The sequence below is a fragment of the Actinomadura rudentiformis genome, from assembly GCF_008923185.1.
Classification (GTDB): domain Bacteria; phylum Actinomycetota; class Actinomycetes; order Streptosporangiales; family Streptosporangiaceae; genus Spirillospora; species Spirillospora rudentiformis.
Genome location: NZ_WBMT01000015.1, coordinates 227,648 through 282,415 on the forward strand (window position 1 = coordinate 227,648; position 54,768 = coordinate 282,415).

A 54,768-nucleotide genomic window follows, 5' to 3' on the forward strand; every position below is an offset into this window, starting at 1 on the left:
GACGAGAAGAAAGAGGGCCGGTCCTGATGTGGGGTCGGATAGACGACAACTTCGATGAGCACCCCAAGGTGCTGGCGCTGCTGGACGAGGAGGGCGGCGCGGTGGCGATCGGCCTGTGGACGGTCTGCTTCACCTGGGCGCACCGCAACACCCGCAAGAAGGGCAGGACGCCCGGCTTGCTGCCCAAGGGCTTGCCGCGCCGGATGATCGGCGGCGAGGGACAGGCGGCCGCCGAGCTGCTGGTGCGAGTCGGCCTCTGGGAGGTCGCCGAGGACGGCGGCTGGCAGTTCCACGACTTCACCGACTACCTGCCCTCGGACAAGACTCGTGCCGCCCGCGCCGAGGCCGGTCGTAAGGGAGCGGAGGCACGTTGGGGCAAGAAGCCGCCGCGCGGCACCGATGGCAATGAGCCATCACAGAGCCAATCCGCGAGCCAACCCGCGAGCCAACCCGGTAGCCACCCGAGTGGCCACGCCGGTAGCCATCGCGGTGATGGCAACGAGCCATCGGCCAGCCATGAGGATGCTGGCAAACCTGAAGCACACGATGGCTCACACGCGCACGGGCACTGGGGTCCCACCCCCGCCCCCAGTCCCAGTCCCACACCCCCCTCCTCCCCTTCCCCTCCTCCTCGATCGAGCAGTCCTCAGGGGGCTCCTGCCGAAGCGGGGGGAGAAGGGAGACAAGAATCTTCTGAGGGTCTTGCCCGACGTCATGAGGCCGCCCAAGTGATTCAGATGGGTCTGGTCGCCGAGATTCAAAACTTGCGGCCGGAGTGGTCTGCCGCGTCGATCCGGCGGGCCCTGGAACACCCCGACGTCACCGAACGCCCCGCTGATCTGGTCCGGATCGCGTTCGTGTTGGTGGCCTCCGATCCGGAAACTCAGCACCCAGGCCGCCTGGCGGCCGACGGGCCGTGGTGGCATCTGGCCGCTCGCCGTCAGCGACCGTCTCCGGCGCGGCCCGAGTGGTGCGGGGCCTGCGAGTCCGACAGTCACCGGATGGTCGAGGTCGCTGACGGGCGTGTCCGTCGCTGCCCGGTCTGCCATCCGCTGGAAGTGAGGACCGCGTAACCGCAGCCCAGGCCCGCCCATAAACGTTGTCTGATGTATTGACAATCACGATGATGACCTCTTATCTTCCACATTCCAGGACAGCAAACCAAGTGAAGGAAGCGGCGTGAGCGACATTGAAGTGCCCTGCCGAGCCCCCATGGAGCTCCGTGCGCTGGCTGCCAAGGCCCGGCCCGATTGGAAGCCCGGCGCGCTGGACGACGCACTCGTGGACGCCCACTACAAGGGCCTCAGCTGGCGAACCGTTCTGGAACGGATCGGATCGCTGATGGCCGATCCCAACGCCGAGCCATGCGACCTCACCGCAGCCGAGTACCGGCAACGACCCCCCGGCGTCGACCCCAACCCGGAATTCCGAGCCGCCCGAGCGGCCATCCACAACGCCCGCCCGGTCACGCCTGCCATGCCCGACTCCACGAAAGGCGACCGATGACCCCGACCAGCTCCGCCGCAGCCGAAGGCCGCTGCACCTGCACTGGCACGGCCTGCTGGCATCGCGGCCGATGCCGCGCCTGGCAGGGCAGGCCCCACCCCCTCACCCGCGAGGTCGTCGTCCTGGACAACGCGGCGGGGTGGTGCGGGCCCTGCACCCCCAGGCCAGACCACCGAACCCCGAGACCCAGGCCCGAACAGCCGCTCGCGCCGCTGTTTCCGTAGCCGCTCTCAACACTCGATGAGGACACCCATGGCTACCGATCCGACGACCGCTCCAATCACCGGCCCCGACGCTCACGTCGCTGAGCCCGACGCACTAGCAGCGCAGACCCTTCCCCTCCTGGCCGCCGTGGTCTGCGGACACCGCGCTCACGACGTCACCCGCGTCGCCGAGACGCTAAACGGCCTCGACCTCCCACACCTCCAGGCGCTCGTCGTCGGCCTAGCCGCGATGGTGCCCACAAGCGTCCCCCTGCCAGCCCCCGCCGGGCTCGCCACGCTCATCGCCAACCTGCAACTCAACGCCGACATCAGCCCCCAGCGCGCCGCACGCAACCGCGCCGTCCTCGCCGACGCCACCGGCATGCACCCCGAACCCGACGACCAGACCGCCGTCTGCTCCCGATGCGAGAAGCGACTCCCGCACTCCCGCTTCCACCACGACAAGAGCACCTCCTCCGGGCTGTCCTACCGCTGCAAGGACTGCGACTCCCGCATGCGCGCGGCCCACCGCCGCCACGGAACCACCCGAGGGTGGGTCGCCGCATGACCAAGGCGCGCATCCGCCTCACCCCAGGCCGCTCCCGCCGGAACGCCGCCGTTCTGGCCGCCACATGGGCTCTCACCCAACCGGACCCGCACGGCGAACTCGGCCACGTCCTAGACGCCCTCGGCCTCTACACCTCCCGACGCCGGTCCACGCGCCACACGGCAAACCACCCGCACATCGGAGAGACCATGACCGCCAACACCGACACCGCCGCCGCCCAGACGCCCGCCGCCGCGATCGAGGCTCCCGAGGCGATCGACGGACTTCGCGTCATCGAGAACGAACCGGCCGTCTCCCCATTGTCCAAACCCGGGAAGCCGGTCTACTTCCAGCAGATCCGCGAACTGCTCCTGGAAGACGGCTCAGCCCGCTTCCGCTGCGTCCACTGCCCGGAGACGTCCGAGCGGCTGGGCAAGATCCGCCGCCACCTGAGCACGCACGCCAACCCCACGACCAAGGTCAGCACAAGCAAGGTCAGCACAAGCAAGGTCGGCAAAGGCAAGGAGAGCAAGGCCACGCCCGCCGAGGGCCAGGCAGCAGGCACCCAGGTCCCAGCTACGCAGGAGACGGGGACCAGGACGCCGGTCACTACCGACAACCCGCTCAACACCCTGACCCTGGCCGAGATCACCGCACGCCTTCACGAAATTCAGGAACTGGACGCGTTGCGCGCCAAGGTCGTCGAGCTCACCGCCGAGTGCAAGGAACTGCGCGCCGAACGCGACGAATACCGCGCTGGACACGACGAGCTCCTCGCCGCCACCCGCGGCGTCACCGGCCTCCGCGAGCGTGCCGAGAACGCCGAGAGCGCACTCGCTGCTCTCCACACCGTCCTGGAGAAGACCGCCCCCACCGTGCAGCGGATCTTCGACCACTACCAGCACGCACGCCGTTAGCCGGACAGCCAGAACCCGCCGCCCCGCACAACGCCCCTTGGCGAGACGAGAGATCGAGTGAACCACCACCACGATTCCCACCACGCTGCCCGTGGCCGCCAGCGCCACGCCCACCCCGACAGCTCACGCCAGAGCGACCACGAGGACGACCAGGTGGACGGGCTGCGCGCCTGTGCCGCCGGGAACCGCTGCGCCGCACACAACGGGCATGGCCCGGCCCGCACGCCCCGGCCCTTCTGCGAAGTCGACCGCGCTCGCATCGAAAGCGGTCTGCGCGCACTCATCACCTACCACCACGACCTCCAGCAGGCACTCGGTGAACGCCGCAGCGGCCCCATCGGCGGGCGCATCTCCGGAACGACCGTCCCCGGAGTGCCCATCCGCCTGGACCTGGCCGACCTCGCGCACCAGATCCGCGAGACGCTGCTGAGCTGGGAGGAACGTGTCCGGGACGTCGCTGGCCTACCCGACGCGCCAGCCCGAACCGTCCGACCCCGCGTCATCATGAGCCGCACTGTCCGCATCCTCACCCGGCACCTGGACGTCCTCCTCGCCCTCCCACCCGCAGCAATGACCCGGCCGCGCCCCGACGGCGAGGACGGCTGGGACTACCCCGACCTGGACGGAACCGACGCTGGACTAGAGATCCATGCGCTGGTCCGCCGCTGCCGCTCCGCGCTCGGTCTCACCCATGCGTCGCAGATTCTCGCCGCACCCTGCCGCTACTGCGGCCTCGCGCTACTGGAACGGCTCGACAGCCCCGCTGGCCTCGCCGACGACGCAACCTGCACCGGATGCGGCCACCACTACTCGCCCGACGAGTACGACGCCCTTGTCACCCACGCCCTCCACGAGACCACCCACGGAGCCGACCTGTGAACTCGCCCGGCGCACGCTCGACGGCCCGACCGATCACACGATCTGCAGCTCTCATCAGCCGCGTCGGCCTCGACACCGCAGACACCACTCCGGCCATCCGCCGCGCTCGCCGCGGCAGGCGCCGGGAACCGCTCATCACACCGATCGCCGTGTACGACTCCCACGACCCGCAACTGAGCGCCGACGCCACCGAACGCACGCGGCTCAACGTATGGGCCCGAGCGCAGGCACTCAGGCCGAACCTGGCGTACCGCTGGGAGATCTACCGCACCGACCACTGGTGGGTCCGCGCCTACGAGTACGCCGCCGAGTCGGATGGCACCCTCATCTGGGACACAGACCGTGACCATCCCCGACCCGCCGCACCCTACGACCAGTCCATTACCGATCTACCGCCCGGCTTGTTCGTGGTTGAGCTTCCCTTCGGGCTCCCGTTGATCAGCGCCAACGACCGCATCCACTACCGCGTGCGCGCCGACCGTACCCGGACACTGCGCACCGCTGCCGCGCACGCCGCCCAACTCGCCCACCTTCCGCGGATGAACGCGGCAGCCGTTGTCGGGGAGTACCGGCCCGGCCCACGCTCCCGCCGACGCGACGCCGCCAACTGGTCTCCCTCCTACAAGGCAGCCGCAGACGGCCTCGTCGACGCCGGGGTGCTCCCGGACGACGACGCCTGCCACATGATCGGACCAGACCCGCGCCTAGGACCGCCCGACCCAGACGCAGCCCTCGCTGGCATTCGCTGGGGCCGCCTCGTGCTCTACCTGCGCACCCTCTACCAGGAGCAGGCCGCTGACCTGGCCTGTGACTAGTCACAGCACTAAAACGCGCCCGCGCGCGAGTTGTCGGGCTCATCACGTCGTCGCCAGCCCCGTACCGGGCACCAATCACCGGTGCGGGGCTCTTCTGCGGCGCGCCACAACGAGTCCCGCCCGCAGGCGGGAAACCTCCTCGCCTTCCCCCCGCTGTTGCTCGACCATTGAGACATGTCGATCAGCGACGACTTCCACCCAGACGGCCGCACTGCAGACGCGGAGGACCTCCACGTCGACGAGGCCGACGACGGAACAGGCGACGGGCCCACGCGGATGACCGACGCCGGCGAAGCGTTGCGCGGCGCGATGAGAGCACTCGCGCTGTACAGCACCGCCATGCAGCAGGCCGTTCGTCCACGCACCGACGGACTCGACTCAGTACGACAGCTGAGCGAGGCAATGTCGGCCACAGCCAAGACGATCACCCGACAGCTCCAGCCGCTCCGCGCGTTGCTGGACGGCTTGCGCGTTCATCTACCGCCGAACTGGACCGACGACCACTCTCTCCTGGAGGCCATCCAGCTCGCCGAGCATGAAGGCATCCCCATTGCGTGGGTCCCGCCCGCTGGGATCGTCGCCGAGCTACTGGAGGCGGCCGACGAACAGGACCGGTACCGCATCCTCGGGGAACGCCGCGCGCAGATCGCCGACGCCTGCGCCGAAGTCCTGGCCGAGGTTGCTGTTCCCGGCTTGGATGAGGTCGTCACGGTCGGCAGTTCGTCGATCGACAGTCTTCGCGCCGACCTGTGTGCGCCCGCTCAGGCACTCGCGACCAACGTCATCGACACGACTCTGCGATGGCTGATCGCCCGCCGCGCCCCGATCGTGACCACGCCACCCGACCGGCTGAAGTACAAGGCATTCCAGAAGGACCTGATCACGACGCTGGATGACAACACGATCGGCTGGATCCGCAGCGGTTGCGTGCTCGCGCCGATCCGCCGCGCGCTCGAGGAGTTCTGGCCCCCGACCCCCACCGATCCCGGCACGCCAGTCCCCAGCTACTACACGCGGCACGCCACCGCCCACGCAGCCGGCCTCACGCAGTACACGCCGGGCGGCGCGGTCGTCGCCGTCATGCTCATGGTCTCGCTACTCCGCGAGACCCAGGAGTCGGGCTGGTGACAACCAGTGCGGCGGAGCCGGACTGGGCGACGGCCGGAACGCCACATCCCCGGCCGCTCGCCATCCTTCCTTTAGCTTCATTGAGGGAACGAGCCCTGATGCTCCTCCCACGAACGGCGGGTCGGCTAAACCCGTCTCCAAGTCGTGGCCGTCGTCCGGAACCCACAGGGGACCGAGTTCGTCCGAGGAACAGTAGGTGCGAGTGAACCATCGGCGATACCGTCGACTTCACGCTCGAACAGGGCCGATCCGAAGGGAGGAGACGCCGTCGTGATGGATGACAGGCACGGTGCTTCTCCCTTTGATACGACGGTCAGCAGTGTGCTCGCCGCGTTTAGGAGCAGCACGAACGCCCTGGGCGGATCTCCGACGGGGGGCCGATCGCAGGCCATCAGGTATTCCGCTGAGGGCGACGTTGCCATGGTCGCGTACTCCGGAAGGCTTCTGTTCGGAGAGGTCAGGCACAGCTCGGTCACGCAAATGCTGGCTGCGCTTCGCGAGGCACAAGACCTACGCGGTCGACTCAAGATGACGCTGGCTAGCGAGCTTGGCCACTCTTCTCTGGCCGCGCATGAGGCCGCTCACGTCTTGCTGGCGCCGACTGGCAACGGCAAGTCGGCTCTCGTTGACGCGCTTCGTGTTTGCGATGACCGCGGATTCGTGCTCGTCGATGAAACCCACCGCACGACCTCTTCGCTTCTCCAGTCCGAAGATGTCTTGCCTCTGGCCACGACGTTCCTTGCGGCGGGAGCAGGCGCGGTAGTTGCTCGGAACTCGGCCTTGAGGTTGCGGATTAGCGCTGCCCATGCCGAGGTACTCATCGGCGCGTTGAACCGGCTGCTCACCGTTCTCGCCTTGCTTGTTCTGCTGGCGGCTTTGACCTATGCGGTCGTCAGGCGGGGGTTCTCCCTGCGAGTGATCGCCGTGTCAATGCGCCACCGTCATCGCCGCGAACCTGCGGACGGATCCTTCCTGTTCGCCGACCGGATCCAACAGTCGATGGCGGGGGTACCAGCAGTCCACTGACCTCCCGCTTCTGTGCAGGGAGTGATATGGACAGCCTTCTTCGTTGGTCACCCGAGCTCAGCCCCGAACTCCAGTGGTTCATCTTCTTCGCGGGCGGGGTGTTCGTCATCCTCGTCGCGCTCGCGGTGGTACGCGCTCTGTTCGCCGGTGACCGGGAGACCCGCACGGACGCTCACGACGTCCTGAACACTCTGCTCGATGCCTTCCTCTTCCGCCGTCGAGGACGGTGACTCGGAGCGCTGGCTTGGCGACGGGGGAGCACGCAACCTCACACCGGCAGTTGCTCTCTGCTCGTCTCAGACGCAGCTTGCCGGATGAACGGCGGTACTTGAACTCTCTAGGCTGCAACTTAGTGAAACTTCCTAGCGGGTGAAGGACGTCCTCAGTCAGGGTGAGGCGTAACAGTTTCAACAGGCCAGTTTCGTTTCTTCGCAGACACCACCTCGCCGCAACATCGCTGACAAGAGAGCTGATATGACTACAGTTCGCAACTCAGAGGACTTTTCGCCCGCACTGCGCGCTGCGATGGTGGGTGAGCTACGCGAGCTGGGCGCGATCACCTCCGCCCCCGTCGCCGAGGCGGTCAGCAAGGTGCCTCGGCACCTGTTCGTGCCCGGTCAGCCCTTGGAGGCTGCCTACGCCATCGACCAGGCACTGGTCATCAAACGCGACGAGGCGGGGACGGCCCTCAGCTCTCTATCGTCAGCGCACATCCAGTCGGTCATGCTCGAACAGGCTGACGTCCAGCCCGGGATGCAGGTGCTGGAGATCGGCAGTGGCGGCTACAACGCCGCGCTCCTGGCCGAGCTGGTCGGCGAGGAAGGCGCGGTCGTCTCCCTCGACATCGACCCTGAGATCACCGAACGCGCTCGCGCATGCCTGGACACGGCGGGCTACGAACAGGTCAAGGTCGCGGTGGGTGACGCCGAGCACGGCCTACCTGACGAGGACGCCTTCGACCGGATCATCGTGACGGCCGGCGCCTGGGACATACCACCGGCGTGGCGGACGCAGCTCACCCCGCGTGGCCGCCTGATCGTCCCGCTGCGCCTCAAGGGGATCACGCGGACGATCGCGTTCGAGCGCGACGACCAGACCGACGACGGCGGTGACGCCGGGGTGCTCACCAGCGTTTCCTACCTGCTGTCGGGGTTCGTGGCGATGCAGGGCGACGGCGAGCACCACGAACACGTCATCGTCGTTGGCGACGACGAAAGCTGGGGGTTGCGCGTGGACGACGGCGCGCCCGACTTCGACGTCCAGGCGTTGCGGGAGGCGCTGGATCACCCGCCGTTGGAGCGCTGGTCCGGTGCGGTGTTCGACATGCCGGACGAACTGGAGCTGTTCCTGGTCACCTCCGGCCCTCAGATGGTGATGCTGCACGCCCGGCAGTCTTTGGTCGACCAGGGTGTCTTCGACGCCTCGGCCGGACGGGGCGTGCCGGTCCTGGTGCGCGGCGACTCCTTCGCTTACCGAATCAAGCGGGAGAACGCTGAACTGGGCGGCTTCGAGTCAGGGGTGATCGCCCACGGCCCGCATGCCGAGCAGGTCGCAGACGAGTATGCGGACCTGCTGCGCCGCTGGGCGCACCAGCACCGCCGCCGCGGCGCCGCCACGATCCGCTACATCCCCGCCGGCGCCGCCCACTCCACGCCACCCCACCACCCAATCCCTAAGCGGCACGGCACCGTGTCGGTCACCTGGCGGTAGAACGCCAGCCCTGACGATCAGTAGCTCGGAGGACACCACCCCCCAGGAGGACCCATGACCGCCCGAACCGACACCACATCACCCAGCACCACGACACCGGCCGACGAGCAGACCGGACCTGATCCGTTCGAGCTGGACATCACGATCGTCGAGGCGGGCCCGGAGGCCGACCGGCTGATCCGCATGACCGACGACGGCTGCGGCAAGACATGCCAGTCAGCCTGCCCTAACACCTGCTAACAACACGGCATCTCACCCACGAGGCCGACCCACGACCGCGTCTCGATATCCCCAGTGGCCCCGGCCAGGCGTTCGGCCGGGGCCGCTCGCCTCCAGGGAGCAGACGATGTACCGGTATCTCGATCACGCCCTCGTGCGCGGCTCGCCGTGGCGACGCGACACCTGGACGTCTTGGCCGGACCTCAGCGACCACCCCGATGCCCCTTCCACCTGGCGGCCCTGGCTGCGCGAAGTCATGCAGCGCGCCGATTTCGCCGCTGCCCTGGACAACGCCAGTCCCACCTTGTTCAGACGGGTGTCACAGCTGTGCGACGGGCAGGCCGTTGCCGAACCCGCTGCACGCCGTGCGGTGGAATCGGTACTGCGGTACATGCTGCGCGCGGCTTCGCGGTCCACCCCGTTCGGCCTGTTCGCTGGTGTAGCCCCCGCCCGCATCAGCCGCACCGGTCATGCCCGCGCCATCATCGGCTCTCAGCACCGCGCCGTCGCAGGCGTCGACGCGGCATGGTTGTCTGCGCTGGTGGAACGGCTGGAGAGCGATCCGGCACTGTGGCCATGGGCGTCGGTGCGCGTTAATCCTCTGGCCTTCATCCGCGACGGCCGTGTGGTGCTGGAGCACCGTCCCCAGCGTGGCAACGTCCAGGTGCCCGTCCACATTCAGTTGCGTGCGTCCGAGCCGGTTCGGCGGATCCTGGTGCTGGCGTCCACGCCGATCGTCCTGGGTGACTTGGCCACCGAGCTGTCCTCCCAGTACTTCGGCACCGACGCCCGAGCTGTGGTCACGTTCCTGTCGGGACTGCTTGCGCACGGCATCCTCGTCACGAACCTGAACCCGCCACTCACCCGCACCGACCCGCTACGGCACCTAGAAGGCATCCTCGAGGCGGTGACGCCACGCAACTCCCAAGCCGCGGCCGATCTCAGCCAGCTACGAGCCCTTTCCCGGGAACTCCGCGATATCAACCTGCGGCACACGGCCGCCAACCACGGTGCCGCTTCCATCCCCATCACAGAACACCATGCTCGCCTGGTCGGCACGATGGCAGGACTCTGCTCTGCCCCCACGCCAAGCCCGAACGTTGATCTGCGGTTGGGCTGGGAAGTCACGGTGCCTGGGACCGTGGCGGCGGAGGCTGCTCACGCAGCGGAGCTGCTCGTGCGGCTCGCCCCGCGCTCAGTGCTCACTCCCGGATGGGAACGCTGGCATATGGCGTTTCTCGAACGCTACGGCCCCCGCGCCCTCGTCCCTCTCCGCCAAGTGGTGAACGCCGACGTGGGCCTGGGATATCCGGCGGGCTACCTCGGCAACCCCGACCAGCCGACCAGCGCTGTGACCGACCGGGACACGCTTCTTTTTGCCCTGGTACAGCGAGCGGCGATGGACAACCGCCACGAGATCACGTTGGACGAGGAAACAATCGCTGCCCTGTCCGCCACCTCCGCCGCTATCGACCCAGCCGCCGCGGTGGAACGCCGTCCGCAGACCACCACTGAGGCCACCGTCCGCGTTCACGCCGCAGACGAGCACGCCGTGCAGCAGGGCGACTTCATGCTCTCGGTCATTGGGGTTTCCCGATCCGCAGGAACGACCATCGGCCGGTTCCTGCCGCTGCTCGATCAACCTCCCGTCCCCGGCGACGCCAGTGATGAAGTCGGCACCGTTCCCGCGAGGCCGCATGAGGGTGAAGCGCCGGCGGACCTGCAAGCGACGCTCGCGGACCTGCCCACGAGCACATCCGGCGCTTTGCTTGCGCAGCTGTGCACGCCACCGCTGCACACCGGAACTGCCAACGTCGCCCGAGTCCCTGCTGTGCTGCCCCACAGCATCACCATCGGGCAGTTCCACGACGACGACCGCCATTCGCTCAACCTGGACGACCTCGCCGTCACCGCCGACCGGGATCGGCTCTACCTTGTGTCGCTGTCGCGCCGCCAGGTCGTGGAAACCGCGACCTACAACGCGGTCGAGCCGTCCCGCTACACCCACCCCCTGGCGCGGTTCCTGGCCGAGCTCCCCAACGCGCTGAACGTGCCGTGCGCTGAGTTCGACTGGGGCGCTGCCGCGCGATTGCCCTTCCTGCCCGCGTTGCGGCACGGCCGCGCTTTTCTCGCTCCCGCCCGCTGGCAGGTGGACGCTGGCGACCTTCCTGGCCCGTCCGCGTTCACCCACGACTGGGACGCCGCCTTTGCCATCTGGAGATCGCGCGTCCGGCTACCTGGGTGCTGTTACCTCGGCTACGGCGATCAACGTCTCGGGCTTGACCTGGATCAGCCCGCGCACCGGGCCATGCTGCGAGCTCAGCTTCACCGCAAGGGCTCTGCGTCGCTGCGCGCTCTGCCCACTGAGGTGCCCGACGCCCGATCCGACTGGTGCGGCGGCTACGCGCACGAACTCGTCATCCCCCTGGCCGCTGCCGTCGAACCGGCACCCGCACCGTCCTGGCTGAACCACGCAGAGCCAGTGAACCTGCACGACCACGGGCGCCTGCCGGGCAGCAACGGGCGTCTGTTCCTCAAGCTCTACGGCCATCCAGACCGCCAAGCGCCGATCCTGCTCTGGCACGTGCCGGACCTGCTTGCCTGCCTCGACCTCAGCCATGACGAGAACACGGGCCAGTACTGGTTCATGCGGTACCAAGATCCCGAACCGCACCTGCGGCTCAGACTCCGCGTCCCGTCCGAGCACATGCCGCGGGTCATGGCGGCCGTCACCAGCTGGAGTGCCCGGCTGCGCACGCATGGGCTGATCGCGCGACTTACGCTCGACACCGACTTCCCCGAGACCACCCGTTTCGGAGGACCGGCCGCGCTGGATTCCGCCGAGGACTTCTTCGCCACCGACTCCGCCGCCGCCGTGGCGCAGATGGCCGTCGCCGTCGCCCCCTCGGGCCCTGATCTGCGTGCGGTGACCGCAGCGAGCCTGCTCGACCTCACCGTCGGATTTCTTGGTGACGCACACGAGGCAGCGCGGTGGCTGATCGAGCAAGTCCGCTCCGGACGCGCCGCTCCACCTCGACCGCTGTACGAGCTGGCGATCGCTCTGGGCAACCCCGGAGACCGCCGAACCCTCACAAGGCTCCCCGGCGGCAGCGAGCTGCTGACCTGCTGGGCGGCTCGCCGCGCCGCCCTCACTCACTACCGCCGCGTTCTCGATGAGTCTGCCCCGGCCACGGTGCGGTTGCTGCTGCCTGAACTGCTGCACCTGCACCACGCCCGCACGACCGGACTCGATCCGGAAGGAGAACGAACATGCCTGCACCTGGCCCGAGCCGCTGCGCTGAGCTGGAGCCACAGTCGCACGCCGAAAGCGTCCGCCACGACGCCCTGACCACAGCCACGGCACTCGCCGACGCCCTGGCCGACCCGGCCGTCCTTGCCAGCACCCCTAACGGCCTGGAACTTCGTCGGCACGGACCGGGCCGCCCCTGGCCACAAGCTCTCGCCACTGGCGCGGCCGGCATCGCGCTGCTGCATATCGAGCGCGCTCGCAGCGGCCACGGGGAGTGGGCGATCGCGCACCAGTGGGTACAAGCCGCCTGCGTCGACGACCTCACCGCGGCCGCCAACGCAAGCCTGTACATGGGCGTCCCGGCCATCGCCTTCATGCTGAACGCAGCCGCCCGGCCCGAGCCCGGCTACCAGCACGCCCTGCAACGGCTGGACGAGGCCGTCATCTCTCTCACTCGCAGGCGGCTCGACGCCGCGCACACCCGCATCAACCGAGGCGAGTACCCACACCTGAAGGAGTTCGACCTGATTCGGGGGCTGACCGGGCTCGGCGTCTACCATTTGCGCCGCCACCCAGACCATCCGATCACCACACAGACGCTGCGCTACCTCGCCCGCCTTACCCAGCCCGGCGACGTTCCCGGCCCGCACCCGCCCTGGTGGACACCGGTAGCACCCAACGGAGACCACGTCCCCGAGTACCCGCACGGTCACGGCAACCTCGGAGCCTCGCACGGCATCAGTGCTCCACTAGCGCTGCTGTCGGTGGCGATGCTCGCAGGAATGCCCGTCCCCGCCGGGAGGGAAGCCATCGAACGCCTCTGCTCCTGGACCGACCAGTTGCTCCAGCACGACCGCACCGGACCGTGGTGGCCGGGCCTGCTCGACCACGACCAGGCCGACGCGGGCTCGGCAGCCTCCTTCCCGCGGCCCCGGCCGTCGTGGTGCTACGGCGTCGCAGGAACGGCCCGCGCTCAGCAACTCGCTGCGCTCGCCCTCGGCGATGTCCACCGTCAGTCCCTCGCCGAGACCGCGATGGCCACCACGCTCCAAGACACCACGCAGATCGAGCGGATCACCGAACTCGGCCTCTGCCACGGGCTTGCCGGGTTGCTTCGTGCCGCCGGGCGCATGGCCAGCGACGAGCGCACCTCACAGATCACCGACCAGATTCCTGCCCTGACGCGCCGCATCCTGTTGCGGAACCCCAATTCCCGCACCGCACCCATCGCCGACCCTTCCCTGCTGGACGGAGCGGCGGGCCTCGCCCTGGCGCTCCACGCCGTCGGCACAAGCACCCACCCACTCACCGAATGGGACGCCATCCTCGCCGTCGCCTGACCATCCGGACGCACATCGTGAACGAAACCTTCTGGCGGCAGAGCAACGTCACCTTCGCTGACTGGACATCCGCCGAGATCGCCGCAGTGGCCCAACTCGCACCTGTGCTGACCGGCGCCCGCGACCAGGGGCTCATCACCGACTGGTTCTTCATCCGCAAAGCCCCCTGCTGGCGCATCCGCTACCTTCCTCGCGCCGAGACCTCGGCCGGCAGCGTCGACCAGCTGCACCAACAACTCCTTGCACTCGCTCACTGCACCCCCGGCGACCAGCTCACTTACGTGACCCGAACCGTGTACGAGCCCGAGCAACGCGCTTTCGGGGGCGCCGAGGCGATGGCCATCACACACCACATGTTCAGCGCCGACACCAGACACCTCATCGCCTACCTCTCCCGCGTCCACCGTGGCGACAGGGCGGATCAACGCCAGGAACTGCTGATCCTCCTGGTAACCGAGCTGCTGCGTGCCGCGGGGCTGGACTGGTACGAGCAAGGCGACGTCTGGGCCCGTCTCGCTGACCATCGCCCCAGCATCACCACGCCCTTCGCCGGCGCCTCCAGCGCTCTCCCATCCGCGATGCGGCGTCTGATCAGCGCGGACACGTCCGGTCTGCGCGCGCCAGGCGGCCCGCTGGAGTTCGCCGCAGACTGGTTCACCACGTACACCGCCGCCGGTACCGCCCTGGCCGACCTAAACGCCGCTGAGCAACTCCGCCGCGGATTGCGCGAAGTCCTGACCCACCTCGTCGTTTTCGCCGCCAACCGCTTCGGCATGCCCTACGACACCCAAGCCGCCGTGGCCAACGCCGCCACAACCGCTGTCTTCGGCCACGATCCCGCTGCCGCACCAGGCCCCCGCGCCAGGGATGGAGACGACGTGTGAAACCCACAACCGCAGCCCCAGCCGCCCGCTGGTTCCCCCTCGTCGAACGCCCGCGCCCGGCGGCAATGTCGCTCGCCACCAGAGTCGCCGACCTACGCCATCTTCTGGAACCCGCGAGCGATGACGCTCTCGTCCGCACCGCCGAAGCACTGAACAAAGCGGCTCTTATCGCCTCCGACCGCGGCCAATCCGACCTCGCCCGCTTCCTGTGCTGGCAGCAGTACCAAGCCTTCGACTACACGCGACCGCATCCCCGGGCGATCGCCAAGCTGGCCCTTCAGCCAGTCCTCAACCTGCCGCGCCAACTGATCCGCGACGGTGACGCCGACGCGGCCTATGCCCTGCTGGAAGTCCTGCACCACGCGGCCAGTAACCGGGCAGACATCACCATCGATGGCCACGTCGTCCACCTTCACGACCTTACGCACTCCGCTGGGGACCATCACGACCTCCGCGCCACCGTGTGGGCCGCGCTGCTCGCAGACGGAACCCGCGCGCTGACCACCGCTGGGCGGTGGCGAGAAGCCGCCGACCGTGCCGCCGTCCACCGAGGTATCGGCCAACGCCTCCTCGACGGCCGACAGATCACTATCCTCGCGCTCCTTCGCGAAGGCGACGTTGATCAGGCCAGCGCCCTGGTTGAAACCAGCACTGTCAGCGCTCCTTGGGAATGTGCGATTCAAGCCATGCTTCGTGTCATGTGCCAGCGCGTTGGCGCAGGCTCCCAGAAGAACGTCGCAACGATGGTGACCAGCGTGCGCCATCTTCTGGAGCAGACCACCCGCGGCGGAACCGTCTTCCGCGTCCGCGCTGGCCTTATCGCCCTCGAACTCGCCGACGATCCCCACGACGACCAAATCCAGCGCCTACTGACCGCCGTTCTCCAGGCTGCGGCCGATGACGCCTATGCATCCCGGGACGCGCTCACGGTTCCCGCGCTTCAGGTCCATATCCCGGTAGCCGCTCGACGGAAGCTAGTTCGCGCGGTTCGCGCCGCCGATTTGATCCCTGGGGAGCTCCCGGCGCCGCTCCGCACCGAGTTCATGGCGAACGTCGCCTCCGCGCTTCGAACCCTCCGCCGAATCTTGGGAAGCGGCGCCAAATAACCCGGCTCAACTCCGCCTCACGGTTGCGAAGGAGATCGCCATGACCACGGACGCGCAACATCACCCAACGCAGACGATGACGACCCCGCAAGGTGGGCAGGTCGAGATCGACGTTCTTCTCGTCCCTGTCATCACCGAGCTCTGGAGGCTGGGCTACGCCACGCTCCGAAGTTGCCAGAATGGCGGCGAATCCACCCTCGCCGGAACGACCGGGGCTCCCAAGGCAGACATTCAACGGCTCGCCGCCTACAACCAAGGGAAGGCCTGGGTGACCATCCGTGAGGAAGACGGTCCCCGGCTCCTGGCCGCAGTGGACGCGCTCAACCCGGACTTTGAGTGGCGATCACACCAGGCGCGGACTCCGGGCTGGGTCTCGATCACGATCCCGACCGACCGGCTGGACGATGCCGCCGTGTTGCTGCGTCAGCTTCGGTGACCAGGCGTCTGGCCGGGGCGGTGAGCCTGTTCCGGGGCAACCCGGTGTGGGTCCGGTACTTCCTGGGGCGGTGGATCTCGGTCACCGGGTCAACGGTCGCGCCGATCGCACTGGCGTTCGCGGTGCTGGACCTGGGCGGCGGCCCGACCGGGCTGGGCTTGGTGCTGGTGTCGGGGCCGGTGACCCATATCGTCGTCAGCCCGTTCGCCGGGGTGGTGGCCGACCGGTTCGCCCGCCATCTGGTGCTGGCCTGCTGCCAGGTCGTCAACGGCACCGTGCAGGCCGTCACGGCGCTGCTGGTGCTGACTGGCGCGGCGACCGTGCCGGTGCTGGCGGGCCTAGGGCTGGTGACCGGGGCAGCGACGTCCGCGATCCGGCCTGCCGGGCAAGGGTTGCTGCCGCAACTGGTGGAGCGCGACCGGCTGCCCGACGCCAACGCCCTCACCCAGATCTCCAACAACCTCGCCGGGATCGGCGGACCCGCCCTGGCGGGAGTGCTGGTCGCTGGCATCGGGCCGGGCTGGGTGCTGGCGTGGGACGCCGCATCGTTCTTCCTCAGCGCCGCCTTGCTGTTCACGCTGCCGGTCGGGCGCGTCAAACGCGGACTCCAGACCGGAATGCTCGCCGAGCTGCGCGAGGGCTGGGCTGTGTTCCTGTCGCTGCGGTGGGTCGGCGTCCTGGCCCTGCTGTCGGCGACCTCCTCGGCGTTGTGGGCCGCGGGCATCACCGTGCTCGGCCCCGCATACGCCAACGATCACCTCGGCGGACCCGCTGCATGGGGCGTGCTGAACTCGGCGCTGGCGGCCGGGTTCGCGGTCGGGTCGATCACCGCGCTGCTGGTCCGGCCACGCCGGGCGGGACTGATCTGTTGCCTGGCGATGCTGCCGGAAGCGGCGCTGCTGGGCTGCTTGGCCGCGCAGCTTCCCCTGCCCGCCATCGCGGTCACGGCCGCGGTGTGTGGCGTGGGCGGCACCTTCGAGCTCGTCACCTACACCTCCACCCTTCAGGCACGGTTGCCCGAGGAGCAGATGAGCCGTGTCCTGGCCACCATCGCCCTGGTCACCAGCCTGTTGGTCCCGGTCGCTTTGGTCAGCGCCGGGCCGCTCGCGGCCGCAGCCGGTGCAACAACCGTCCTGGCCGCTGCAGCCGTCACCGCGCTTCTGGCCGCTGCTCTGGCCTTCTCCATCCGCGACGTCCGCAACCTCGGCAAAGACGATGGCAGCGAAGGCGGGGTCAATGAGGTTTGAGGGTCCGGGCCGGGGGACGCTGGAGGCCCGCTGGCCCATCATCGGGAAGATCCTCGGCTCGGCCAAGCAGCCCGCCTACCGGGCACTGCCGGGTCCTCTGGAGCTACCGCAGAGGTAGCCTCCTGCGCGCTGAACGGTCCTCGTCCTCCTCTGGGAGGGCGGGGACCGCTTTTCCTCGTACCGCGCAACGGCCGGGCCGCCAGGCGTACCGCTGGAGGAGATCTCCCAACAATCTACTTACACAACGTTATTCGATGACTACAAATGGCTACTAGACGGGTGTCAGGGTCCCCGCCCCCCACAAGGAGCCCAAATGAACCTGCCCACCCGCCTGGCAACCCGGCTGGCAGCGCTGGCCATGGCCGCCACCGCTGGCACTGCCGCCCTCGCGCCACCCGCCGCCGCCAGCACCACCCTGTCGCCCCAAGACCCGGCAACGGACACCATTCAAAAAATCGTCGTCGACAACGTCCTCCTCAGCGTCCTCGGCCTTGGCCCCGTCGTCGGCAAACTCCTGCTCAACCTTGGCTTGATCGGCAAAAAGGAACCGTGACGATTGATGTGAGACTGGCCGGCCCGCCCCCGGCGTGGGGGCGGGCCGGTTACGTCATGGCTGGAGACGCGCCTCCGCCGCCGCGACGAGCGCCCGATGCCGCTCATCGCGATTCTCGCCCTCCGTCAGCCACGCGTCCGTCTGGATCGCGACCGCAGTTTTCTGAGCCTCCGCCCACGCCTCATCCCACTGCCGCTTCAGCTCATCGCCCGGCGTCTCCCGGTCGGCGGCGATCTCGACCGCCAGCGGGAACAGCCGCCGCAGTTCGGCTAGGCGCTGCTCGGCTTTCAGATTCCGGACCTTCAGGTCCAGGAGGCGGTCGGGGATGTCTTCGCTGCTCACGGCCGCAACCCTACCTCCACAACCTCGAACGCGTGTTCTATGCTGCGGCCATGGCGCATCACAACGACCCAGACGGGATCATGGCCTCACGGCTCATGGGCGCATCAACTCGCCAGGCCACCAAGCAGCTCCAGGGCGACGCGCGCACAGAGGCCACCGAGGAACTCCGCCAGATCGCCACCAACACCGAGAAGCAACGCCGCGGAGCCCTCCACCCACCCCGCCAGACCTTCCGTGGTGACGTCATGGCCGAGGTCGCCGGGATCTTCCTCGGCCGCGCCCTGGTGGACCGCGACGAGAATCGGATGATCGCCGCGCTCCGGTTGATCGAAGCCGGGGCCCCGGTGGAGAAGGTCGAGGAGTGGATTCCTGAGGGGAAGCGCAGGGCCGAGTCCGGTGGCGCCCCGTTCAGCCGGTCGAAGCCTGCGGGCCCGCCGATGGCGCGGGCGGCCCGGGAATCTGAACTTCGATCAGATCACCCACCGGAATCCGGTACCGCCTGATCGCGGTGTCGAGTTCGGCCTTGGTCCGGCAGTAGGCGCGTAGGGACTGGCCTTGCCGGATTCGCAGGGTAGGCACGTGATCAAGGATGATCGCCTCGATCTCCCATGCCTTCGGACCTGCCCAGCGCGCTCCCACGGATGCAGCATATGACCACAGAACGTGTGCTTGACCTGTGGATATATCGTGAAGGATGGGTGATGATCGGTCGTGGCGGGGCAAGCACCTCGACGAGCTGAACGATGCCGAACGCGAGGCCCTGGCCGAGGAACTCGTCTCCGAGCTCGCGCCTGACGATCCCATGGCCAAGCTCGTACGGGCGCTGGCCCGCCATCGTTGCGAGAACCAAGGCCCAAATGATTTAGGCGGCTGGCGCCTCGTCGATGTCCTCGCCGTCCGGCGGTAGGTCCACCTCCTCGTCCGGCGCCGGAGGGTCCACCTCCTCGGCTTCCTCCTGCACCTCGGCCTCAGGCTCAGGTTCGTCCAGGGCGTTGGCGGTCTTCGGCTCGGGCGCGGCAGCGTCCTCGGCGCCAGTCTTGGGCTCGTCGTTGCGCGGGTCCTCGTTCTCGCCCCCGTCCTCTTCGGCGTCGGCCTTCTCGGGCGCGTGCTCGGCTTCAGGCTGAGGAACCTTTGCAGAAGCTTCGTCTGGTGCCTCCGGCTCGGATTCGGCGCCGATCCCTGACGGATCCACCTCTTCGGTGTGCCGATGGATGAGCAGCGCGTCGAGGATCTCGTCGGCGAACCGCTCATTGGCCCAGCTCTCCCCGATCTCGGCTGAATACCGGTAGAGGCGCGGGACGATCAGCGCCCACTCCTCATCAGTGAGCGTCCTGCCGACATGGGAGTTGAACCAGCCGCGGTTCAGGTAGGACGCGGCGACCTGGCGGTGCTCCTGCAGATCGGCGAAGAGTTCGGTGTCATTGTCGGCGTAGCCGACCTCCACCAGCTTCCAGGCGATGTTGGACGGATGCCAGTTCTTGGTCACGGCCTCGGCGGAGTAGCCGGTCTGGAGTCTCTTGCGAGCAGACTCGGCAAGGAGAGCCAGGCCCTCGCGGGCCTTGTCGTTGTCTCCATGGTCGTCCAGCAGGAATCGGATTAGGTGAATCACGGCGTGGGCTTCGCCCAAGGTTGTGATCGCCATGGATACCTCACTTGTGCAGGTGGGCAGGATGAGGCGGCCCGCCCTCGGGCGGGAGGAGGGCGGGCCGGGTCGGTTGCATCTGCTCGGGCAGATGCGGTCTCTCGGGATCAGCTCCCGTCGTGGTCAGCGCCGGGCGCCAGCAGGCGGGTCCACATGGCCAGCTCGTTGCCCTGGATGACCCACCGGTCGGTGGTGCGGCACACCCATCCCTCCCCGTCCATCCAGACCTCTTCGCGCAGGAATGCATGGGGCACGAGGCCGGCGGTGAGCACCTCGTCGAGGTTCTCTATCTGGCCGTCCCAGCCGTAGACGGTCATGTCCTTGCGCCGCCATGTTCGCGGTTCTGCGGGGATGCGAACGCGCATGCCGTAATGGAGGACGAGGTCTCCGCCTCGCAGGTCCGGCGTGGCTACGCGCTCGGTGGCCAGCTCGCGCATCGTGAATCTCCTCATTGTCGGCCGAGTGTCAGGCGGGGACCAGGTGGTTCAGAGCGTCCTTCAACGGACGGAGTGCCTTCGGGCGCCCGCGCCGCGCGGGCGCGCGGCCCAGCTCGTCGAGCTGGTGGACGAGTTCGACGAACCACTCGATGGCCTGTTCGGGCGGGAGGGGGCTGATCTCCACTACCCGGCAGAGAGCCTCAATGGTGGTGATCCGCTCGGTCCGCTGGGCTTGGGCCAGGGAGATCAATTCCCTGCGGGCCCGCCATGCTTTCATCACTCTATCCTCCGGATTGCTGTGCTGACATGTGGAAGATTAGAACAGGCTTGGTTCTGCTGTCAATACACCGGACAAAATTAAACTCCGGCCAGCCGGGAGGGTTCATCCCTGACCCATGGCCACCCCCGTGTCCCTCTGGTGCCCGTGGTCCACCTGTCCCGTCTGGTGGCTGCTCATGGTCGTGCCGGGCTGGCTCTAGGGGTGGATGGTGGGCTGTTTCCGAAAACAATGTCTGATGTCTTGACAGGATCCGCCAGTGTCTCTAATGTTTCACCTGTCAGCACAGCAAGCCAACTGGAAGGGAGGGGTCCTCACCGGCCCCCGCAGTTCTGCCCTTCCCTCACCCGACATGGAGATGGCGATGCGCGCTCTCGGGTTCCCCATCCGCACCGAAACCAGCCTCACCGTCCACGACCCCACCGTGATCACTCACCAGCTCCTTGTGGTCCTGTACGGCGGCAAGACACTCATCGACCCGGCCACCACCACCCGCTACTGCCTGGTCTGCCTGGAGGACGTCCCTCCCGGTCTGCTCCACGAGGGCGTCGCCGCCTGCTGCCTCTAACAACCACGCGCCCGGCGGCGCCGACCGCCGCCAGGCCTGCCACCCCTACTCAAGGAGCTTCACGATGGGTGCGCCACAACCAACCCGGCTAGTCGCCTACGGCTACGACCTCGGTGGCCTGACCAGCCGACAGTGGTACGTGCGAGAAGTCGATGAACAAGGTTGTCTCACCGTTCCCTGGATGCAGGACAACGACTTCCAGTGGTCTGCGCATAACCACTGGCAGAAGGTCACCGGCCTCAATCCCGACGAGTTCCGCATAGAGCGCATCGGGTTCGACGTGATCCACCACGGTGAATGGGACGAAGAGGACGTGATCTTGGCGGCCGTCGCCGAGTACGTCACCGACGACAGGACGTTCCACGAGGTCAGGGATCAGCCGTACAACCCGGCCTGGGACCAGGCGCTCGCGGAGGCCCTAAGACTCTTCGGACTGACTCCCCTCCAGCCGAAGCCCGCATGGCTGGAACGCATCGCCTACACCTGATCCCCCGCAGGCAGGCCGCTCGACCCGGGCCCGGTGACCCACAGCTGCCGGGCCCGGCCGCGATCCGGCAACAGGCGGCCGACGCATCAACCACCGAAAGGCGCACCCCCATGGGCGCAGCACGCCCCTTCACCCTGATCGCCTACGGCTATGACCTCGGCGGCTTCGAGAGCCGCACATGGAAGGTCACCGAGACCAACCAGCACGGCCACCTGGACGTGCCGTGGCTGGTGGACGACGAATTCGAAGCCTGCTCCGCCGCTCACCTGGAGAACGTCACAGGCCGCCGCCTTGACGAGCTCGGCGTTGAATTCCTCTGCTACGGAACCTCCCTGCTGAACCACGACTGGGTCCTCGCCGCCGCCGGCGACTACGTCGTCACCGAGCAGGAGCGGCACGCCCTCAAGGAACAGCAATGCGATGCCTGGGACGACGCGCTCGCCCGCGTCCTGCCGCTCCTCGGCTTCACCCCACTTCAACCAGCTCCGGCGTGGCTGGAACTCGCCGCCTGGCTCTAGGCCGCGACCTCCGATCAGGTCCGCCACAGCGTTGACCAAGACTCACTCCTGCCCTCAGGGAGAGCAGTGCCTTGCACACCATCACGCAGAACCACCGACATCAGATGCGCGCGCTGGCTTACCGACGCCAGACCTATCCGAACCTGACCGTCCACGACGACCTAACAGCTCTGTCACCTCTGCCCGAACCCCGCCGGACCAGAACCTTCGAGCAACTGTGCGGCGCGCTACGCACCAACGACCAGCCCACCGCCGAACTGCTGCTCGACGCCTTGCTTGGCACCGGGCGCCACCTTCCCGGCGACCTGGTGAAGATGGCGACCGACCTCGGGTGTCCCTCGTGCGGCGCGACTCGGCTGGTGTTCCAGCACCCGGACCTTGAGGCGCCCGCCGAAGCCGGGGTCTACCGGTGCAACACCATCCACGCCTACGGCCCGATCTCGGTCACCCGTGAGTACACGGCGGTGCGCCCGTGAGCGCCGCGACCGTGATCATCGCCTACGGCTACAACCTCGGAGATGTCCGCACTCTCGGGCTGCCCTGGGTGTCCGATCCCTACAGCTTTGGCGAGCACGCCGCCGCGCGTGTGCACGGGGCGCATGATCGTCCCTCCAGCAGCCGCGTGGTCCTGATGCCGCACGGCTTCGAGCACGAGCCGTACTGGCTGCTGGTCACGGAACGCAGCACCGCCACCGCCGGGACCGTCCTGAAGCTAACCGACCCGAACCAGTTCAGGGCCCGTCCAACCGACGACGCCGCCCTGGAAGCCGCGCTGACCGTCCTTGGCCTACGCGCCGAGCGGCCGCCGTCCTGGCTGGCCTGCACCTACCAATAGCCCACCTCCGGACTACGAACGAGGACCACCTGTGCAACACCCCGTTGACGTTCGACTTCCCTGCGAAGCCGACCCCGACCTGTTCTTCACCGAAGACGGCACCTACGAAGACCGCCGTATGTACGGCACCGGCGTGACCGATGAGCACGTCGAGGCCGCCAAACACATGTGCGCGACTTGCGACTTCGAGCAGGACTGCTTGGACCTCGCCCTGGACCAAAACGAGCACTACGGCATCTGGGGCGGCACCACCCCAGACGAGCGACGCCGTCTTCGGCGCCGCAGGCAACGCAGTACGCGCCCCGCCGCATGACCACCAGCCGGGGCCCGCACCTGCGGGCCCCGTTCCCTTGGAATCCTCTCCGATCGGAACCGTGATGCCCAGCTACCTGCTCAAAGCCGCACCCGACGACGACTTCTACGTTGAGTGGAGCTCCGTCGCAGACGGACCAACCTGGTGCGGCTCTCGCCGCGAAGCGCTCCATCATTTCGACGCCGAACTCGTTCAGCGCGCCGACGAGAACGGCAGCTCCGCCGCCGATCCCGACACCTGGTACGGCTGGCGCACCAGCGGCATGGTTGTATCCGGCCGCTGGTGGCTCCCCCGCTGCAACCTTGCCGCGTTCGGCCACCATGCCGCGGCCTCTATCGAGGACACAGACCTGCGCCTTCAAGCGCTCCTAGAAGACCCCACGGAGGACCCGGCAGAGGAGAACCCGACTTGCGCCAAGTTAGTGCGCACGTCCGTTGTTGCCGTGGACTGATGCACGGTGACCGGGGCAATCAGGTTGTTGCCAAGATTTGGAGCAGCGCGTTGCGGACGTCGCTCACAGGCTGATTGGCCAGCTGCCGCTGCAGCAGGCAGATCGGGGCGAGGGCGGCGTGCTGCCCCTTGAGTTTTCAGGGTGTCGGTGCCCCTGTTGAAGGCGGCACGATCCTGGCCCGTGGTGAGCCACGGGAGGCGAGGAGAACGGGCCCCGCGGGGAACGCGCGGGGCCCGTGGCGGTCGGGGAAATCAGCACTTGAACCCTGCGTCGGCGGTCAGCTTGACCGTGTAGCTGTAGCCCTTGTAGTAGATCGTGTGCAGCGACCAGCACCTTTTGCCAGTGAGCTGCACCGTCGCCGTCCCACCCTTCTTCTTCGCGGAGAAATTGTGGATCTTCTTGTCGCTCCTGGCGCGGGCGCGCAGCTGCACCTTGACCGTGCAGTCCTTCTTCGGCCCCTTGTAGAGCTGGGTGTAGGTGGTCATGTACGACCACCGCTCACCACCGGGGATGCTGGTGATGTTGCGGTGCCAAGCGACGGCCTTGCAGGGCCCCAGCCAGAAGTCCGCGTCGTAGTGCTTGTTGGTGAACAGCAGCTTCTTCTTCGGCGCGGCCGCCACGCCGACGTCGGAGGACGCGGCCGAGGCGGGCATCGCGAGGGACGCCGTGACGGCGGTCGCCGCCACGGCGGCCAGCGACAGCGTCCTGATCCGGGATACGGTCGAGGTGCGCATGCTCTTACCTCCAGGTGATCAAGGGTGTGGAAGAGCCGAGTAAGATCATTAACGATGGCCCTGCCTCGCCGGAACCCAAGATCAACAAGGTTCACCCCCCGGCCGTACACCGGCCACCGGCCGGTCACCGCGATCTCGTGACCCACCCGAATCCGCATCCAAGCAGCAGCATCGAGCCGGTCGCCGCTGGGTCCTGGGATCGACACCGCGGCGGGTACCTTGCCCACGACGCCCCGATCGCGGGCCTGCACGCGCCGGGCAGCACCCGCCGGCGGTAGGGCGACGATCTGGACGCTGGAGGCCAAGGCCCACGCTGGTCGGCGCCATGCCTTGTCTCGCTGGTGGGTGTTCGGAGAGTTGATCGACGGGTCAGCGTTCCCAGTCGCCCAGAGGGAATACGTGCTGAGGTGTTACGAATAACTGGTCCAGGTCGATCGGGGGGTGATGTGCGACGATGCGGTTATGCCAGTTGGCAAGCCATCGCCCGTCGCGCTGTACGACCAGACCGTTATCCGTCGTCCCGTCACCGCCGTTGATCCTGCCTGGATCGTACGAACTGCACCCGGCGGGCGCATCAGTGTGCCGATCCGCACGGGTTACCACCCCGCCGTCCCGTTGAACCTCAACGTTCTGCATGGCGGCGTCGCCAGCGGCAGGTTTGCGTCGCTTCCGGCCACCGCGCTGCTGATCGAACGCGGTTGCCCCTGCACTCTCGGGCCGGCCGACGACGCCGCCTTCTTTGTCGGCCTGGCCCTTGGAGACGTCCGCCGTCTCTTGTTGCACGACGGCGACCCGGTGACGCATGCTCTCTGGCTGGTCAGCGGTGACGGGTCCTGGGCCGAGGTGACGCGGCCGACAGGCATCGCTCCGAAGATCCTGCAAGGTGGGCGGCGGCGCCTATGGGATGAGGTCATGACCGCCTGGCGTCGGTGGGAGACCATGGGGCGTCCCCGCTCCGAGCAACTCGGCGTTACGGTGACCCCCTCGGGGCAGTGGGCCTGGGTCCGAGAGCCCACAACCCCGTTCGCGTCTCTGGTCTGATCAGCAGAAACGTCTCCAGCAACACCGGATGTTGCACGCTTTGTTGCATGTTGCATCCTGATCGTGCAACATAGATTGCAGCGGGAGAGCTATGCCCGTTACCTACCGAGCCATGGAGACGTGCACTGACGACCCATCCCAGCCACGCTGTCACCGCAATGAGCGCAGCGGCTCACTTCCGCCGCGCACCCAGCACCATCCGCTGCTGGGCGCACCGCTATCACGCGAGACGGCTGGGGGTGATCGGCCGCACCGTCTGGTACGACCTGCGCGACCTGGCAGTCATCGATCGTGAGATCCGGCACGGGCGTCCGGTCCCTGAAACCTGGGAAGCCCGCGCTGAACTCCTCATCTCCTAGCCCCACGCTTCCCGGGCGGAGAACGGCGCCCTGACGAAGCGGCCGCACGTTCCGGGGTCACGGCCAGCCCGCCAACGCGCACTGCTGGCCACCCTGACCGACGGGTCCTCGTCCACTGCGAGGGGAACGAGGACCCGTCGGATCAGCGCTCTACTGTTCCTTCTGTACAAGATCCGCCGCCGTGATCACGTGCCCGCAGTGCGGACAGTCCAGCGGCAACGCCACCTTGCGCGGCCCCAGCGGCCTGCCAGTGCCCTTCGGCCGTCCTGCACCGGCGCCCTTACCCGGCCGTGAGGTCAACCACGCCCGATACGAAGCCATGCGCCACATCGGGGCCTTGCTGACCATCCGGTCGCTCGGCGGCATATCCCCTGCCTGCGGTGTCCCCGCCTTGCGACGAGCCTCCGACCTGACCCGGTTGGACCGGACCGTTTCTGGCTTGACCCCCTGGAGATGAGCCCACACCGCGATGCTGATCAGCGCCTCATCCGGGACGTCGGCATGCTTCTTCGGTAGCTGATCGGGTGTGTCGATCAGGACCACGGGATCAATGCTCATAGGACGAGAATAAAGCGGCCGTCGCGCGCGAGCGGCCCGGCCGCCGGCAGCGCTCATCCTTCGCCTCGTTGTCAGCGCTGTCATGGTCTTCCTCCCTGTGCTCGCTGTAGCTCCCGCTCTGGGTCCCCGCTCCGGGCTCCCGCTCTGGGTCCCCGCTCCGGGCTCCCGCTCCGGGCTCCCGCTCCGGGTCCCCGCTCCGGGTCCCCGCTCCGGGCTCCCGCTCTGGGTCCCCGCTCCGGGTCCCCGCTTCCTGCCGTTGGGCCCGTCTCAAGCCGGGCGTCTTGTTCGTGTCCCGGACGCAATCGGCCCCCGGCATTGCTGCCGGGGGCCGTCCGATCACCTCAGGTCAGGGCCTTAGTGCCGCTGTTGCCGCCGACTCGGGTATCTCCGATGTCGGCCTGCCGTCCCGCAGCAAAGCCCGCTGCCCGAGCCTCCTCACTTGTGTAGCGGGTGCCCCTGGCGGTCGTGGTGTTCGGGAACCGTTCCTTGAATGCGGCCTTGATTCGGTCGGCCTCCGTCCGCAGGACCAGCGCGTTCCCAGGTGCCTCATCAATGATCACCTGGCGGCGGTCGGCGATCTTCACAGCCACGCCCCGCCCATAGCCTCGGATGTAGTCCCAGACGTAGCGGTCAGTGAAGTCCCAGACCCGGTCGTCGCTCCAACTCGGGTGCTGCTTGCGGAGCTTCTTCTCGTACTCGTCGCCCGCCAAGTTGGCGGATCCGATCATTTGGAGCTGGAGGGCTGCGAGGAGCATCTCCAGGTTGTCCAGCATCGAGACCGTGCCGACCAAGGTCAGTTTGGGGCCGATCTGGACCCCGTCCGCCCCGAACGCCTTGCAGATGGGCCACAGGGCTTCCACGATGATGTCGCCGTGGTCGTCCGGGAGATCCAGGGTGAACATCGTGATGTCCTCAGGTTTGCGGCCCTGCTCCTGGCGGAGCTCGGCCTGCTCGATCCCGTAGCGCATCATCAGCTCGGCCGCCCGAGCCATCAGCGCCTCTGACTCTTCCCGGGTAACGGCTGAATCCTTGGCCTTGGCCAATAGGCCCTGAATGGTCTTCTTGATGTCCCGTGCCATGTGTGCTCCCTGCCGGGGTGTTGCTGTGCTGACATTGAAGACATTAGTCCGACAGAGAAATCATGTCAACTCAATAGGGGTGTTATTTTGAAAGCTCCCCGAATCTCCAGGTAGGGAGGGGTGAGTAGCAGCCTAGATCCCTCCAGGTCCGCTGGTGGCAAGGAGGTAGACCACTCCCCATAGGTCCTGTAGGACTCCGCAAGGACCCTGGAGGGCACCTGAGGAATGCCGGGTTTCACCGGATCCACTGATCTGCTATCAGTAGGGAAATCAGTACCTAGCAGCTATGGAGCGATTTCTTTGCCCGTCACGATCGAAGGCGTCATTACCTCGCGGGAGATGCGCCAGCAGCTCGCCAAGGCCGGGCGGCCCGTGTTGCTGTCCTTCAGCCGCGGGAAAGACTCCATCGCCGCATGGCTCGCCCTCCGAGACGCGGGCGTGGAAGTCATCCCGTACCACCTTCACCTGATCCCAGGACTGCGCTTCGTTCGCGAATCGCTGGAGTACTTCGCAGAACGCTTCGGGCTCAGCCAACCGATCCTGGATCTGCCGCACCCCACGCTCTACCGATGGCTCAACAACCTTGTCTTCCAGCCTCCCGAACGCTGCGGCGTGATCGAAGCGGCTCAGCTCCCCAAGCTGACCTACGAACAGCTCAACGACATGGTCCGTGCCCACTACCAGCTTCCTGGCGACACGTGGGTGTGCGACGGCGTCCGCGCCACCGACTCCCCGAACCGCCGCATGGCCATCAAGAGCTACGGCCCCATCACCGAGCGCCTGCACACGCAAAAGGTTGTCTGGGACTGGAAGAAGAGCGACGTCATGGGCGCCATCGAGAGCGCAGGCGTGCGCCTGCCACCCGACTACCTGTGGTTCGGGCGCAGCTTCGATGGCCTGGACAAGCGCTTCCTCGCCCAGCTCCGCACCTACGCGCCCGACGACTACGAGGTCGTCCTGACATGGTTTCCCTACGCCGACCTGGACTCCACTCGTGCCACTGTCTGACGCCGCCAAAGCCCTGCTGGCCGCCCGGTCCGGCCGAGGCGGCCCGCCGCCGCCCAAACCTGAACCCGAACCCGAGGACCTCGACGCAGAAGAGGCCGAGCGCCGCCGCGGTTTCCGAGAGCGCGCGCGACGAGAGGCCGAGCGCTTTGAACTCGCGACCGACAGCGAATTCTGGCTGGCCTTCTGCTTCCGCGAGCCCAGGAACCCCGCTGAGTTCTGCGCCGCTGCCGGCGTCGCGGCAGACGACCGCGGCTACGTGGACGGCGCAGCACTGACCGCCGCCCTCGGCGAACGACCCGCCCGCACCGCCCGCGACCGCGCCCGAGCCATGCTGGCCTCCCGGTCCCTGGCCGACGACGCCACCGACAGGATGAGCGGAATACCGCGCCCCGACCCGCTTGCGAACGTCGTCTACACCGGCGACCTGGCCACTGACGCAGCGGCCGAGTTGATCGCCCTACACGCTGCACTCAATGCCCCACCTGACCCGAGCCCGCCCTACCTCCTGGACTCGCCGCACTGGATCGTGGCGCACTTCCCGTCGCGCGACATCAAGGAGGCGTTCCTCGCCGACACCGGGCTGGACGCACTGGGCGACAAGTACCTCGACGGCCACCAGGCCGCGAAGATCCTGCAACTCAAGATGAAGGAGTAACCATGCGTGAGCGTGTCCGCAGTATGTTCAGCGGCCTGACTCGCCGCGGCCGCGGCTCCAGCAGCAGCGACCGGACCGCGGCCTCGCGTAGCGGGGGCCGCACCTCCGGCTCGTGACGACCGGAGCCAAGCTCGACGGCGGCAAGACCGCCGCCGTCGAGCCGCCCGGTTGGCTAGCCGACGAAGCCCGCTCGGTCTGGGCGCAGCTCGCCCCGGTCACCGCACCCGGCACCCTGACCGCAGCCACCGCCGCCGCGTTCGCGCTGCTGTGCACGGCAGTGGCGACCTACGCCGAATCCGATCAGCTCGTTCAAGAGGCCGGAATGCTGATCGCCGAGGGCCAGGCCCTCGTTCCCAACCCGGCGCTCGCGATCCGCTCCCAAGCCGACGGCACGTTCGGCCGCTGGGCTCGCGAATTCGGCCTCACTCCCGACTCTCAAACGCCTGCCGACGCCGGGCCCCGTGGAGCACGGCATTTGCGTGAGATCTGACGGGGCCCGGAGGTGGTGTCGTGCCACCTCCCCTGGACGACGCCACCCGCACGGCGATCATCGCCGACATCCGGGCAGGGGAGAAATCCCGCAACGCCATCGCCCGCGACCACGGCGTCTCCTGGGGAGTGGTCTCCAAACTCGCTCGCCAGATCGGTGAGAACAACGCCTTCAATCGCTCGTCGACCGCGAAGGCAGTTGAGGCCGCCCGCACCGACGCCAAGGCACTGCGCGTCACTTTGATCGCCGACCTGTATGCCGATGCTCAGCGGTTCCGCGCACGGTCGTGGGAGCCCTACACCCAGGTCATCACTGGTCCAGACGGCCCCCAGTTCGTCACCACCAAGCTCCCGCCACTTCGTGACCAGCAGGCGGGCTACACCGCGCTTGCGATCTGCCTGGACAAGGCGCTCAAGCTCGAAGCGGTCGACTCCGACGGCGGCGCGGAGGCCGGCCGCACGATGGTCAGTGAACTGCGCGAAGCCCTCGGTCTGGCCTACACGCAACTGGTCGGTGACGAGCAACAGCCCCCATCGCCCGATGCAGCGGCGACCGAAACGGACGAGCCAAAGGACCCGGACGCGGGCGGTGAGGTCACCTGATCGACCTCCAACACGTCATCCGCGTGCTGTCCCCCAAGCAGCTCCGCAGCGTGATCGAGTGCGAGAGCGCTCGAATCTCGCTGTGGTCCGGCGCGGTCTCCTCTGGCAAGACGATCGCCTCGTTGTTGGCCCTGCTGATCTCGGTCGCCAAGGCGCCCGACAACGGGCTGATCTTCATCGTCGGCCGGACCCTCCAGACGATCGAGCGAAACCTGATCGAGGTCCTGCAACAACCCGCCGGACCCTTCGGACCGCTGGCGAGGTACGTCCAGCACACCCGCGGGTCAACAGTCGCCGTGATCTTCGGCCGTACCGTCCACCTCATCGGGGCCAACGACGTGCGCGCCGAGGGCCGCATCCGCGGCGCGACGGCCAGCCTCATCTACATCGACGAAGCGACCTTGATCCCCGAGGCCTTCTTCACGATGTGCCTGTCCCGTCTGCGCGTACCCGGAGCGCGCCTGCTGGGCACCACCAACCCGGACGGCCCAGGTCACTGGCTCAGGCGGAACTTCCTGCTGCGCGGCAAGGACCTGGACCTTCGGTCCTGGCACTTCGTCCTCGACGACAACCCGTGGCTCACCGCCGACTACGTCACCGCCCTGAAGAAGGAGTACGTCGGCCTCTTCTACCGGCGCTTCGTCCTCGGCGAATGGTGCCTGGCCGAGGGCGCCGTCTACGACATGTGGGAGCCGGACCACCACGTCGTCACCGAGCTGCCCGAGATCGTAGACCGCCTGGCGATCGGCTGCGACTACGGCACCACCAACCCGTTCGCCGGCATCGCGCTCGGCCTCGGACGCGACGGCCGCCTCTACCTCACACACGAGTGGCGCTACGACTCCAAACACTCCCGGCGACAGCTCACCGACGTGGAGTACTCCGCGCGCCTCACCGAATGGATGGACGCCGACGACGGGCCTGGCCGTCCCCGTTACCTGGCCGTCGACCCCTCGGCCGCATCGTTCGTCGCGCAGTGCCACCGCGACGGCCTCAACCCCTACCCGGCCAACAACGCGGTCTCCGACGGCATCCGCATGGTGTCCTCGCTCCTGGCCAGCGACCAGCTCCGCGTCCACGCCTCCTGCGCAGGGTGGATCGAGGAGATCGGGTCCTACTCCTGGGACCCGGCCGCCGCCGAACGCGGCTTCGACGCGCCCGTGAAGGCCGCCGACCACTCCTTGGACGCCGGACGGTACGCCATCGTCACGACCGAGGGTCTTTGGCGTGGTGCGCTCGCACTCGCTGCCTAGCGTCCCAGTACACGAGCGCGCTTCACAGACTGCGATACACCTGGACGACCAGTAGTACGAGGCCGAGCGTCCCTCCGAACGCAGCGAAGCCGTACAGCACGGCATCGGCTATGGAGGCTGTGCCGCTCGTCTTGAGCCAAGCCGCGACCAAGCCTGCGATGACGCTCATCAGGACGGCGATGGCGATGACGAAGATTCGCGTGCGCTGGTCCACTTCTGACGTCCCTCTCCACCTGGTCAAGAGGGACTGCGTCGGCGGGTCTCAGCTCGACCAGGCATACACCTGATGGAACTGAGCTCGCCTCCCCGTCGAGGAAACTCAGCGGCTTGCGGATTTACGGGCGGCCGTGGTGGGGGCGGCCTTAACAGTCGCACGGGAACGGGTCCGTGCCACCGGTGGCGGTCACGCCAGATCGTAGACGAGGGGCGGTGCCGGATGCTGCCCGATGGCGGAAGTGTGGCATGGCCCCCACCGGCCTTGAAATCGGTCTTCGACAAGTTCACCGAGTGGTCGGCGTGGTACGCCGGGGACCCTGACGCGCTCGCCGCCGCTTACACCTCCGCGCCGCCGCCGGAGAGTGGGTGGTTCCGGAGGCTCGCGCGCTGGTGGTGGGGGACGCGGCCCATGCCAGGCCAGCCGGTCACCAAGTTGCACGTTCCGGCGGCCGCCGACCTGGCGACCCTGTCAGCCGACCTACTGCTATCGCAGCCCCCGCGGCTTCTAGCCGCCGACACCACGACCACCGACCGGCTCGCCGAGCACATGGACGAACGGACACACGCCACCCTCCGCGAAGCCGCCGAGATCGCCGCCGCGCTGGGCGGAGCGTGGCTGCGGGTCAACTGGGACCGCGAGCTGTCGAACCGGCCGTGGCTCGACCTGGTCCATCCGGACGCCGCAGTGGGCCAATGGCGGCACGGACACCTGACGGCCGTGACCTTCTTCCGCACGGTCGCGATCGAGGACAAGGCCGTGATTCGGCACTTGGAGGAGCACACCCCCGGGCAGATCTCCCACGGCCTGTACGTCGGGGACCGCACCGCTCTCGGCGTCCGCGTGCCGCTCAGCGAGCATCCCGCCACTGCGCCGCTGGCCAAGCATCTGACCAGCGGCGACACCATCGAAACCGGGATCAAGCCGCTGATCACGGCCGCCTACATCCCCAACATGCGCCCGGCGAGGATCTGGCGGCATACGCCCGCCGCCGCGATGCTCGGCCGTCCCGACATCGAGGGCTTGGAGCCCTTCCTCGATGCCCTGGACGAACGCTGGTCGGACTGGATGCGGGAAGTACGGCTGGCCAAAGCACGGCTGCTCGTGCCGCACTCGTTCCTGGAGTCGGCCGGCCGCGGCAAGGGCGCAACATTTGACGCAGACGCCGAGCTGCTGACGCCGATGAACATGGGGCCTGCGCCGGACGCCGCCGCGCTTCAGCTCATCCAGCCGAGCATCCGCGTGACCGAGCTGTCGGCGACGACCGAAGCGCTGCTCGCGCAGATCGTTCGCTCTGCTGGGTATTCCGCGCAGTCCTTCGGCGGGTCCGAAGGCTCGGAGCTGACGGCGACCGAGGTCAACACCCGAAACTCCCGCTCGGCGCTCACCCGCCGCAAAAAGATCTCGTACTGGGCGCCCGGCCTCGCGGCCATCGCCGAATCGCTGTTGGCGATCGACCGGGACGTGTTCGGTGCGGCCGTCACCCCGGCCCGGCCGCGCGTGGAGTTCCCGCCGGTCGCCGATCCCGACGCGCTCCAGGTCGCGCAGTCGCTCAACATGCTGCGGTCCGCACGCGCCGCCTCGACCCGGACTCTCGTGTCCACCCTGCACCCGGACTGGGACGACGCGGCCATCGCCGCTGAGGCCGCGCTGATCGACCAGACCCCGACCGATCCCGTTCCGCCGGGCGCGGAACCTCTCCCTCAGCCCCAGGAGGGCGCATGACCACGAACAACCCTGCACCCGCTCCGGCGCCCACCCCGGCTCCCAGTCCGGCCCCGGATCCGGCGCCCGCCCCAACCCCGAGCCCGGCACCCGCTCCAGCTCCGGTGCCCACCCCGGCCCCGGCGCCCGCCCCTGCCAACCCGGCGCCGACGCCGCCGCCCGCGCCTTCCACCGCACCGGCTCCGGCAGCGATGCCCGCCCAGCCCGCGCCCGGCGACGTGGCGTCGCTGCCCGAATGGGCGCGCAAGTTGATCAGCGACGCCCGTGGTGAGGCCGCCAAGACACGCACCACCGCCAAGCAGGCCGCCGCCGACCAGGCCCGCGCCGAACTCACCACGGAGATCGGCAAGGCGCTCGGGCTCATCACCGACGAGGACGCCGCACCCGACCCGGCGCAGCTCACCGAGCAGCTCGTCGCCGCACAGAACGACGCCCGCCGCCGCACGATCGAGCTGGCCGTCTACCAGGCCGCCGGACGACTCGGCGCGGACCCCGACGTGGTCCTCGACAGCCGGGCGTTCGCCGACTCGGTCGCCGACCTCGACCCCAAGGACGAGGCGTTCACCGCCCGGCTCACCGAGCAGATCGCCTCCGCAATGGAGGCCAACCCGCGCCTGCGCGTTGCGCCGCCCGCCCCCGAGCCCGAGCCGGCACCGGCGCCGCAGGCCGCGGGCGGGGAGTTCCCCGGCGCTCCCGCGACCTCGGCGGCCGTCACCGAAGCGGCACTCGCGCAGATGACGCCCGAGCAGATCACCGCCGCGTTCGAGGACGGCCGCCTGACCCACCTGCTGTAACACAGGCCCGCCTGCTGTCGTCGCTCGGCGGTCCAGCCCCCTCGCACCCCGTTGAATCCCTGCGTGAAAGGACTCGCCTGTGGCGATTACGCGTTTCCGGGCCGAAGTCTGGTCGGCGCTGCTGGCCACCAGCCTGAAGAAGGCCCACGTCTACGCCGCGCTGTGCAACAGCGACTACGAGGGCGAGATCGCGGCCGCCGGTGACACCGTGCGGATCACCTCGATCTCCCGACCCACCATCCGCACCTACGGCCGCAACGCCGACATCCAGTACGAGGAGCTGACCGACGCTCAGCGGACCCTCGTCGTGGACCAGGAGAAGTACTGGGCTTTCTCGATCGACGACCTCGACGCCGCGCAGGCCCGCGGCAACGTCGTCCCCGAGGCCATGTCGGAGGCCGCCCACGGGCTCGCCGACGTCGCCGACACCTACGTCGCGAACCTCTACACGCAGGCACAGGCCGCCAACGTCATCCCGGCTCGCACCATCTCCTCTGGAGACGCGGCCTACGAGTCCCTCGTGGACCTCGGCGTGAAGCTCGGCGAGGCCAACGTCCCCAACGCCGGACGATGGGTCGTCATCCCGGAGTGGTACCACGGCCAGCTCCTCAAGAGCCCCAACTTCATCAACGCCGAGAAGGCCGCAGACGGCGGTGCCGCGCTCCGCCGCGGGTTCATCGGCCAGGCCGCCGGGTTCGACATCTTCAAGAGCAACAACGCCCCGAACCCGGCAGCTGCGGACTACGTCGTCATGGCCGGTGTGCGTGCGGCGATCACCTACGCCGACCAGGTGAACCGTACCGAGGCGCTGCGCAGCGAGGCGCGGTTCGGCGACCGCGTGCGGGGCCTCTACAACTACGGCGCCAAGGTCATCCGCCCGGACGCCCTCGCGGTGCTGACCGCGACCCGTCCCGCCTGACGCCGATGCTCCTGACTGGCTGATCTGAACGGAGAGACCCATCATGGCGCGTACCGCGCTCGCCTACACGGCGCTGCTGCCCAACGGAGGCATCAGCGACCCCGCCGGGACGGCGGTCAACACCGGGGCCGGCAACGGCCACGTCATCGCCCGCGCGCTGCCCGAACGCACCCTCCTGCGCGTCACCAACACCCACACCGCCGCGCACACCGTGACGATCAAGGCAGGCGCCTACCCGCCTGCCTTCGCCGCCGGGCAGGGGGACCTGTCCGTCACGGTCCCCGCGTCCGGCGCGGCCTTCATCGGCCCCCTGGAGAGCGGTCGATTCCTGCAGAACGACGGGTCCCTGATCGTCGAGGTCCCCGACGCCGCGCACACCGGCAACATCACCGCACTGCGTATCCCGGGGGCGGTGTGACCAGCCAGACCACTAGCACCGAGACCGCATGGTTCCGTGGCAGCGGAGGTGCGCTGTGGCGCATGGCCCTGCCCCTGCCGGAGGACATGGCCGCAGCGCTCGCGGTCGGGCAGCTCGTGCGCGTCAACCACGACGGCACGCCCTACACCGGCCCGGACACCTTCGCCGCGACCGGGCCGCCCTCGGTGAAGGACTCCAAGCGCGACTGGGTGGCCTGGGCCGTGTCCAGCGGCGCCGACCCCGAAAACGCCGCCGCGGCGACCAAGCACGACCTGATCGAGCGCTACGGCAAGGCCACCCCAACGGTGCCCGCTGCGGGCGATCAGGAGGATGTCGACGGCACCGACAACGAGCCCGGGGAACGCGACGGCGACGGGGGGTGAGGCCGTCATGGCGGTGTACGCGACACCCGACGAGCTGACCGCCTGGCTAGACAGCCCCGCGCCCCCGACCGCCGTGCGGCTCCTACGCGTCGCGTCCCAGATCGTCGACGAGATCCTCATCGGCGCGATCTACGACACCGACGCCGACGATGCCCCGACCGACCCGAACGTGGCCGCGCGGCTGCGCGAGGCCACCTGCGCACAGGCCGCCTACCTACTCGCGCTCGGCGACGACACCGGCGCGACCACCCAGGCCGGATCGCACAGCGTCGGCGGGGTGTCGGCATCCCGCGCCCAGGCCGCGCCGCGCTGGGCACCGCAGGCGGTGTCGGTCCTGCGCTCGGCGGGCCTGGTTCCCGTTCACCCCGTCGTCCCCGGTCGGCCCGTGTGGTGGCCGACGTGGGAAACCCCGTGGGGGCCGTGATGGGACTGCTCGCCGCAACCCTCGGCCCCGACAGCCTCACCGTGATCCAGCCCGGTCCGACCGACGCGCACGGCGACCCGGCCGGGCCCGACGCCCGCGCGCTGGTGGCGGGCTGCCAGGTGCAGCCCGCAGGCAGCACCGAGAACAACGACAGCGGCGACACCGTCACCACGCGGATGCGGGTCTACGCGCCCGCCTACGCACCGGTGACCGCGACGTCCCGCATCGAGTGGAACACCCTGCCGTGGGACGTCGAGGGCGAACCGCAGGTCTGGCCAGGCCCCACGGGCGCCCCTCACCACATGGAATTCGTCATCGTCCGCACAACCGGCTGACCAGGAAGCAAGGAGCAACGTGGCCCGCTACACCCCCGACCCCACCGCGATCACGGCCCTCGCGGCGGCGAGCGAGATGGGCGACGCCCTGGCCGAGATCGCCGGAGAGGGCGCCCGGTTCGCCGCCGGCATCGCCCCGCGCCGCACCGGCCGCTACGCAGCCTCCTTCCGCACCTCGTCCCGGCCCGGCCAGGGCGGCGTGGAAGGCGTCCTGGAGAACACCGCACCCTACGCCGAGTACGTCGAATGGGCCGACGATCACCGCGTCCTCGGCCACACGGTGGACTACCTGGAGCACGGAGCCTGACCGGCCACCGACCAGCAGGGAGGCCACGATGGGCTCCGCTGCTGCGCCATGGCCCGACATCGAAGAACTCCTACTGCACGTCCTGGCGGACCTGACCACCGGGACCGTCGTCACCGTCACGCCGCCCGACCTGCAACAGCACCTGCCGGTCATCCGCGTGCGGCGGCTGGGCGGCAGCGACAACCGCGTCAGCGACACCGCCCGCGTTGACGTCGACGTCTACGCCGCCACCCGCGCCGAGGCCCACGCGCTGGGCGAGGCGGTACGGCAACGGCTGCTCGTCGCTCCCCACGTCGTGGCCGGGCCGTCCGGTGGCGTGATCGACCGTGTTGTCACCGAGGTCGCTCCGCACTCGGTCACCCATCCCGATCCCGGGACGCGGCGAGTGACCGCCACCTACCGCACCACCGCCCGCCGCTCGACCTCGCGCTGAACTCTGTTGGCCCCTCGCACGACCCTGGAAGGGAGGCCGCGTGGGTGTCACCTACGACGCGCTCGCCGTCCGCAAGAACCAGCTCATCCGCAAGGCACTGAACGGCAGCGTGTTCGTCGCACCGATCTCCTCCCCTGCGATCACCAAGCTCACCGACCCGTCCGATCGGCTACTGGCGCCGCTGCCCCCCGGCTACGAGGACCTCGGCTGGGCCGGAGACGACGGCCACCAGTTCGGCCGGGACGTGGACTCCTCGAACGTCACGGCATTCGGCGCGACCGAGCCCGTCCGCACCGACATCAACTCTGACATCGGCACGCTCCAGGTGACCGCGCTGGAGACCAAGGCCCTGACGATCGGCCTGTACCTGGGCAAGGACATGCGCAATGTCGACCCCGACCCCATTAGCGGCGAGGTTTCGATCCGCAAGCCCGCCCGGCCGTCCACGCTCTACTACCGGGTGCTCGCGCTCGCGGTGGACGAGACGGCGGACGGTGAGATCTACGTCGCGCGGTTCTACCCGCGGATGAAGGTCACCGACTACGCCGAGCAGTCGTTCCAGTCGGGTGACGACGACCCGATCACCTATGGCCTGACCTTCACCGCGTCCACCGACGCGACCCTGGGCTACTCCCAGGACGACCTGTTCGGCGGGCCGGGATGGGCGGCCCTCTCCAGCGAGATGGGGTTCTGATGCCACGGCAGAAGATAGCGGTGATCCGCGTGACCAAGACCGGGATCACGCCCACGGCCGAGATCGACGGCGACCCGGCCAACGGGCACGTGCTGGCGAACACCGGCCGGACCGTGCTGCTGGTCCGCAACGCCGACACCGCTGACCCGCACACCCTGACGCTCGTCACGCCGGGCACGGTGGACGGCCAGCCCATCGGTGACCGGGCGATCGCGATCCCGGCCGGGGCGACGCGGTGGATCGGCGGCATCGACCCGGCGATCTACTCCAGCGCGCTTCAGGTGGACGTGGACTCCGCGCAGCTCAAGATCCTCGCGCTGGAACCGTAGGGGACGGCATGGACCGCTCGACGTACTACAAGAACGGCGTGCAGCGCATCGCCTGCACGCCCCTCGACCGGGTCCGCCTGGAACACGCTGGATGGCGGCCCGACCCGGACCCGAGCTTCCCGGCCGCCGCCCCCGCCACCGACGATGCGGGCCCCGCCTCCGCTGACGCCGGCGTCTCGACCGGCGACGCGTCGGCCGTCGAGACAGCGCCCGAGCCGGTGCCCGAGACGGCAGGACCGCCGCCCGCGCGCCGACGCAGCAAGACCTCCTCCTGAGCCATCCACGAGATAAGGGGCATCCGCCTGTGACCACGAAGTACTCCATCGCCCGCTACCGCGCCGAGGCCCGCCGCGAGCCGTTTGCTGTGGAACTCGACAGCGGCGACACCCTTGCGATCCTGCCGCCCAAGTCCGCGAGCGTGCTGGAGCTAGATCCCTCGCTGTCCACGGCCGAGGTCCTCAAGCGGCTGGCCGGTGACTCCTATCAGGCGCTCGTCGACGCGGTCGGCGACGAGGACGCCTCGGTGCTGGTGGCGGTGATGAAGGACATGCAGAAACACTTCGGCCTGGGGGGATAGAGCGCCTCGCCTACCTGCTCAACCGGTATGGCGAGGCGCTCGAAGCCGACCTCCAGCAGGTCTATGGGGTGGACCTGCTGGACCTGTGGCGGGACAGGATCAGCGTCCGCAAGGTGCTGAACCTGATCGACCACCTTCCTTCCACCTCTCATTTCGTCGCGGCCATCGCCGACGACCCCGACCTTCCCCCACCACCTGAAGAGGGGCGTCGCAGCGGCCCACGGCTGACCGAATGGACACCCGAGGTACGCGCGCTTGCCGACCTGATCGACCGGATCGGCGCACTGATCCGCGTGCAGGTCGCGCAGAACTCGCGGGGTCGCCCACCTGAGATCACCCCATATCCCCGGCCTGACACCGCCGCCCGTCGTGCCGAACGCAGGGCCCGCAGGGAGGCCCACTACGCGCTCGTCGCGCGGGTCAAGCGCCGCCGATCACATCCGCCGGGCTCCGCCTGAACCGTGTGTTACCGCCCGGTGCTGAGAACGCGGGGACCGCCGTCCCGGAGGGCGGGGTGGGGCGGTGTCTCAGCTCGCGGGTACCGCGCACATCCTCATCCGCCCCGACTTCACCGGCTTCCACCAGTCGATAGCAGCGGAGATCGCGCGCGTCCCCAGCGCGGTCACCATCCAGGTCCACGCCGACACCAGCCGCGCGGCGGCACAGCTCCAGCAGCTCAACCGCGAGGTCACCCGCCTGGGTGGCCGCCGCGTCGCGGTCACCGTCACCGCCAACACCGGGTCGGCGCTGGCCAGCATCGCCAGCCTCCGGACGGCGATGCTGGCGCTCGGCGCGGCCGGAGCTCCTGCGCTGCTGGGCATCGGTGCGGGCCTGGTCGGCCTCGCCGGACCCCTGGCCGGAGCCGCCGCAGGATTCGGTGCGCTCGCCGCCGTCGCTGTCCCGGCGATCACCCGAGTCCGGGAGGCGCTGACTGCTCAGAAGCAAGCCGCCGAGAATGCTGCGCAGGCCGCGGAGCAGGCGCAGGCCCGCGCCGCCGCGCTGGCTTCGGCGCAGCAGCAACTCGCCAACGCCGTCCGCGGCGCGTCGGCGGCTCACGCCCAAGCCCTCGACAACGTCCGGCAGGCCGAGCAAGCCCTTGCCGATGCGCAGCGCGCCGCGGCTGACGCACAACGGGCACTACTCGCCGCGCGACAGGACGCCGCACGCCAGCTTCAAGACCTTTCCAACCAGGTTGCCAACGCGCGGTTGGCCGAACGCCAGGCCGTGTTCGACCTGGCCGACGCGCAGTCGGCCTACAAACGGCTGCTGGCCGACCCCTCGGCGACCAAGGATCAGATCGCCCGCGCCAAACTCCGTCTCGACCAGGCGCAACAGGAACTCAAAGAGCGCCGTCTCGCCACTCAGCGGTCCATCGCCGATGAGAAGGCCGCCCGGAAGGCGGGCGTCGAGGGTTCGGACGCGGTTCGTTCCGCGCGTGACCGGCTCACCGAGGCCAATCGTCGCAACACCGAGTCGGAGAAGGCGCTCGCCAAGGCCCGCGCCGACGTTGCCCGCACTGATCGCGATGCCGCCGAACAGGTCGCCGCCGCCCGGCGTGCGCTGGCCCAAGCCCAGCTGCAGGTCGCCTCCTCGACCGACAAGGTGGCCGCCGCGCTGGCCGCGCTGACGCCGCTGGAGCGGCAGGTCATGGTCGGCTGGCAGAACCTTTCTGCCGCGTTCACCTCCTGGGGCAAGCAGCTCCAGCCGTCGGTGCTGCCCGCGCTGGTCAAAGGCATTGACCTGCTGCGGGTCTCGCTGCCGCTGGCCACACCGCTGGTGCAGTCGGCGGGGAACGCGGTCGGCGGACTTGTCGATCAGGCCGCCGCCGCGGCGCGCTCCCCGTTCTGGCGGCAGTTCTCCGGATGGCTTGGCCAAATCGCAGGCCCGGCCATCACCGGGCTGGGGACGCTGCTCGGCCGCCTCGTCACCGGGGCCGCCGGCCTCGTCCAGGCGCTCGCCCCGGTCGGCATGGTGTTCCTGGGCGTCCTGAACCAGCTAGCCGCCAAATGGGCCGCGTTCGCGACGGGGCTGACCACCAGCCCTGGCTTCCAAGCGTTCATCGCCCAGATGACCGGCCTCGCGCCGGTGATGGTGCAGGCGTTCTCGGCGGTCGGGTCGGTCGTCGGGAACGTCTTCGCCGCGCTGGCCCCCGCCGCAGCGCCCGCGCTGGGCCTGCTGCGGACCCTGGCGACGAACCTGGCCAACCTCGTCCGGCAGATCGGCCCGTCCCTCCAGAGCGTCCTAGGCGCGCTCGGCCCCGCCCTCGGGCAGGTGATCAGCGCACTGGGCCCGGCACTCGGGCGGGTGGCGGTCGCGCTCGCCCCCGTCTTGGTGCAGCTGGTCAACGGGCTCGCGCCGATCCTGTCGGGGCTGGTGCCGATCCTGGGTCAGCTCCTCGCGGCGCTCGCGCCGGTCGTCGGGTCGCTGATCGCCGGGCTCCGCCCGGCCATCACGTCCCTGTTGCCCGTCGTCGGGGTCCTTGCCGGGGCCATCGGCAAGATCCTTTCGGCGCTGTCGCCGATCTTCCCGGTGCTCGGCCAGTTCATCGCCCAGCTCGTCTCGGGGCTGCTGCCGATCTTGACGCCGATCGTGCAGGTGATCGCGCAGGTCGCGCAGCAGATCGCCGGGGCGCTGCTCCAGGCGATCCGCGAGAGCCTGCCGTCGATCCAGCAGGTGTACCTGTCGATCGCGTCGCTGCTGCCCGCGCTGCTGCCGCTGATCCCCGCGCTGGTGCAGCTCGTGCTGGCGTTCACGCCGCTGATCCCGATCACGGCGCAGTTCGTCGCGCTGGTGGTCACGGTGATGGTGCCGATCCTGCGGCTGGTCTCCGGTGTCCTCGTCGCGACCTCGGTGGTGATTACCAACGTGGTGACCGTCGCGGTCCGGCTGCTGGCGTCGGTGTTCCAGTGGGCCTTCGAGCACGTCATCCGGCCGGTGCTCAACGGACTGGCCGCCGCCACCCAGTGGCTCTACGACCGGGCCAAGCCGCTGCTGACCGCCATCGGCAACCACTTCAAGTCCATGGGCGACCGGTTCCGCGTTGTCTACGACACGCAGCTCAAGCCGGTCCTCGCGGCGCTGGAGACGGTGCTGCGGACCAAGGTCCAGCCGGTGTTCCACTGGATCGCCAACAACGTCATCGGGCCGCTGTGGCGGGGGATCGGGTCGCTGATCTCCAACACCTGGCAGCGGGTGATCTCCCCGGCGTTCGAGGCGATGCGGGGCGCGGTCGGGCGGATGGGCACGGCGTTCGACCGGGGCGCCTCAGCGATCCGGACGGCCTGGGACAAGGTCAAGAAGTACACCCGCGATCCGATCAACTTCGTCATCCAGACCGTTTACAACAAGGGCGTCGCCGGGACCTGGAACAAGGTCATGGACTGGCTGAAGCTGCCCAAGTCCCTGCACCTGGGGACGCTTCCGATGCTGGCCTCCGGCGGCACCCTCAGCGACCCCGCACTGGCGCGACCTATGCGCACGCGCGGACCAATGGCCATCGTCGGCGAGGGCCGACAGCGGTTTCCCGAGTACGTCATCCCGACTGATCCCCGCTACCGAGGCCGCGCCCAGGCCCTCTGGGCCAGCGCGGGGGGCGACCTCCAGATGCTCGCCAAAGGCGGCATCCTCGGCGGCTCCCTGGGTGGCGCGTTCGATGGGCTGCTGAAGGGGGTGAAGAACGCCGCCGGGAAGGTCTTCAATCTGGGCACCAATGCCCTGGAGCTGCTGACCGACCCCAAGAAGGTCTGGAAGCGGCTGACCGATCCCGTCTACGCCCAGGCCCGCACGGCCGCCACCAGTCCGTTCGGGGAGGCCGCGGCTGCGCTCCCAGCTCGGATCCTGGACCGGGCATGGACAGCCGCCGAGAAAATCATCGGCACGTTCTCCAAGGCGTTCGGGGGCGGTGCCGGTTCGGCCGGCCGCGTCATCCAAGTCGCCAAGTCCCTGATCGGCACGGGTGACAGGGGAGGCCGCGACAACAACCTCAACCAGTACAACGGGTTCAACGGTGAGGCGTGGTGCGCCGACTTCATCTCCTGGGTGGTCGACAAGGCCAACGCGACCCGCGCGTACTGGGACAGCCCGCGCGGGACACCACGCAACCGATGGGCCGCGGTCGCACAATGGAAGGCCGCCGCAGGGCGGATGCTGCCGACCAGCAAGGCCCGGCCCGGCGACCTCGCGGTGTACCGAGGAACTGGCCATATCAACCTCGTCACGGCCAACCTGGGTGGCGGCCGCATCGCCACCATCGGCGGCAACGAAGGACCGCTGGTGCGGGCTTCGACTCGGAGCGACGCGGATGGTGTTCTGCGGCCCGACTTCTCCCTGGTGCCCGGTCCCGGCGCGGGCGAGGGAGGCTCGCCGGGAGCGCTCGGCGGTGGTGCTTGGTCCGGTGGCGGTACGCCTTCCAAGAACCGTGCCCTGGGACGGCAGATGAACGCCGCCGCCGGATGGGGCGGCTACTGGTCCAGCTTGGACAAGCTGTGGAAGCGGGAGTCGTCGTGGAACCACCTGGCCCGCAACCCTTCCAGCGGCGCCTACGGCATCCCGCAGTCGCTTCCGGCCTCCAAGATGGCCAGTGCCGGATCCGACTGGCGCGCCAATCCCGCCACGCAGATCCGGTGGGGCCTGGGCTACATCTCGGGCCGCTACGGCAACCCCGGCCGGGCGTGGGACCACAGCGTCCGCACCGGCTGGTACGACGAGGGCGGATGGTTGGAACCGGGGCTCACGCTGGTACGCAACGCCACCGGACAGCCCGAACCCGTCCTGAACCGCGCCCAGTGGGACGCGCTCCTGCGGGCCTCTGAACGTGGGGTCACCGGCCAGGACGGCGTTCACTACCACGCACATTTCGACGGGATGACCGCAGCGGCTTACGAAGCACAGGTTCGCGCCGCACTTCAGGCCGAAATGGTCCTGGCCGGGCAACGTGACCGCGCGGGCCGCCGCAGGTAAGGAGGACCGCCCATGCCGCTCATCTCGGGGGCACGGGCGTCCACCGAACCCAGCGAGGCGCCAGAGGCACAGCCACTACGCATCACCTACACCGACCCTGACGGAACTGCCTGGGACTGGTCCAACCCACTGTCGGGATGCCTGGTCACTCACGTTGCTGGGCTCGGCTCCCCGCCGGCCACGGTCACCTCGACCGCGATCCCCGGCGGGGGAACATTGCCCAGCGACTACCTGCCCGGCCAGCGGCAAATTGTCATCGGCCTGGACGTTCACCACCCCGAACAACCCCGCTTTCTGGCGCTGCTCGACCGGCTCCACCGAGCTCTGTGGACCGAACGGTACGGCGTGCCCGCGCCCGCCACGCTTACCGTCGCGCGCCCGGACGGCACCATCCGTCGCCTCCTGGTCCTGTGCACCTCCGGGTTCGAGCAGACCGACGCCGACGCCGCACGATCCGGATACACCACTTCGACCGAGTTTGCCCTGACATTCGTCTCCACCCTGGACCCCATGTGGCTCGGTGCCCCAGTCCGGCTGGTGTTCGAGACCGGCGCTGCTAGCCCTGGCGTGCCCCCGCTTCCTCCCGTTCAGCTCCGCGCCCTGCGCGGGTTCGACACCGAGACGGTCACCAACCCCGGCAACGGCGACGCGCACCCGGTTTGGATCATCACCGGGCCTGGACGGCCCACGATGACCAACAACACCACCGGCCGCTCCTTCGGACTCTCCACGACCCTGACAGCCGGGGAGTCCGTCACGATCGACACCCGCCCCGCCAACCAGCAAGCCATCGACAACTCCGGGCAGGACCGCTGGAACGACCTAGTGAAGACCTCGCCTCGTGACCTGTGGTCGCTGCCATCTGGCGAGTCCCGGGTCACAGTCCAGATGGCCGAGGCCGGGTCGACCTCCCGAGTGGAGTTGACGTTCATGACCCGCTGGCTACGAGCCTGAGGCGACCAGAGGGTCAGAAGCTTCACCCCGCCCAGCGACCGGAGGTCTAAATCGGCGCACCGCACACCGCACCGTGACCGGATGGCATTCCAGCAGGTCACGGTGCGGTGTGCCACGGTAAAGCCACGATCAAGCAGCCGGACGCATTCCAGCCGCACACGTTCCTGGTGCGGCAGGACCTTGGCAGCCAGGCGCCGCCGGCCCTCGGTGTGCTGCTCGGGAGTCAACTGCACCGTGAGGATCTTCGGCATCGCCATCATCCGCCAAGCTCCTACCCGCAACTCAGTTGACTTCACTGATACGGCTTAGCGCTTCTCGATCGAGATGGGCGCTTGGTCGACCGTGGCCATGGCACCACCCGCGGTCTTGTCGACGGCGCCGAACGCGCTTTGGACGGTCTCGACCGTGCCTTCGGAGGCCGAGTCGATGACGGGGACGTTCGCGTCGGCGTGGGCGGGCGTGCTGAGGAGCGCGGTCGCCGCTGCCGCTGAGGCGAGGAGCAGCGGCGGGCGAAGACGGGCAGACATGGTCTATTCCTCCGTGGAGTCGGGGGCTGTAACCAACCCAAGCTGTTGACTTGGAGTAACTTTACTGTGACCTTACGCGTCCAAGCAATGCGTAGCCATCCATTGACTCTCTGTTATAGCTTCAGGCTGTCCGACCCCTCAGGAACGACTGGAGGCCCCCGTGGGCATGCTTCGCACCGCCCGACCCCGCAATGCCGTCCGCTCGCGACCCCGCACGGCAGTCGCCTGTCTGGTGACCCTCACGTGCTGTGCGGCGGGCACGGTCCCCGCCGCCGAGGCGACCGCTGCAACCGCGCCCCAGTCCGCCTCGTTCACCGTGAGCATGTGGGAAGGCAACAAATTCTACGTCGATGTGAAGGGCGGGAAGGTCCGCTTCGACAAAAACGAAATCTTGGTATACGGCGCCACGGTCGAACGCGCCATGTGTCAGTCGTTTTTCTTCTTTGGATACGATCTCTACCTGCGGGCGCGTCCCCGCCGGGCCCAAGGTCCTCAGCCGGATTGGAGTAAACCGGAGAAAGGAACCATGTGCACTGGTAGTGGGGCCGTGGACCCCGACCTTAATTCAATTAAGGTGCCCTGGGACAAAGACGACAAGAACCTGACCCACCTACAAATCCAGGTGTACGTGGCAAGCCCGGTGAATAGCTACGTATCCTCACACGAGCAAGAGGCGCGCTGTCCCATTAACGCCGGCGCCGAAAGCAACAACTGTCAGTAAGCGGCAATCCCCTGGAAATGCCATAGGCAGGGGCGGTTGCTCTACAGACGCACCGCTACGGTGGGCATCACCAGCGCCAGGCACAACGGCCAGGCCATCGCACCACCATATAGCGCCCGCATGTACGCGACGGCCAGCGACAATAGGCACGGCAGCGGCTTCCACGTCGCAGGCTTGGGCACGATCAGAGGAAAGAGAAGCGGCAGAATCAGGACGGGCGACCGTCTGGAATTCGCCTGGTCCAAGATTGGCTCTCCCCTGCGTCAGGCGAATGTTTCATATCACACGGCTGTCGGCGTTACGATCGTCAGCTGTAAGATGCCAAGCCGTCCTGGCTAAGGCGAGGTCGTCCCGCTAGGTTTGGTGCATGAACGTGATCCAAGCTGGCGCGTGGGGTCTCGTCGGAGGGCTGGCCGCCGCCTTGATCTCCCTATCTGCAGCGGTGGCCGAGGCGGGGTTCCGGTGGCCCTGGCGTGGCAACGTCGATGGAATAGAGCCCCGGCTATTCGTTGTCGGTGCAGGGCTGATCCCATGGCGGTGATGACCACGAGCCGCTCCAAATTGAAGCCGACCGGGAACCCCACCCGCACCAGCACCCGGCCGACATTGTCCGGATGAGGGGGCGGCGGCCGCGATGCTGTCGAGCACCTCGCACAACCTCAGCAGGATCGCCGTGCTGTGCACCCCGAGCCCGTAGGAGATCACCCACCACCGGCCGTCGTCGAGCACTCGGTAGGAGAGGAAGGGGGCGCGTTGAGGATGGGTAGCTCAAACAGTGCCGTCAAAACAGGCCCCCCTGCTCTGCCGGCTCGGGCTCTGGACACAGGCGCGGGGGCTCGGTGTGGAACTGGCAGAGGTCCCGGGCGTGGCCACCGGCGCTCCTGCGGGTGAACCATCCAGCCCGACATACGGCGACCTCGCGGGGCTAGAGCACGTTGCTGGCGGATGGCACGTGCAGGCGAGTGCAGCACTGCCCGTACTCGCAGTCGAGGATCACCTTGGCCGTCAGCGACTCCGGAGTGGTCACGCGAGCGCGGGCAAGAGCCTGCTCGACGGTGTGCACGTGGTGGCGGCCGGTGCCTGGCAGGCCCTCAACGCGGTACGGGTCGTGGCCTTCGCGGTCATCCCGGCGCCGATCGTACCTCCTCCAGCTTCGCGGGATCGTAGACCGTGCCGAGTACCCCTGGCATTCGCCTTGCGGAGCTTGTCGAAGTCGTCATCGCTGAACAGCGACAGATCCACATCCCTGCGCCATGGGCACTCCGCGCAGAGGAACGTGCAGAACTCGACGTTCTCAGATCCGCACCGGTCAAATCTGCGCCGGTCAGGTCCGCGCTGGTCAAGTTCGCGCCGGTCAGGTGTGCGCCGGTCAGGTCCGCGCCAGTCAAGTTCGCGCCATTTATAAGCCCTCTGCCAACCACGTAAGGACTCGCATGGAGACCCTTCACGGCAATAGCGACGAACGCAGGCTCGTGTTCGTGCTCGTTCACGGCGCCTGGCATCACGGCGGGCACTGGGCGGCAACCGCTGAGGAACTGCGCCGGCGAGGACACAAGGTACACGCGCCGACGGTTACAGGACATGGACCGGGTGCGGCCCGGAACGTCACGCACACCGACGGAGTCGCCTCAATCGTCGATTACCTCGACGAACACCAGCTCAACGAGATCGTCCTTGTCGGGCACTCGTTCGGTGGAACGATCATCAGCAAGGTCGCGGAGCAGATACCTGACCGGATTCGCCGCCTGGTCTACTTCAACGCGTTCGTGCTGCCTGACGGCGGTTCGGTGTTCGACGAGATCCCGCGGGACATGGCACGCATGATGCGCCGCAGTCTCGTTGACGGAACGGTCATGTTGCCGTTCGAGATGTGGCGCGAGCGGTTCGTCAACGACGCTGACCTCGCGGTCGCTACCCGTACCTTCCGCACGTTGTCGCCGGAGCCGGTCGCGATGCTCGAAGACCACCTCGACCTGCGGCAGTTCTACAAGCTGCTGGACGCCGGCCGGTTGCGTTCGTCCTACCTGTACGCCACCGATGACAACAGCCTGCCGCCCGGTGAGGCGTCCGGCTGGCATCCCCGCTTCTCCTCCCGCCTTGGCCTGTGTCGCCTGGTCCAGATGCCAGGCTCACACGAGGCACTGCTCACCCGCCCCGGTCTGCTCGCTCGCAAGCTCGTCGAGGCCGGACGCGACTGATCTCCCTTCGCAGAAACCGGATGTCGTCATGAGCCGCGAGGTGGTGGTGCGTGATGGCGGTGCTGATTGAGCCACTAGAACTGGCGACCCTGCGGCGCGGCTCCCCGATCCCGTTCCGCAAGCTGGAGATCAACGTCATCTGGAACGCGGTCGGCTCCTTCACCCTGGAGATGCCGGCCACGGACCGAACCTGGGCGCTCATTCGCCTGGACGGCAGCGGCAACCTGCTGCCGATCGGGATCGTTGTCGACTGGAATGGCATTACGTCGTTCTCGCTGCGTGCGGAGGGTTGGGCGTACAAGCGGTCCCTTAACCCTGAGACAGGCCGCATCACCGAAGCCCTGATCCTCACCGGTTCGGACCTGCTGAGCCTGCTCGCCAACCGGATCGCCTTCCCCGACCCGACCAAGACATGGGCGCAGCAGCCCACCACAGCCCGCGTCTACACCGGCGCCGCCGAGACAGTCATCAAGCAGATCGTGGCCGCCAACCTCGTCACGCCCGGCGATCCGGCCCGCAAAATCCCAGTTCTGGACGTGGCACCCGACCAGCAACGCGGCCAACAGGTCTCTTACAAAGTCGTACCGATCAGGCCTGCGGCGGGCCCTGCGGTTGGCGACACCCCTACCATCGGTGCCTCCCTCATGGACATGGTGCGCGCGGTCGCGTTGCAATCTCGCATCGGCGTGCGCCTCGCCCTGGAAGGCACACGCCTCCGCTTCGACACCTATCTGCCCCGCGACCGATCGCAGCGGGCGGTGTTCTCGGCGGCGCTGGGCAACCTGGCGGACGCTGACCTGGCCGTCGCCGACCCGACCCTCACAAACGCGCTGATGCAGACAGCCTCACCCGCCTACTTCGAGCAGGCCGGACAGGGCAGCAACGATTCGTGGACGCGCGTTGAGCAGGTCATCGACCAGACCAGCACCGACACCGACGCGGCCGCGGCCGCGCGTGAAGCCCTCGCCAAAGGTGCCGGGACGGTCAAGCTCGCCGTCAGGGCAGTGGACCTGCCCAGGCTGCGGTTCGGCGCGGACGTGGACGGAGTCACCGGCTACCAGCTCGGAGACATCGTGACCGTCGACATCCGCGAGGACGTCACCTACACCGATCTCGTTTCGCGAGTCCAGCTCGTCGCCGACGCCACCGGCGCGGCCTACCGCGAGACAGTCACCCCCGAGATCGGCGCCGACCAAACCGCCGACGACAACACCATCACCGCCCAGCTCGCCGTGCGGCTGCGAGCGGTCGAGCAGCGTCTGCGCGCGACCGCCCCCTAATCCAGTTCTTCCGACCTTCCCGCCAGGCCACCGAGGTCATCGGGCGGTCCGACCATGCATGAAAGGCGGCCGGATGGCAGACGACATCGCTTACCCGATGCCGGGACAGATCTCCATGACGACCCTGGCCGAGTGGGAGGCGTACTTCACCGCCGCAGAAGCCTCTGGGGTGGCCTGGGGCCTGGATCCGGCGCTGAACGTTTCCGCTCGCACCGCGACGATGACGGCTGGCGGTGCGCTGCTCCGCGGCATCTATAAGCCGCTCCAGGCGGGGGCCTCGGTCTCGATCCCGCCACCCGCGACGCAGAATCGCATCGACCGGTTGGTGCTTCGCCTCAACCGGGACGCATCCGACCCAGCCGACTTCGTCAAGCCCATGATCGTGGTCGGCACGCCCGGCCCTACACCTCCCGTGCCAGCCATTCAGGCAACCCTCGGGACGCACGGCATGTGGGATCTGCCGATCGCTCGCTGGACCTCCCAGAGCAATGGGTCTATGGCCGGACTACTGGACGAGCGGTTCTGGCTGGGGAACGCACCGATCCTCTACAGCTCCTACGCCAAGCCGACGCCCACGCGGCGGACCCTCGGCTTGGAACTGGACACAGGGCGCGTCACCCGCTGGGACGGGAGCACCTGGGTGTCGCTGATCGAAGACACAGGCGACCTCCCTCTCTCGCTGAAGCCCAAGCAGGGCGCCAACGACTACGGCTGGTCCTCCGCGGGAGCCAACGTCGGGCGGCTCGTCAGTGGAGTCGTCTCCCTCGTCATCAACGCCAAGTTCCACCCACACACGACTCAGATCAACCTCCCAGACGGCGTCCTCGTAGCGACCGTCCCCGCACCCTTCCGAACTCGCCGCTCGTACCAGCACTTCGCAGCTATGACCAACACCCGGATTCACGCTCGGGTCGAAGTCACCACCAGCGGTGAAGTGTGGATGCAATACACGTCGCCCAACGACCTCGGTGACAACACGATCTTGCGGCTCACCATGACCTACATCCCTTGAGAGGCCGGTGATCATGGGACGCCACTGGTTCGGCGCAGGTCTCGCGGATTGGACGTTCACCACAGGGGACGGCTCCGTCCTGCTACTCGCCCCTTCTGCGGTGGTCACGTTCTGGAACGCCCCCACCGGGGGCGTTCGCTACACCGACCTGCTCAGCGCGGGCGAAGCACCCATGGACGCCGTCGTGTCCGGAGACGGCGTCAACACACCGGCCGGAATGCTTCCACGCTTCCAGGGACCGCCCGAGGTTCTCGGAATGTGGGCAGACGCCGGCGCGGGAACCCGCCTCTGGATCACCGCAACCGACCTCGGTGACACCATCGCGAGCCTGACAGCGGCGACCACCTGGAGCTCTGGGCTGCGTGAGTTCCTGCTGACCGGCCAACCTGGCCAGGTTCTCACGAAGGACTCGGACGCTGGCGCCCTGTACGGGGCACGGTGGGCGTCGCTTCCCAGCACCGCAAACAGCCCGTGGGTGAACGCGGTCCTCAGCCCTTACGACGCTGATCCGACCGGCCGCGTTGACGCGCGACCCGCCATTCAAGCCGCGATCGACAACGTGGCCAACCAGGGCGGCGGTGTGGTGTACCTGCCCCGCGGCGACTACCTGATCGGCTACACCAGCAACGTCGGCGGTACGGGCTGCGCGGGTGGACTCCAGATGCGCACTGGTGTGACTCTGCGCGGAGAGTCCCGCTACGCCACCCGCCTGATCGCCGCCGGTACATGGGCCACTGAGACCGCGGTCATCGGCGTCGGCTCCCGAACCGTCAGCCGATCCGACGTCCATGACTGGGCCGTCACAGATCTATGGATCAAGGCCAGCCCCGGTAACACCCACACTGAGCCGACTGCGAACCCCGCGGACGGAATCCTCCTCAACACCACCGGCCTGACGATCGAGCCGGACGCAGCCAACCGGCTCGAACGGCTTCTGATCTGGGATCTTCACGAGGGCCTGGTCATCATCGGCGATGACGACCAAGCCATGATCGTCTCCGACGTCCGGCTCCGCCGGTTCTGGCGGCGAGGCGTACAAGTCGGCCGCGATGACGGCAGCGGCGGCGCCCCAGACAACAAGTTCCACCTCCTGGACGTCTCCGGCGCGAACCACAGTGGCCAGGGCTACGCCGGCATCGAGGTGTACGCAGCTCAGTGCAACTTCTACGGCTGCGGATCCTGGTACAACCGGCGCAGCAGCGCCTATGTCGAATCCGCCGACTACAAAGACGGCGCGGGCTTCTACAACCGTGGCGTCCGCAACGTCTACTCCCATTGCCAGGCCCAGGACAACGGAGGCCACGGCTTCCTACTGAGACTTGGCAAGTCCCAGCTCACCGGCTGCTACGCCGAGACCTCCAGCCGCTACGACACCCTGTCGGGTGAAGCGCGGCCATATGAGTGCTCCGGCTTCTACATCGGGCCCCAAGCCTCCGAGCTCACCATCGACGGGGCCGTTGCGTTCAACCGGACCATCGGCGAATCCGGCAACCAGAAACACGGATTCGTCATCGACGCGGCCGCGCGCAACATCCGAGTCAGCGGCATCGCCTACGACAACCGGTCCAGCGCCCAAGCCACCGACCCCGCGGACGGCGTCCACTGGCTCGGCGGCACACCACACGCCAGCCACCAGGTGCGAGTCCTCTCCGCGTACCAGAGCAACCGGCTGACCATCACCACCGACACGAACTCCTCCAGCGGAACCGGCGTGGTGAACCGGCGGCAAGACGCTGCCGAAGTCACCATCACCGGCAACTCCCTAGCCGACGTGCCGAAGCTGTCGGCCTCCGTCCCAGGCGGCTCGCGCTGGTACCGGTTCGAAGCGTTCGTGCTCTACCGGGCCGACGCCGACGCCAACGCCAGGATCGGAATCAAGATCACCCGAGACACAGCGTCCGGCACTGTCGAGGCCAACTGGCAGGCCAACTTCGTCACCCCTGCAGGAGCGGCGGGCTGCGCCTACTGTCTGTCGACCCCCGCTGTGACCCGCTATGTCGTCGCTGACGGAGACGGCGCTGTCACCGGCGTGGGCTGGGCCAATCAGCGCAGCCTGACGATTGTCGGGGAGTTGTACGTCGCACCGGGCGTCGGCACCGCAACCCTCACCCTCCAGGCATGCGAAGACACCGGCACCGGGGAAGGCGTGCGGGTCAAGGAGAACAGCTTCCTGACCGTCACGCCCCGGACCGTCACCTGACCGGCGCTCCGCCGCGCGGTACCGACACCTGACCAAGGAGGACGGGCCCGTGACGCTGCCCGAACCCACCCTCGCCGAGCTCGCCCGAACTCTCGGACGCATCGAGGCCGAGATCGGCAGGCGGCTGGATGACATCTCCTCCCGCCTCGGCCGCGTGATCAGCATCGAGGTCTACAACGCGCACCGCGCGGCCACCAGCGAACGCCTGGACGACCTCGCCGCCGAGATCGCCGACCTGCATCAGCAACGCCGTGCCGACGATGAACGCCGCGCGGCCGACCGCCGCATCATCACCGGCGCCATCACCACAGCCGTGCTGTCGCTGATCGTCTCGCTGCTGGGCGCCACGATCATCGCCGCCCTCGGCGTCAAGTAAACCCACACGCCTCCAAGCCCCCCGGCCGCCGGCCTCGGGGCTTTCCGGCATGCCCAACCTCAAGGAGTCCTCGTGCCCGAGCCCGCAGAAATCGTGCCCACCCGCCCCGCTCACCAAGCTGCGGTGCGGCCCGAAGACGGCCCCCAAGACGTCCCGCAGGACCCCGGGACGGCCGTCGCCTCCGAGATCACCGACGACGGGGAGGACAGCTGATGCCCACGGCCAAGGACATCCTGAGGATCGCCCGTTCCCAGCTCGGCACGAGCGAACGCAGTGACGGCTGGACCAAGTACGGCGCCGCCTACGAGGACCGCAAGCACGTGCGCGGGTTCGCCCGCGCCGCATGGTGCGACATGTTCGTGGGCTGGTGCGCCGTCCAGGCCGGAGCGCTGTCGATCGTCGGCGACTTCGCCTACACGCCCAGCCACGCCCAGTGGTTCGCCGACCGAGGCCGCTGGGGTCACAAGCCCCGCGTCGGCGCCATCATCTTCTTCGACTGGAGCGGATCTCACTCGCGTCCGGCCATCGACCACGTCGGCATCGTCGAGGCCGTCCGCGCAGACGGAAGCGTGGTCACGCTCGAAGGCAACACCGACAACGCCGTCCGCAGGCGCGTCCGCCGATCAGGGATCGCCGGGTACGGCTACCCGGCCTACTCCACCGGTTCCCGCCCGCCGAGCAAGCCCGATAAGCCCAAGCCCGGCACCGCCGCGCCTCGCTGGCCCGGCCGCTACATCACCCAGCCGCCCGCAACGTCCGGCAACGACGTGCGGACCTGGCAGCGGCAGATGCGCGCCCGAGGCTGGCACCTGGCAGTGGATGGGGTCTACGGCCCGGCATCCGAAAAGGTCGCCCGCGCCTTCCAGAAGGAGAAGCGCCTTCAGCAGGACGGCGTGATCGGCCCTGCCACCTGGGCGGCGGCCTGGACGGCTCCCCTCACCTGACCCCGGCAGACCCCGCGGTTTTGCACCGCGCCGCAGCACCCGGGTGGCCGTCAGCGTGCCTGATCAGTTCCAGCGCTCCGGCTTTCACCACTTCGATGCCAGCCCGGTCCTGGCCTTCACTTCGACATCCTCATGACAGGAGACACCATGTCCCCGTCCATCGTCCGCACGCTTGTCCCGCTGATCGTCGGTGCACTGCTCGGCTGGGCCGCCCGCATCGGCCTGGACCTGCCGTCCGGTGCGGTGACCGAGATCGTGACAGTCTCGGTTACTTTCGCCTACTACACAGCCGCTCGGCTCATCGAGACACAGTGGCCTGCGATCGGCCGTTGGCTCCTGGCCGCAGGAATCACCGGCCAGTCCCCGGTATACGTTCCGGCCGCCACCGCCCAGCGCCTGACCAAGCCGCCCACGGTTTGACCAGTCGGTCCTGAGGCCCGTGTCCGCATCCTTACGGAGGCGGGCACCAGAGCAAAGAGCGCCCCGTCCTTCCGGCCTCGTCGGTCGGGTGGGCGGGGCGCTTCCGTCGTTAATGCTTGCCAATGGACGGGCCGGGTGAGCTCAGTGGTCGTGCTGTTCCGTGCCACCGAGCTCGTCGTACCGTGCTCGGAGCTTGCGGTTCTGCCGAAC

General features: G+C 68.3%; 72 protein-coding genes (2 of these 72 only partly in view). 61 read left to right on the plus strand and 11 right to left on the minus strand.

Annotated features, from left to right (window positions below):
• The 20 genes from F8566_RS50200 to F8566_RS30100 form a co-directional block, all read left to right on the plus strand.
• Positions 1 to 27, plus strand: the end of a protein-coding gene (locus tag F8566_RS50200) for a hypothetical protein (RefSeq protein ID WP_192809925.1). 141 nt of this gene lie to the left of the window's left edge; 27 of the gene's 168 nt are visible here — the last part of the coding sequence; the start codon falls outside the window, past its left edge; the stop codon is at positions 25 to 27.
• Positions 28 to 68: 41 nt separating this feature from the next.
• Entirely contained in the window at positions 69 to 1,073 is a 1,005-nt protein-coding gene (locus tag F8566_RS30015) for a hypothetical protein (protein ID WP_151565198.1), read from the plus strand.
• 106 nt (positions 1,074 to 1,179) lie between these two features.
• The gene (locus F8566_RS30020) at positions 1,180 to 1,506 is read left to right on the plus strand and encodes a hypothetical protein (RefSeq protein ID WP_151565199.1); all 327 of its coding nucleotides are present in this window, start codon (positions 1,180 to 1,182) and stop codon (positions 1,504 to 1,506) included.
• Between the two features lie 252 nt (positions 1,507 to 1,758).
• A complete protein-coding gene (locus F8566_RS30025; RefSeq protein WP_151565200.1) occupies positions 1,759 to 2,277 on the plus strand; it encodes a hypothetical protein in 519 nt (172 codons plus the stop codon).
• Positions 2,274 to 3,173, plus strand: coding sequence for a hypothetical protein (locus tag F8566_RS30030; RefSeq protein WP_151565201.1), 900 nt, complete (start codon positions 2,274 to 2,276; stop codon positions 3,171 to 3,173). The genes F8566_RS30025 and F8566_RS30030 overlap by 4 nt, the downstream gene beginning before the upstream one ends.
• 57 nt (positions 3,174 to 3,230) lie before the next feature.
• Entirely contained in the window at positions 3,231 to 4,052 is an 822-nt protein-coding gene (locus F8566_RS30035) for a hypothetical protein (protein ID WP_151565202.1), read from the plus strand.
• 149 nt (positions 4,053 to 4,201) lie between these two features.
• Positions 4,202 to 4,867, plus strand: coding sequence for a hypothetical protein (locus F8566_RS30040; RefSeq protein ID WP_151565203.1), 666 nt, complete (start codon positions 4,202 to 4,204; stop codon positions 4,865 to 4,867).
• Between the two features lie 174 nt (positions 4,868 to 5,041).
• A complete protein-coding gene (locus tag F8566_RS30045; protein ID WP_151565204.1) occupies positions 5,042 to 5,995 on the plus strand; it encodes a hypothetical protein in 954 nt (317 codons plus the stop codon).
• A 270-nt stretch (positions 5,996 to 6,265) separates the two neighbouring features.
• Positions 6,266 to 7,021 carry a hypothetical protein gene (locus tag F8566_RS30050; RefSeq protein WP_151565205.1) on the plus strand — a complete coding sequence of 252 codons (756 nt, stop codon included), beginning with the start codon at positions 6,266 to 6,268 and terminating at the stop codon, positions 7,019 to 7,021.
• A 26-nt stretch (positions 7,022 to 7,047) separates the two neighbouring features.
• On the plus strand, positions 7,048 to 7,251 hold the full coding sequence (locus F8566_RS30055) for a hypothetical protein (RefSeq protein WP_151565206.1): 204 nt from the start codon (positions 7,048 to 7,050) through the stop codon (positions 7,249 to 7,251).
• 244 nt (positions 7,252 to 7,495) lie between these two features.
• Positions 7,496 to 8,731, plus strand: a complete 1,236-nt coding sequence (gene fxlM, locus F8566_RS30060) for a methyltransferase, FxLD system (RefSeq protein ID WP_151565207.1) — start codon at positions 7,496 to 7,498, stop codon at positions 8,729 to 8,731.
• Between the two features lie 54 nt (positions 8,732 to 8,785).
• On the plus strand, positions 8,786 to 8,971 hold the full coding sequence (locus F8566_RS30065; RefSeq protein WP_151565208.1) for an FxLD family lanthipeptide: 186 nt from the start codon (positions 8,786 to 8,788) through the stop codon (positions 8,969 to 8,971).
• 106 nt (positions 8,972 to 9,077) lie between these two features.
• Positions 9,078 to 12,299 (plus strand): lantibiotic dehydratase, encoded by a 3,222-nt coding sequence (locus F8566_RS30070; RefSeq protein WP_151565209.1) that lies wholly within the window; start codon positions 9,078 to 9,080, stop codon positions 12,297 to 12,299.
• Complete coding sequence (locus F8566_RS30075) at positions 12,221 to 13,540, plus strand: lanthionine synthetase C family protein (protein WP_151565210.1); 1,320 nt, start codon at positions 12,221 to 12,223, stop codon at positions 13,538 to 13,540. Before F8566_RS30070 ends, F8566_RS30075 begins: the two co-directional genes overlap by 79 nt.
• Before the next feature lie 17 nt (positions 13,541 to 13,557).
• A complete protein-coding gene (locus tag F8566_RS30080) occupies positions 13,558 to 14,424 on the plus strand; it encodes a thiopeptide-type bacteriocin biosynthesis protein (protein WP_151565211.1) in 867 nt (288 codons plus the stop codon).
• Positions 14,421 to 15,530 carry a hypothetical protein gene (locus F8566_RS30085; protein WP_151565212.1) on the plus strand — a complete coding sequence of 370 codons (1,110 nt, stop codon included), beginning with the start codon at positions 14,421 to 14,423 and terminating at the stop codon, positions 15,528 to 15,530. Before F8566_RS30080 ends, F8566_RS30085 begins: the two co-directional genes overlap by 4 nt.
• 40 nt (positions 15,531 to 15,570) lie before the next feature.
• Positions 15,571 to 15,966, plus strand: a complete 396-nt coding sequence (locus tag F8566_RS30090; protein ID WP_151565213.1) for a hypothetical protein — start codon at positions 15,571 to 15,573, stop codon at positions 15,964 to 15,966.
• The gene (locus F8566_RS30095) at positions 15,963 to 17,213 is read left to right on the plus strand and encodes an MFS transporter (protein ID WP_192809926.1); all 1,251 of its coding nucleotides are present in this window, start codon (positions 15,963 to 15,965) and stop codon (positions 17,211 to 17,213) included. The genes F8566_RS30090 and F8566_RS30095 overlap by 4 nt, the downstream gene beginning before the upstream one ends.
• Entirely contained in the window at positions 17,203 to 17,331 is a 129-nt protein-coding gene (locus tag F8566_RS52410) for a hypothetical protein (protein ID WP_264159463.1), read from the plus strand. Before F8566_RS30095 ends, F8566_RS52410 begins: the two co-directional genes overlap by 11 nt.
• Before the next feature lie 195 nt (positions 17,332 to 17,526).
• Complete coding sequence (locus F8566_RS30100) at positions 17,527 to 17,766, plus strand: hypothetical protein (protein ID WP_151565215.1); 240 nt, start codon at positions 17,527 to 17,529, stop codon at positions 17,764 to 17,766.
• Between the two features lie 54 nt (positions 17,767 to 17,820).
• Here the strand turns inward: F8566_RS30100 and F8566_RS30105 are convergent, their stop codons facing one another.
• On the minus strand, positions 17,821 to 18,108 hold the full coding sequence (locus F8566_RS30105) for a hypothetical protein (protein ID WP_151565216.1): 288 nt from the start codon (positions 18,106 to 18,108) through the stop codon (positions 17,821 to 17,823).
• Positions 18,109 to 18,158: 50 nt separating this feature from the next.
• On the opposite strand from F8566_RS30105, the gene F8566_RS30110 reads away from it, so the two are divergent.
• Positions 18,159 to 18,611: a hypothetical protein gene (locus F8566_RS30110; RefSeq protein ID WP_151565217.1), complete on the plus strand. Its 453-nt coding sequence runs from the start codon at positions 18,159 to 18,161 to the stop codon at positions 18,609 to 18,611.
• A gap of 191 nt (positions 18,612 to 18,802) precedes the next feature.
• Entirely contained in the window at positions 18,803 to 19,015 is a 213-nt protein-coding gene (locus tag F8566_RS30115) for a hypothetical protein (RefSeq protein ID WP_151565218.1), read from the plus strand.
• On the opposite strand, the gene F8566_RS30120 is transcribed toward F8566_RS30115, so the two are convergent.
• The 3 genes from F8566_RS30120 to F8566_RS30130 form a co-directional block, all read right to left on the minus strand.
• Positions 18,971 to 19,750 (minus strand): hypothetical protein, encoded by a 780-nt coding sequence (locus F8566_RS30120; RefSeq protein ID WP_151565219.1) that lies wholly within the window; start codon positions 19,748 to 19,750, stop codon positions 18,971 to 18,973. The genes F8566_RS30115 and F8566_RS30120 overlap by 45 nt on opposite strands.
• 107 nt (positions 19,751 to 19,857) lie before the next feature.
• On the minus strand, positions 19,858 to 20,187 hold the full coding sequence (locus tag F8566_RS30125) for a hypothetical protein (protein WP_151565220.1): 330 nt from the start codon (positions 20,185 to 20,187) through the stop codon (positions 19,858 to 19,860).
• Between the two features lie 28 nt (positions 20,188 to 20,215).
• The gene (locus F8566_RS30130) at positions 20,216 to 20,464 is read right to left on the minus strand and encodes a hypothetical protein (protein ID WP_151565221.1); all 249 of its coding nucleotides are present in this window, start codon (positions 20,462 to 20,464) and stop codon (positions 20,216 to 20,218) included.
• Positions 20,465 to 20,828: 364 nt separating this feature from the next.
• Here F8566_RS30130 and F8566_RS30135 point away from each other — a divergent pair, with 364 nt between their 5' ends.
• From F8566_RS30135 to F8566_RS30165, 7 genes are all read left to right on the plus strand, one after another.
• Positions 20,829 to 21,032, plus strand: coding sequence for a hypothetical protein (locus F8566_RS30135; RefSeq protein ID WP_151565222.1), 204 nt, complete (start codon positions 20,829 to 20,831; stop codon positions 21,030 to 21,032).
• A 64-nt stretch (positions 21,033 to 21,096) separates the two neighbouring features.
• Positions 21,097 to 21,519, plus strand: coding sequence for a hypothetical protein (locus tag F8566_RS30140; protein WP_151565223.1), 423 nt, complete (start codon positions 21,097 to 21,099; stop codon positions 21,517 to 21,519).
• Between the two features lie 110 nt (positions 21,520 to 21,629).
• Positions 21,630 to 22,037, plus strand: coding sequence for a hypothetical protein (locus F8566_RS30145; protein WP_151565224.1), 408 nt, complete (start codon positions 21,630 to 21,632; stop codon positions 22,035 to 22,037).
• Between the two features lie 104 nt (positions 22,038 to 22,141).
• Positions 22,142 to 22,513: a hypothetical protein gene (locus F8566_RS30150; protein ID WP_151565225.1), complete on the plus strand. Its 372-nt coding sequence runs from the start codon at positions 22,142 to 22,144 to the stop codon at positions 22,511 to 22,513.
• A complete protein-coding gene (locus F8566_RS30155; RefSeq protein WP_151565226.1) occupies positions 22,510 to 22,872 on the plus strand; it encodes a hypothetical protein in 363 nt (120 codons plus the stop codon). The genes F8566_RS30150 and F8566_RS30155 overlap by 4 nt, the downstream gene beginning before the upstream one ends.
• A 31-nt stretch (positions 22,873 to 22,903) precedes the next feature.
• Complete coding sequence (locus F8566_RS30160; protein ID WP_192809927.1) at positions 22,904 to 23,185, plus strand: WhiB family transcriptional regulator; 282 nt, start codon at positions 22,904 to 22,906, stop codon at positions 23,183 to 23,185.
• 61 nt (positions 23,186 to 23,246) lie between these two features.
• Complete coding sequence (locus F8566_RS30165) at positions 23,247 to 23,636, plus strand: hypothetical protein (protein WP_151565228.1); 390 nt, start codon at positions 23,247 to 23,249, stop codon at positions 23,634 to 23,636.
• Between the two features lie 251 nt (positions 23,637 to 23,887).
• Here F8566_RS30165 and F8566_RS30170 read toward each other — a convergent pair whose 3' ends face one another.
• Complete coding sequence (locus F8566_RS30170) at positions 23,888 to 24,370, minus strand: hypothetical protein (protein WP_151565229.1); 483 nt, start codon at positions 24,368 to 24,370, stop codon at positions 23,888 to 23,890.
• Between the two features lie 462 nt (positions 24,371 to 24,832).
• On the opposite strand from F8566_RS30170, the gene F8566_RS30175 reads away from it, so the two are divergent.
• A complete protein-coding gene (locus tag F8566_RS30175) occupies positions 24,833 to 25,411 on the plus strand; it encodes a methyltransferase domain-containing protein (RefSeq protein ID WP_151565230.1) in 579 nt (192 codons plus the stop codon).
• Positions 25,412 to 25,569: 158 nt separating this feature from the next.
• Positions 25,570 to 25,770, plus strand: coding sequence for a hypothetical protein (locus F8566_RS30180; protein ID WP_151565231.1), 201 nt, complete (start codon positions 25,570 to 25,572; stop codon positions 25,768 to 25,770).
• A gap of 150 nt (positions 25,771 to 25,920) precedes the next feature.
• On the opposite strand, the gene F8566_RS30185 is transcribed toward F8566_RS30180, so the two are convergent.
• Both F8566_RS30185 and F8566_RS30190 read right to left on the minus strand, forming a co-directional pair.
• Positions 25,921 to 26,313, minus strand: coding sequence for a hypothetical protein (locus F8566_RS30185; protein ID WP_151565232.1), 393 nt, complete (start codon positions 26,311 to 26,313; stop codon positions 25,921 to 25,923).
• A gap of 356 nt (positions 26,314 to 26,669) precedes the next feature.
• Complete coding sequence (locus F8566_RS30190; protein WP_151565233.1) at positions 26,670 to 27,407, minus strand: DUF2786 domain-containing protein; 738 nt, start codon at positions 27,405 to 27,407, stop codon at positions 26,670 to 26,672.
• 300 nt (positions 27,408 to 27,707) lie between these two features.
• On the opposite strand from F8566_RS30190, the gene F8566_RS30195 reads away from it, so the two are divergent.
• The 5 genes from F8566_RS30195 to F8566_RS30215 all read left to right on the plus strand — a co-directional run bounded on the left by F8566_RS30195 (position 27,708) and on the right by F8566_RS30215 (position 31,415).
• Complete coding sequence (locus tag F8566_RS30195) at positions 27,708 to 28,415, plus strand: adenine nucleotide alpha hydrolase family protein (protein ID WP_151565234.1); 708 nt, start codon at positions 27,708 to 27,710, stop codon at positions 28,413 to 28,415.
• The gene (locus tag F8566_RS30200) at positions 28,402 to 29,070 is read left to right on the plus strand and encodes a hypothetical protein (protein WP_151565235.1); all 669 of its coding nucleotides are present in this window, start codon (positions 28,402 to 28,404) and stop codon (positions 29,068 to 29,070) included. The genes F8566_RS30195 and F8566_RS30200 overlap by 14 nt, the downstream gene beginning before the upstream one ends.
• A 112-nt stretch (positions 29,071 to 29,182) precedes the next feature.
• Positions 29,183 to 29,560 carry a P27 family phage terminase small subunit gene (locus F8566_RS30205; protein ID WP_151565236.1) on the plus strand — a complete coding sequence of 126 codons (378 nt, stop codon included), beginning with the start codon at positions 29,183 to 29,185 and terminating at the stop codon, positions 29,558 to 29,560.
• Positions 29,561 to 29,580: 20 nt separating this feature from the next.
• Entirely contained in the window at positions 29,581 to 30,162 is a 582-nt protein-coding gene (locus F8566_RS30210; protein WP_151565237.1) for a hypothetical protein, read from the plus strand.
• Positions 30,163 to 30,185: 23 nt separating this feature from the next.
• On the plus strand, positions 30,186 to 31,415 hold the full coding sequence (locus tag F8566_RS30215; RefSeq protein WP_225993652.1) for a PBSX family phage terminase large subunit: 1,230 nt from the start codon (positions 30,186 to 30,188) through the stop codon (positions 31,413 to 31,415).
• 22 nt (positions 31,416 to 31,437) lie between these two features.
• Here the strand turns inward: F8566_RS30215 and F8566_RS30220 are convergent, their stop codons facing one another.
• Positions 31,438 to 31,629, minus strand: coding sequence for a hypothetical protein (locus F8566_RS30220; protein ID WP_151565239.1), 192 nt, complete (start codon positions 31,627 to 31,629; stop codon positions 31,438 to 31,440).
• A gap of 243 nt (positions 31,630 to 31,872) precedes the next feature.
• On the opposite strand from F8566_RS30220, the gene F8566_RS30225 reads away from it, so the two are divergent.
• From F8566_RS30225 to F8566_RS30305, 16 genes are all read left to right on the plus strand, one after another.
• On the plus strand, positions 31,873 to 33,354 hold the full coding sequence (locus F8566_RS30225; RefSeq protein WP_151565240.1) for a hypothetical protein: 1,482 nt from the start codon (positions 31,873 to 31,875) through the stop codon (positions 33,352 to 33,354).
• Positions 33,351 to 34,148, plus strand: a complete 798-nt coding sequence (locus F8566_RS30235) for a hypothetical protein (RefSeq protein ID WP_192809928.1) — start codon at positions 33,351 to 33,353, stop codon at positions 34,146 to 34,148. The genes F8566_RS30225 and F8566_RS30235 overlap by 4 nt, the downstream gene beginning before the upstream one ends.
• Positions 34,149 to 34,227: 79 nt before the next feature.
• Positions 34,228 to 35,067 carry a P22 phage major capsid protein family protein gene (locus tag F8566_RS30240; protein ID WP_151565242.1) on the plus strand — a complete coding sequence of 280 codons (840 nt, stop codon included), beginning with the start codon at positions 34,228 to 34,230 and terminating at the stop codon, positions 35,065 to 35,067.
• 43 nt (positions 35,068 to 35,110) lie between these two features.
• A complete protein-coding gene (locus F8566_RS30245) occupies positions 35,111 to 35,485 on the plus strand; it encodes a hypothetical protein (RefSeq protein ID WP_151565243.1) in 375 nt (124 codons plus the stop codon).
• Positions 35,486 to 35,547: 62 nt separating this feature from the next.
• On the plus strand, positions 35,548 to 35,868 hold the full coding sequence (locus tag F8566_RS30250) for a hypothetical protein (protein ID WP_192809929.1): 321 nt from the start codon (positions 35,548 to 35,550) through the stop codon (positions 35,866 to 35,868).
• Between the two features lie 7 nt (positions 35,869 to 35,875).
• On the plus strand, positions 35,876 to 36,292 hold the full coding sequence (locus F8566_RS30255) for a hypothetical protein (RefSeq protein WP_192809930.1): 417 nt from the start codon (positions 35,876 to 35,878) through the stop codon (positions 36,290 to 36,292).
• A complete protein-coding gene (locus tag F8566_RS30260; RefSeq protein ID WP_151565244.1) occupies positions 36,268 to 36,627 on the plus strand; it encodes a hypothetical protein in 360 nt (119 codons plus the stop codon). The genes F8566_RS30255 and F8566_RS30260 overlap by 25 nt, the downstream gene beginning before the upstream one ends.
• 19 nt (positions 36,628 to 36,646) lie before the next feature.
• Entirely contained in the window at positions 36,647 to 36,934 is a 288-nt protein-coding gene (locus tag F8566_RS30265; protein ID WP_151565245.1) for an HK97 gp10 family phage protein, read from the plus strand.
• 28 nt (positions 36,935 to 36,962) lie between these two features.
• The gene (gp17, locus tag F8566_RS30270; RefSeq protein WP_151565246.1) at positions 36,963 to 37,367 is read left to right on the plus strand and encodes a tail completion protein gp17; all 405 of its coding nucleotides are present in this window, start codon (positions 36,963 to 36,965) and stop codon (positions 37,365 to 37,367) included.
• A gap of 40 nt (positions 37,368 to 37,407) precedes the next feature.
• Positions 37,408 to 38,061: a phage tail tube protein gene (locus tag F8566_RS30275; RefSeq protein WP_151565247.1), complete on the plus strand. Its 654-nt coding sequence runs from the start codon at positions 37,408 to 37,410 to the stop codon at positions 38,059 to 38,061.
• Positions 38,061 to 38,390, plus strand: coding sequence for a hypothetical protein (locus F8566_RS30280; RefSeq protein ID WP_151565248.1), 330 nt, complete (start codon positions 38,061 to 38,063; stop codon positions 38,388 to 38,390). Before F8566_RS30275 ends, F8566_RS30280 begins: the two co-directional genes overlap by 1 nt.
• An 8-nt stretch (positions 38,391 to 38,398) precedes the next feature.
• Positions 38,399 to 38,665, plus strand: coding sequence for a hypothetical protein (locus tag F8566_RS30285; protein WP_151565249.1), 267 nt, complete (start codon positions 38,399 to 38,401; stop codon positions 38,663 to 38,665).
• A 29-nt stretch (positions 38,666 to 38,694) separates the two neighbouring features.
• Complete coding sequence (locus F8566_RS30290) at positions 38,695 to 38,967, plus strand: hypothetical protein (RefSeq protein ID WP_151565250.1); 273 nt, start codon at positions 38,695 to 38,697, stop codon at positions 38,965 to 38,967.
• Between the two features lie 68 nt (positions 38,968 to 39,035).
• Positions 39,036 to 39,425 (plus strand): hypothetical protein, encoded by a 390-nt coding sequence (locus F8566_RS30295; RefSeq protein WP_151565251.1) that lies wholly within the window; start codon positions 39,036 to 39,038, stop codon positions 39,423 to 39,425.
• Between the two features lie 64 nt (positions 39,426 to 39,489).
• Positions 39,490 to 43,926: an aggregation-promoting factor C-terminal-like domain-containing protein gene (locus F8566_RS53075; protein WP_151565252.1), complete on the plus strand. Its 4,437-nt coding sequence runs from the start codon at positions 39,490 to 39,492 to the stop codon at positions 43,924 to 43,926.
• 12 nt (positions 43,927 to 43,938) lie between these two features.
• Positions 43,939 to 44,880 carry a phage tail family protein gene (locus tag F8566_RS30305; RefSeq protein ID WP_151565253.1) on the plus strand — a complete coding sequence of 314 codons (942 nt, stop codon included), beginning with the start codon at positions 43,939 to 43,941 and terminating at the stop codon, positions 44,878 to 44,880.
• Between the two features lie 305 nt (positions 44,881 to 45,185).
• Here the strand turns inward: F8566_RS30305 and F8566_RS30310 are convergent, their stop codons facing one another.
• Complete coding sequence (locus F8566_RS30310) at positions 45,186 to 45,407, minus strand: hypothetical protein (RefSeq protein ID WP_151565254.1); 222 nt, start codon at positions 45,405 to 45,407, stop codon at positions 45,186 to 45,188.
• Positions 45,408 to 45,567: 160 nt separating this feature from the next.
• Here F8566_RS30310 and F8566_RS30315 point away from each other — a divergent pair, with 160 nt between their 5' ends.
• Positions 45,568 to 46,128, plus strand: a complete 561-nt coding sequence (locus F8566_RS30315; RefSeq protein WP_151565255.1) for a hypothetical protein — start codon at positions 45,568 to 45,570, stop codon at positions 46,126 to 46,128.
• A gap of 1,121 nt (positions 46,129 to 47,249) precedes the next feature.
• Here F8566_RS30315 and F8566_RS53080 read toward each other — a convergent pair.
• Complete coding sequence (locus F8566_RS53080; protein WP_404800362.1) at positions 47,250 to 47,630, minus strand: pentapeptide repeat-containing protein; 381 nt, start codon at positions 47,628 to 47,630, stop codon at positions 47,250 to 47,252.
• On the opposite strand from F8566_RS53080, the gene F8566_RS30325 reads away from it, so the two are divergent.
• From F8566_RS30325 to F8566_RS30355, 8 genes are all read left to right on the plus strand, one after another.
• Complete coding sequence (locus F8566_RS30325) at positions 47,562 to 48,326, plus strand: alpha/beta fold hydrolase (protein WP_151565257.1); 765 nt, start codon at positions 47,562 to 47,564, stop codon at positions 48,324 to 48,326. The two genes, F8566_RS53080 and F8566_RS30325, sit on opposite strands and share 69 nt — an antisense overlap.
• A 53-nt stretch (positions 48,327 to 48,379) precedes the next feature.
• Positions 48,380 to 49,606 (plus strand): Gp37-like protein, encoded by a 1,227-nt coding sequence (locus F8566_RS30330; RefSeq protein ID WP_151565258.1) that lies wholly within the window; start codon positions 48,380 to 48,382, stop codon positions 49,604 to 49,606.
• Positions 49,607 to 49,679: 73 nt separating this feature from the next.
• Positions 49,680 to 50,618: a hypothetical protein gene (locus tag F8566_RS30335; RefSeq protein WP_151565259.1), complete on the plus strand. Its 939-nt coding sequence runs from the start codon at positions 49,680 to 49,682 to the stop codon at positions 50,616 to 50,618.
• 13 nt (positions 50,619 to 50,631) lie between these two features.
• Complete coding sequence (locus tag F8566_RS30340; protein WP_151565260.1) at positions 50,632 to 52,818, plus strand: glycosyl hydrolase family 28-related protein; 2,187 nt, start codon at positions 50,632 to 50,634, stop codon at positions 52,816 to 52,818.
• A gap of 49 nt (positions 52,819 to 52,867) precedes the next feature.
• Positions 52,868 to 53,194, plus strand: a complete 327-nt coding sequence (locus tag F8566_RS30345) for a hypothetical protein (RefSeq protein ID WP_151565261.1) — start codon at positions 52,868 to 52,870, stop codon at positions 53,192 to 53,194.
• A gap of 72 nt (positions 53,195 to 53,266) precedes the next feature.
• Positions 53,267 to 53,407 (plus strand): hypothetical protein, encoded by a 141-nt coding sequence (locus F8566_RS50205; RefSeq protein ID WP_192809931.1) that lies wholly within the window; start codon positions 53,267 to 53,269, stop codon positions 53,405 to 53,407.
• Positions 53,407 to 54,138: a CHAP domain-containing protein gene (locus F8566_RS51615; protein WP_151565262.1), complete on the plus strand. Its 732-nt coding sequence runs from the start codon at positions 53,407 to 53,409 to the stop codon at positions 54,136 to 54,138. Before F8566_RS50205 ends, F8566_RS51615 begins: the two co-directional genes overlap by 1 nt.
• 147 nt (positions 54,139 to 54,285) lie before the next feature.
• Complete coding sequence (locus tag F8566_RS30355) at positions 54,286 to 54,558, plus strand: hypothetical protein (RefSeq protein ID WP_151565263.1); 273 nt, start codon at positions 54,286 to 54,288, stop codon at positions 54,556 to 54,558.
• Positions 54,559 to 54,699: 141 nt separating this feature from the next.
• On the opposite strand, the gene F8566_RS30360 is transcribed toward F8566_RS30355, so the two are convergent.
• A protein-coding gene (locus F8566_RS30360; protein ID WP_151565264.1) for a hypothetical protein crosses the window boundary here: on the minus strand, positions 54,700 to 54,768 show its 3' end. 192 nt of this gene lie beyond the right edge of the window; the window shows 69 of its 261 coding nt (coding positions 193–261); the start codon falls outside the window, past its right edge; the stop codon is at positions 54,700 to 54,702.

Bases quoted from the DNA above. Each gene is read 5' to 3' on its own strand.
- F8566_RS30025 (WP_151565200.1), top strand. From the start codon at position 1,759: ATGGCTACCGATCCGACGACCGCTCCAATCACCGGCCCCGACGCTCAC.
- F8566_RS30030 (WP_151565201.1), top strand. From the start codon at position 2,274: ATGACCAAGGCGCGCATCCGCCTCACCCCAGGCCGCTCCCGCCGGAAC.
- F8566_RS30045 (WP_151565204.1), top strand. From the start codon at position 5,042: ATGTCGATCAGCGACGACTTCCACCCAGACGGCCGCACTGCAGACGCG.
- F8566_RS30055 (WP_151565206.1), top strand. From the start codon at position 7,048: ATGGACAGCCTTCTTCGTTGGTCACCCGAGCTCAGCCCCGAACTCCAG.
- fxlM (WP_151565207.1), top strand. From the start codon at position 7,496: ATGACTACAGTTCGCAACTCAGAGGACTTTTCGCCCGCACTGCGCGCT.
- F8566_RS30065 (WP_151565208.1), top strand. From the start codon at position 8,786: ATGACCGCCCGAACCGACACCACATCACCCAGCACCACGACACCGGCC.
- F8566_RS30070 (WP_151565209.1), top strand. From the start codon at position 9,078: ATGTACCGGTATCTCGATCACGCCCTCGTGCGCGGCTCGCCGTGGCGA.
- F8566_RS30075 (WP_151565210.1), top strand. From the start codon at position 12,221: ATGCCTGCACCTGGCCCGAGCCGCTGCGCTGAGCTGGAGCCACAGTCG.
- F8566_RS30090 (WP_151565213.1), top strand. From the start codon at position 15,571: ATGACCACGGACGCGCAACATCACCCAACGCAGACGATGACGACCCCG.
- F8566_RS52410 (WP_264159463.1), top strand. From the start codon at position 17,203: ATGAGGTTTGAGGGTCCGGGCCGGGGGACGCTGGAGGCCCGCTGGCCC.
- F8566_RS30100 (WP_151565215.1), top strand. From the start codon at position 17,527: ATGAACCTGCCCACCCGCCTGGCAACCCGGCTGGCAGCGCTGGCCATG.
- F8566_RS30110 (WP_151565217.1), top strand. From the start codon at position 18,159: ATGGCGCATCACAACGACCCAGACGGGATCATGGCCTCACGGCTCATG.
- F8566_RS30115 (WP_151565218.1), top strand. From the start codon at position 18,803: ATGGGTGATGATCGGTCGTGGCGGGGCAAGCACCTCGACGAGCTGAAC.
- F8566_RS30120 (WP_151565219.1), bottom strand. From the start codon at position 19,750: ATGGCGATCACAACCTTGGGCGAAGCCCACGCCGTGATTCACCTAATC.
- F8566_RS30125 (WP_151565220.1), bottom strand. From the start codon at position 20,187: ATGCGCGAGCTGGCCACCGAGCGCGTAGCCACGCCGGACCTGCGAGGC.
- F8566_RS30130 (WP_151565221.1), bottom strand. From the start codon at position 20,464: ATGAAAGCATGGCGGGCCCGCAGGGAATTGATCTCCCTGGCCCAAGCC.
- F8566_RS30135 (WP_151565222.1), top strand. From the start codon at position 20,829: ATGCGCGCTCTCGGGTTCCCCATCCGCACCGAAACCAGCCTCACCGTC.
- F8566_RS30140 (WP_151565223.1), top strand. From the start codon at position 21,097: ATGGGTGCGCCACAACCAACCCGGCTAGTCGCCTACGGCTACGACCTC.
- F8566_RS30145 (WP_151565224.1), top strand. From the start codon at position 21,630: ATGGGCGCAGCACGCCCCTTCACCCTGATCGCCTACGGCTATGACCTC.
- F8566_RS30150 (WP_151565225.1), top strand. From the start codon at position 22,142: ATGCGCGCGCTGGCTTACCGACGCCAGACCTATCCGAACCTGACCGTC.
- F8566_RS30170 (WP_151565229.1), bottom strand. From the start codon at position 24,370: ATGCGCACCTCGACCGTATCCCGGATCAGGACGCTGTCGCTGGCCGCC.
- F8566_RS30175 (WP_151565230.1), top strand. From the start codon at position 24,833: ATGCCAGTTGGCAAGCCATCGCCCGTCGCGCTGTACGACCAGACCGTT.
- F8566_RS30180 (WP_151565231.1), top strand. From the start codon at position 25,570: ATGAGCGCAGCGGCTCACTTCCGCCGCGCACCCAGCACCATCCGCTGC.
- F8566_RS30190 (WP_151565233.1), bottom strand. From the start codon at position 27,407: ATGGCACGGGACATCAAGAAGACCATTCAGGGCCTATTGGCCAAGGCC.
- F8566_RS30235 (WP_192809928.1), top strand. From the start codon at position 33,351: ATGACCACGAACAACCCTGCACCCGCTCCGGCGCCCACCCCGGCTCCC.
- F8566_RS30245 (WP_151565243.1), top strand. From the start codon at position 35,111: ATGGCGCGTACCGCGCTCGCCTACACGGCGCTGCTGCCCAACGGAGGC.
- F8566_RS30250 (WP_192809929.1), top strand. From the start codon at position 35,548: ATGGCCCTGCCCCTGCCGGAGGACATGGCCGCAGCGCTCGCGGTCGGG.
- F8566_RS30255 (WP_192809930.1), top strand. From the start codon at position 35,876: ATGGCGGTGTACGCGACACCCGACGAGCTGACCGCCTGGCTAGACAGC.
- gp17 (WP_151565246.1), top strand. From the start codon at position 36,963: ATGGGCTCCGCTGCTGCGCCATGGCCCGACATCGAAGAACTCCTACTG.
- F8566_RS30280 (WP_151565248.1), top strand. From the start codon at position 38,061: ATGCCACGGCAGAAGATAGCGGTGATCCGCGTGACCAAGACCGGGATC.
- F8566_RS30285 (WP_151565249.1), top strand. From the start codon at position 38,399: ATGGACCGCTCGACGTACTACAAGAACGGCGTGCAGCGCATCGCCTGC.
- F8566_RS30305 (WP_151565253.1), top strand. From the start codon at position 43,939: ATGCCGCTCATCTCGGGGGCACGGGCGTCCACCGAACCCAGCGAGGCG.
- F8566_RS30310 (WP_151565254.1), bottom strand. From the start codon at position 45,407: ATGTCTGCCCGTCTTCGCCCGCCGCTGCTCCTCGCCTCAGCGGCAGCG.
- F8566_RS30325 (WP_151565257.1), top strand. From the start codon at position 47,562: ATGGAGACCCTTCACGGCAATAGCGACGAACGCAGGCTCGTGTTCGTG.
- F8566_RS53080 (WP_404800362.1), bottom strand. From the start codon at position 47,630: ATGCCAGGCGCCGTGAACGAGCACGAACACGAGCCTGCGTTCGTCGCT.
- F8566_RS30330 (WP_151565258.1), top strand. From the start codon at position 48,380: ATGGCGGTGCTGATTGAGCCACTAGAACTGGCGACCCTGCGGCGCGGC.
- F8566_RS30335 (WP_151565259.1), top strand. From the start codon at position 49,680: ATGGCAGACGACATCGCTTACCCGATGCCGGGACAGATCTCCATGACG.
- F8566_RS30340 (WP_151565260.1), top strand. From the start codon at position 50,632: ATGGGACGCCACTGGTTCGGCGCAGGTCTCGCGGATTGGACGTTCACC.
- F8566_RS51615 (WP_151565262.1), top strand. From the start codon at position 53,407: ATGCCCACGGCCAAGGACATCCTGAGGATCGCCCGTTCCCAGCTCGGC.
- F8566_RS30355 (WP_151565263.1), top strand. From the start codon at position 54,286: ATGTCCCCGTCCATCGTCCGCACGCTTGTCCCGCTGATCGTCGGTGCA.